The sequence below is a fragment of the Pseudomaricurvus sp. HS19 genome (assembly GCF_009857815.1).
Classification (GTDB): Bacteria; Pseudomonadota; Gammaproteobacteria; order Pseudomonadales; family Cellvibrionaceae; genus Pseudomaricurvus.
This window is the reverse complement of record NZ_WVVW01000017.1, coordinates 1-57,671: the sequence shown is the minus strand read 5'-3', so window position 1 is coordinate 57,671 and position 57,671 is coordinate 1. Positions and strand designations below refer to the sequence as shown.

At 59.9% G+C, this 57,671-nt stretch carries 50 protein-coding genes and 2 tRNA genes (1 of these 52 running past the window's edge); 14 read left to right on the top strand and 38 right to left on the bottom strand.

The window, feature by feature from the left end; all coding sequences use genetic code 11:
* A protein-coding gene (gene xseA / locus GSF27_RS16985; RefSeq protein WP_160971256.1) for an exodeoxyribonuclease VII large subunit crosses the window boundary here: on the top strand, positions 1 to 773 show its 3' portion. Its footprint begins 601 nt before the window's first position; the window shows 773 of its 1,374 coding nt (coding positions 602-1,374); the start codon falls outside the window, past its left edge; its stop codon occupies positions 771 to 773.
* Between the two features lies 1 nt (position 774).
* Here xseA and GSF27_RS16980 read toward each other — a convergent pair whose 3' ends face one another.
* Together GSF27_RS16980 and GSF27_RS16975 are read right to left on the bottom strand one after the other, a co-directional pair.
* Complete coding sequence (locus GSF27_RS16980; RefSeq protein ID WP_160971255.1) at positions 775 to 1,488, bottom strand: MBL fold metallo-hydrolase; 714 nt, start codon at positions 1,486 to 1,488, stop codon at positions 775 to 777.
* Positions 1,489 to 1,542: 54 nt separating this feature from the next.
* Positions 1,543 to 1,872, bottom strand: coding sequence for a helix-turn-helix transcriptional regulator (locus tag GSF27_RS16975; protein WP_237457622.1), 330 nt, complete (start codon positions 1,870 to 1,872; stop codon positions 1,543 to 1,545).
* A gap of 167 nt (positions 1,873 to 2,039) precedes the next feature.
* Between GSF27_RS16975 and GSF27_RS16970 the strand changes: the two genes are divergently transcribed.
* The 5 genes from GSF27_RS16970 to GSF27_RS16950 all read left to right on the top strand — a co-directional run bounded on the left by GSF27_RS16970 (position 2,040) and on the right by GSF27_RS16950 (position 5,927).
* The gene (locus tag GSF27_RS16970) at positions 2,040 to 3,209 is read left to right on the top strand and encodes an isovaleryl-CoA dehydrogenase (protein ID WP_160971254.1); all 1,170 of its coding nucleotides are present in this window, start codon (positions 2,040 to 2,042) and stop codon (positions 3,207 to 3,209) included.
* 101 nt (positions 3,210 to 3,310) lie between these two features.
* Positions 3,311 to 3,760 (top strand): NfeD family protein, encoded by a 450-nt coding sequence (locus tag GSF27_RS16965; protein ID WP_202410525.1) that lies wholly within the window; start codon positions 3,311 to 3,313, stop codon positions 3,758 to 3,760.
* A 47-nt stretch (positions 3,761 to 3,807) separates the two neighbouring features.
* Complete coding sequence (locus tag GSF27_RS16960; RefSeq protein WP_160971252.1) at positions 3,808 to 4,656, top strand: SPFH domain-containing protein; 849 nt, start codon at positions 3,808 to 3,810, stop codon at positions 4,654 to 4,656.
* 166 nt (positions 4,657 to 4,822) lie between these two features.
* Positions 4,823 to 5,275, top strand: a complete 453-nt coding sequence (locus GSF27_RS16955; RefSeq protein WP_160971251.1) for a hypothetical protein — start codon at positions 4,823 to 4,825, stop codon at positions 5,273 to 5,275.
* An 88-nt stretch (positions 5,276 to 5,363) separates the two neighbouring features.
* Positions 5,364 to 5,927 (top strand): DUF4136 domain-containing protein, encoded by a 564-nt coding sequence (locus tag GSF27_RS16950; protein WP_160971250.1) that lies wholly within the window; start codon positions 5,364 to 5,366, stop codon positions 5,925 to 5,927.
* A gap of 84 nt (positions 5,928 to 6,011) precedes the next feature.
* On the opposite strand, the gene ispF is transcribed toward GSF27_RS16950, so the two are convergent.
* From ispF to tilS, 7 genes are all read right to left on the bottom strand, one after another.
* Positions 6,012 to 6,485 carry a 2-C-methyl-D-erythritol 2,4-cyclodiphosphate synthase gene (ispF, locus tag GSF27_RS16945; protein ID WP_160971249.1) on the bottom strand — a complete coding sequence of 158 codons (474 nt, stop codon included), beginning with the start codon at positions 6,483 to 6,485 and terminating at the stop codon, positions 6,012 to 6,014.
* 50 nt (positions 6,486 to 6,535) lie between these two features.
* Positions 6,536 to 7,255, bottom strand: coding sequence for a 2-C-methyl-D-erythritol 4-phosphate cytidylyltransferase (gene ispD, locus GSF27_RS16940; RefSeq protein ID WP_370462627.1), 720 nt, complete (start codon positions 7,253 to 7,255; stop codon positions 6,536 to 6,538).
* A gap of 7 nt (positions 7,256 to 7,262) precedes the next feature.
* A complete protein-coding gene (gene ftsB / locus GSF27_RS16935) occupies positions 7,263 to 7,553 on the bottom strand; it encodes a cell division protein FtsB (RefSeq protein WP_160971248.1) in 291 nt (96 codons plus the stop codon).
* Positions 7,554 to 7,714: 161 nt separating this feature from the next.
* Positions 7,715 to 9,010, bottom strand: coding sequence for a phosphopyruvate hydratase (eno, locus tag GSF27_RS16930; RefSeq protein ID WP_160971247.1), 1,296 nt, complete (start codon positions 9,008 to 9,010; stop codon positions 7,715 to 7,717).
* A 122-nt stretch (positions 9,011 to 9,132) separates the two neighbouring features.
* Positions 9,133 to 9,984 (bottom strand): 3-deoxy-8-phosphooctulonate synthase, encoded by an 852-nt coding sequence (kdsA, locus tag GSF27_RS16925; protein ID WP_160971293.1) that lies wholly within the window; start codon positions 9,982 to 9,984, stop codon positions 9,133 to 9,135.
* 1 nt (position 9,985) lies between these two features.
* Positions 9,986 to 11,617 carry a CTP synthase gene (locus GSF27_RS16920; RefSeq protein ID WP_160971246.1) on the bottom strand — a complete coding sequence of 544 codons (1,632 nt, stop codon included), beginning with the start codon at positions 11,615 to 11,617 and terminating at the stop codon, positions 9,986 to 9,988.
* 264 nt (positions 11,618 to 11,881) lie between these two features.
* Complete coding sequence (tilS, locus tag GSF27_RS16915; RefSeq protein WP_160971245.1) at positions 11,882 to 13,201, bottom strand: tRNA lysidine(34) synthetase TilS; 1,320 nt, start codon at positions 13,199 to 13,201, stop codon at positions 11,882 to 11,884.
* Positions 13,202 to 13,325: 124 nt separating this feature from the next.
* On the opposite strand from tilS, the gene GSF27_RS16910 reads away from it, so the two are divergent.
* The 3 genes from GSF27_RS16910 (at position 13,326) to GSF27_RS16900 (ending at position 17,058) form a co-directional block, all read left to right on the top strand.
* Positions 13,326 to 15,314, top strand: coding sequence for a S9 family peptidase (locus GSF27_RS16910; RefSeq protein ID WP_160971244.1), 1,989 nt, complete (start codon positions 13,326 to 13,328; stop codon positions 15,312 to 15,314).
* Complete coding sequence (gene greB / locus GSF27_RS16905; protein WP_160971243.1) at positions 15,314 to 15,820, top strand: transcription elongation factor GreB; 507 nt, start codon at positions 15,314 to 15,316, stop codon at positions 15,818 to 15,820. Before GSF27_RS16910 ends, greB begins: the two co-directional genes overlap by 1 nt.
* Before the next feature lie 62 nt (positions 15,821 to 15,882).
* Positions 15,883 to 17,058 (top strand): alpha/beta hydrolase, encoded by a 1,176-nt coding sequence (locus GSF27_RS16900; RefSeq protein ID WP_160971242.1) that lies wholly within the window; start codon positions 15,883 to 15,885, stop codon positions 17,056 to 17,058.
* 88 nt (positions 17,059 to 17,146) lie between these two features.
* On the opposite strand, the gene ggpS is transcribed toward GSF27_RS16900, so the two are convergent.
* From ggpS to GSF27_RS16860, 8 genes are all read right to left on the bottom strand, one after another.
* Positions 17,147 to 19,408: a glucosylglycerol-phosphate synthase gene (gene ggpS, locus GSF27_RS16895; RefSeq protein ID WP_160971241.1), complete on the bottom strand. Its 2,262-nt coding sequence runs from the start codon at positions 19,406 to 19,408 to the stop codon at positions 17,147 to 17,149.
* Between the two features lie 126 nt (positions 19,409 to 19,534).
* On the bottom strand, positions 19,535 to 20,905 hold the full coding sequence (locus GSF27_RS16890) for an MFS transporter (RefSeq protein ID WP_160971240.1): 1,371 nt from the start codon (positions 20,903 to 20,905) through the stop codon (positions 19,535 to 19,537).
* Between the two features lie 515 nt (positions 20,906 to 21,420).
* Entirely contained in the window at positions 21,421 to 21,993 is a 573-nt protein-coding gene (locus GSF27_RS16885) for a hemerythrin domain-containing protein (RefSeq protein ID WP_160971239.1), read from the bottom strand.
* A gap of 161 nt (positions 21,994 to 22,154) precedes the next feature.
* The gene (locus GSF27_RS16880) at positions 22,155 to 22,937 is read right to left on the bottom strand and encodes a class I SAM-dependent methyltransferase (RefSeq protein ID WP_160971238.1); all 783 of its coding nucleotides are present in this window, start codon (positions 22,935 to 22,937) and stop codon (positions 22,155 to 22,157) included.
* A 112-nt stretch (positions 22,938 to 23,049) separates the two neighbouring features.
* The gene (locus GSF27_RS16875) at positions 23,050 to 24,945 is read right to left on the bottom strand and encodes a GldG family protein (protein WP_160971237.1); all 1,896 of its coding nucleotides are present in this window, start codon (positions 24,943 to 24,945) and stop codon (positions 23,050 to 23,052) included.
* A 4-nt stretch (positions 24,946 to 24,949) separates the two neighbouring features.
* Positions 24,950 to 25,708 carry an ABC transporter permease subunit gene (locus GSF27_RS16870; RefSeq protein WP_202410524.1) on the bottom strand — a complete coding sequence of 253 codons (759 nt, stop codon included), beginning with the start codon at positions 25,706 to 25,708 and terminating at the stop codon, positions 24,950 to 24,952.
* Positions 25,705 to 26,652 (bottom strand): ABC transporter ATP-binding protein, encoded by a 948-nt coding sequence (locus GSF27_RS16865; RefSeq protein WP_160971236.1) that lies wholly within the window; start codon positions 26,650 to 26,652, stop codon positions 25,705 to 25,707. Before GSF27_RS16865 ends, GSF27_RS16870 begins: the two co-directional genes overlap by 4 nt.
* Positions 26,653 to 26,946: 294 nt before the next feature.
* A complete protein-coding gene (locus GSF27_RS16860; RefSeq protein ID WP_160971235.1) occupies positions 26,947 to 27,600 on the bottom strand; it encodes an OmpA family protein in 654 nt (217 codons plus the stop codon).
* Between the two features lie 260 nt (positions 27,601 to 27,860).
* Between GSF27_RS16860 and GSF27_RS16855 the strand changes: the two genes are divergently transcribed.
* Complete coding sequence (locus tag GSF27_RS16855; protein WP_160971234.1) at positions 27,861 to 28,340, top strand: leucine-rich repeat domain-containing protein; 480 nt, start codon at positions 27,861 to 27,863, stop codon at positions 28,338 to 28,340.
* Positions 28,341 to 28,370: 30 nt separating this feature from the next.
* On the opposite strand, the gene GSF27_RS16850 is transcribed toward GSF27_RS16855, so the two are convergent.
* The 13 genes from GSF27_RS16850 to GSF27_RS16790 form a co-directional block, all read right to left on the bottom strand.
* Positions 28,371 to 28,652: a PilZ domain-containing protein gene (locus GSF27_RS16850; protein ID WP_160971233.1), complete on the bottom strand. Its 282-nt coding sequence runs from the start codon at positions 28,650 to 28,652 to the stop codon at positions 28,371 to 28,373.
* A gap of 404 nt (positions 28,653 to 29,056) precedes the next feature.
* Positions 29,057 to 29,812, bottom strand: a complete 756-nt coding sequence (locus GSF27_RS16845) for an MBL fold metallo-hydrolase (RefSeq protein ID WP_160971232.1) — start codon at positions 29,810 to 29,812, stop codon at positions 29,057 to 29,059.
* A gap of 7 nt (positions 29,813 to 29,819) precedes the next feature.
* The gene (gene bamC, locus GSF27_RS16840) at positions 29,820 to 30,974 is read right to left on the bottom strand and encodes an outer membrane protein assembly factor BamC (protein ID WP_160971231.1); all 1,155 of its coding nucleotides are present in this window, start codon (positions 30,972 to 30,974) and stop codon (positions 29,820 to 29,822) included.
* Between the two features lie 31 nt (positions 30,975 to 31,005).
* Positions 31,006 to 31,881 carry a 4-hydroxy-tetrahydrodipicolinate synthase gene (dapA, locus tag GSF27_RS16835; protein ID WP_160971230.1) on the bottom strand — a complete coding sequence of 292 codons (876 nt, stop codon included), beginning with the start codon at positions 31,879 to 31,881 and terminating at the stop codon, positions 31,006 to 31,008.
* Between the two features lie 106 nt (positions 31,882 to 31,987).
* Complete coding sequence (locus tag GSF27_RS16830; RefSeq protein WP_202410522.1) at positions 31,988 to 32,257, bottom strand: DUF2789 domain-containing protein; 270 nt, start codon at positions 32,255 to 32,257, stop codon at positions 31,988 to 31,990.
* A 62-nt stretch (positions 32,258 to 32,319) separates the two neighbouring features.
* On the bottom strand, positions 32,320 to 33,363 hold the full coding sequence (locus GSF27_RS16825; RefSeq protein ID WP_160971229.1) for an NADP(H)-dependent aldo-keto reductase: 1,044 nt from the start codon (positions 33,361 to 33,363) through the stop codon (positions 32,320 to 32,322).
* Positions 33,364 to 33,432: 69 nt separating this feature from the next.
* Positions 33,433 to 34,323, bottom strand: coding sequence for an MBL fold metallo-hydrolase (locus GSF27_RS16820; protein ID WP_160971228.1), 891 nt, complete (start codon positions 34,321 to 34,323; stop codon positions 33,433 to 33,435).
* 138 nt (positions 34,324 to 34,461) lie between these two features.
* Positions 34,462 to 35,646, bottom strand: coding sequence for an enoyl-ACP reductase FabV (gene fabV, locus GSF27_RS16815; RefSeq protein ID WP_160971227.1), 1,185 nt, complete (start codon positions 35,644 to 35,646; stop codon positions 34,462 to 34,464).
* A gap of 336 nt (positions 35,647 to 35,982) precedes the next feature.
* The gene (gene aceF, locus GSF27_RS16810) at positions 35,983 to 37,620 is read right to left on the bottom strand and encodes a dihydrolipoyllysine-residue acetyltransferase (protein ID WP_160971226.1); all 1,638 of its coding nucleotides are present in this window, start codon (positions 37,618 to 37,620) and stop codon (positions 35,983 to 35,985) included.
* A gap of 24 nt (positions 37,621 to 37,644) precedes the next feature.
* Positions 37,645 to 40,302, bottom strand: coding sequence for a pyruvate dehydrogenase (acetyl-transferring), homodimeric type (gene aceE, locus GSF27_RS16805; RefSeq protein ID WP_160971290.1), 2,658 nt, complete (start codon positions 40,300 to 40,302; stop codon positions 37,645 to 37,647).
* Positions 40,303 to 40,608: 306 nt separating this feature from the next.
* Entirely contained in the window at positions 40,609 to 43,485 is a 2,877-nt protein-coding gene (locus GSF27_RS16800) for an insulinase family protein (RefSeq protein ID WP_160971225.1), read from the bottom strand.
* A gap of 107 nt (positions 43,486 to 43,592) precedes the next feature.
* Complete coding sequence (locus GSF27_RS16795) at positions 43,593 to 44,687, bottom strand: AI-2E family transporter (RefSeq protein WP_160971224.1); 1,095 nt, start codon at positions 44,685 to 44,687, stop codon at positions 43,593 to 43,595.
* Positions 44,688 to 44,762: 75 nt separating this feature from the next.
* The gene (locus GSF27_RS16790) at positions 44,763 to 44,981 is read right to left on the bottom strand and encodes a sulfurtransferase TusA family protein (protein ID WP_160971289.1); all 219 of its coding nucleotides are present in this window, start codon (positions 44,979 to 44,981) and stop codon (positions 44,763 to 44,765) included.
* Positions 44,982 to 45,118: 137 nt separating this feature from the next.
* Between GSF27_RS16790 and GSF27_RS16785 the strand changes: the two genes are divergently transcribed.
* A complete protein-coding gene (locus GSF27_RS16785; protein WP_370462626.1) occupies positions 45,119 to 46,603 on the top strand; it encodes a M48 family metalloprotease in 1,485 nt (494 codons plus the stop codon).
* A 29-nt stretch (positions 46,604 to 46,632) separates the two neighbouring features.
* On the opposite strand, the gene GSF27_RS16780 is transcribed toward GSF27_RS16785, so the two are convergent.
* Together GSF27_RS16780 and GSF27_RS16775 are read right to left on the bottom strand one after the other, a co-directional pair.
* Positions 46,633 to 46,881, bottom strand: a complete 249-nt coding sequence (locus GSF27_RS16780) for a SlyX family protein (protein ID WP_160971223.1) — start codon at positions 46,879 to 46,881, stop codon at positions 46,633 to 46,635.
* A 3-nt stretch (positions 46,882 to 46,884) separates the two neighbouring features.
* Positions 46,885 to 48,036, bottom strand: coding sequence for a serine hydrolase domain-containing protein (locus GSF27_RS16775; RefSeq protein ID WP_160971222.1), 1,152 nt, complete (start codon positions 48,034 to 48,036; stop codon positions 46,885 to 46,887).
* 232 nt (positions 48,037 to 48,268) lie between these two features.
* Between GSF27_RS16775 and GSF27_RS16770 the strand changes: the two genes are divergently transcribed.
* Positions 48,269 to 49,159 carry a UDP-2,3-diacylglucosamine diphosphatase gene (locus GSF27_RS16770; protein WP_160971221.1) on the top strand — a complete coding sequence of 297 codons (891 nt, stop codon included), beginning with the start codon at positions 48,269 to 48,271 and terminating at the stop codon, positions 49,157 to 49,159.
* Positions 49,160 to 49,165: 6 nt separating this feature from the next.
* Here GSF27_RS16770 and GSF27_RS16765 read toward each other — a convergent pair whose 3' ends face one another.
* Complete coding sequence (locus GSF27_RS16765; protein WP_160971220.1) at positions 49,166 to 49,993, bottom strand: ion transporter; 828 nt, start codon at positions 49,991 to 49,993, stop codon at positions 49,166 to 49,168.
* 172 nt (positions 49,994 to 50,165) lie between these two features.
* Between GSF27_RS16765 and GSF27_RS16760 the strand changes: the two genes are divergently transcribed.
* Both GSF27_RS16760 and yciH read left to right on the top strand, forming a co-directional pair.
* The gene (locus GSF27_RS16760) at positions 50,166 to 50,489 is read left to right on the top strand and encodes a hypothetical protein (protein ID WP_160971219.1); all 324 of its coding nucleotides are present in this window, start codon (positions 50,166 to 50,168) and stop codon (positions 50,487 to 50,489) included.
* On the top strand, positions 50,482 to 50,805 hold the full coding sequence (gene yciH, locus GSF27_RS16755) for a stress response translation initiation inhibitor YciH (RefSeq protein ID WP_160971218.1): 324 nt from the start codon (positions 50,482 to 50,484) through the stop codon (positions 50,803 to 50,805). Before GSF27_RS16760 ends, yciH begins: the two co-directional genes overlap by 8 nt.
* A gap of 82 nt (positions 50,806 to 50,887) precedes the next feature.
* On the opposite strand, the gene GSF27_RS16750 is transcribed toward yciH, so the two are convergent.
* The 5 genes from GSF27_RS16750 to GSF27_RS16730 all read right to left on the bottom strand — a co-directional run bounded on the left by GSF27_RS16750 (position 50,888) and on the right by GSF27_RS16730 (position 57,631).
* A complete protein-coding gene (locus GSF27_RS16750; protein WP_160971217.1) occupies positions 50,888 to 51,838 on the bottom strand; it encodes an acetyl-CoA carboxylase carboxyltransferase subunit alpha in 951 nt (316 codons plus the stop codon).
* A gap of 175 nt (positions 51,839 to 52,013) precedes the next feature.
* Positions 52,014 to 55,640 carry a DNA polymerase III subunit alpha gene (gene dnaE / locus GSF27_RS16745; protein WP_160971216.1) on the bottom strand — a complete coding sequence of 1,209 codons (3,627 nt, stop codon included), beginning with the start codon at positions 55,638 to 55,640 and terminating at the stop codon, positions 52,014 to 52,016.
* A 226-nt stretch (positions 55,641 to 55,866) separates the two neighbouring features.
* Positions 55,867 to 56,922, bottom strand: coding sequence for a quinolinate synthase NadA (nadA, locus tag GSF27_RS16740; protein WP_202410520.1), 1,056 nt, complete (start codon positions 56,920 to 56,922; stop codon positions 55,867 to 55,869).
* A gap of 514 nt (positions 56,923 to 57,436) precedes the next feature.
* Positions 57,437 to 57,512: transfer RNA gene (locus GSF27_RS16735), tRNA-Lys, on the bottom strand.
* 43 nt (positions 57,513 to 57,555) lie between these two features.
* Positions 57,556 to 57,631: transfer RNA gene (locus GSF27_RS16730), tRNA-Lys, on the bottom strand.
* Between the last annotated feature and the right edge of the window lie 40 nt (positions 57,632 to 57,671).

Here is a 57,671-nt window from a genome sequence, read left to right as displayed (position 1 = left end):
ACCGCCTCAGCGATTGCGACCTGCTGATTCTCGGCCGTGGCGGTGGCTCACTGGAAGACCTGTGGCCCTTTAACGAAGAGGCCGTGGCCCGGGCCATTTTTGCCAGCCGCATACCGGTGATCAGCGCGGTAGGTCACGAGGTGGATTTCACCATCGCCGATTTTGTCGCTGACCTGCGGGCTCCCACGCCGTCGGCGGCCGCGGAGATGGCCACCCCCAGCGGGGACGAGATGCTGAACCGCTTCTGTGGCTATGAAGTACTGCTGCAAGAGGCCATACAGCGCCGGCTACTGCGTCAGCGGGAGCGCCTGCAGCACCTTTCGGCCCGATTGCAGCACCCGGGGCAGAAACTGCGCGCCCAGGCCCAGCAGCTGGATAACCTGGAGATTCGTCTGCAGCGCGCCATGCACGCCCGGCTGCAACAGCAGGCTCACCGCCTGCAACAACTGAGCGTCCGGCAAACCCATATCGATCCCCGCCGCCGCGTCAGCCAGCAGCAGCTACTGGTGACCCAGCTGCAGCAACGACTGCAACGGCAAATGACGTTCAAACTGAAGGATTGTCGCCAGCAGCTGGCACAGCAGGCGGCGGTACTGGAGAGCGTCAACCCGCTGGCAATCCTGCAGCGCGGCTATTCGGTAACCAAGGATGATCAGGGGACTATTGTCACCCGGGCCTCACAATTACAGCCCGGAGACGTGATACACACCCGCCTTGCAGACGGGCAGGTGCGTTCACGGGTGGAAACCAGCGAGCTGGCAGCGGAAAAGTGAATCAGGAGCCTGTCAGACCGCAGCCGCGGTTGGCCGGCACCGCCACATCCATCATCGCCGGATGCGGCAGGTTCAGTGATGCCATCAGCCGGGCATACTCCTCAGCATCAGCAACCTGCAGGCGGGGGTTGTGGGCCTTCTCCTCCGCCAGGGTACTGCGGGTCCAACCCTTGTAGTCGTGCGCAGGCAGCACCCAGGTGGTCTCCGGCAGTTCCAGCAACCTCTGCAGGCTGTGGTACTGGGCCCGGGCATCGCCGTTCTGGAAGTCCGTCCGACCGGTACCGCGAATCAGCAGCGTGTCTCCGGTAAACAGCAGGTCCCCCAGCTCCGACTGCCAGTAGAAGCTGTAGGAATCATCCGTATGGCCCGGGGTATAGAGCGCCTGCAGGGCGATATCACCCACTACAATCACATCCCCGTCTTTAAAGGTTCTGGAAACACAGGCTACCTGGCTCTGCTCACCCAGCAGGGTGGTACAGCCGGTGAGCTCACGCAATGTGCCGAGCGCGGTCACATGGTCAGCGTGTACATGAGTATCCAGTGCGTAGGAAAGCGTCAGCCCCAGTTCGGACAACAGCCGCAGATACTGCTCCTCCTGCCCCGCCACCGGGTCAATGAGCAGCGCCACCCGGGACTGGGCATCGCCCAGCAAATAGGTATAGGTTGAACTCTCCCGGTCAAACAGCTGACGCCATACAAGGTGACTGCCTGTCATTACTCCCTCCCGGCCTGCGGCCTGATTACTTTTCCGGCAAGATTGGCGATGCCTTCACTCAACCGGACAAAAAAGCTCCTTCAGCAATGCAATCACCCGTACGGCGCTGTCACCCTGAAGTCGGTAGTAGATGTTCTGGGCTTCGCGGCGGGTCGCCACCAGCCCGGAGCGGCGCAAGGACGCCAGGTGCTGGGATAATGCCGATTGACTGAGAGGCACCTGTTCATTGAGCTCGCCCACTGACAACTCACCCTCAGCCAATGCGCACAGGATCATCAACCGGCTCTCATTGGCCAGCTGCTTGAGAAAGGAGGCCGCTTCACAGGCGTTCCCTTGCAAATCCGTCAGGTCCATAGTGCCCTCACCTGTTACCTGGTCCATCATATTAGAAAACCCTAATTCTCACAAACAGCGGCAACCCTCATCGGCTTTTTGCGGCATAAAATGAAATAGTCAACAAAGTCTGGCCCTGCACACACGGCTTTGTAAATATGGCTTTGTAAATATGGATACGTGTACACCGCCGTCAACCTGACATCGAGGATGACCACATGAGCAGCACCTACCCCCAGCTTCATTTCCCTCTGGGCGAAGAGATCGACATGCTCCGCGACAGCGTCCGCCAGTTTGCCCAACAGGAGATTGCCCCCCTCGCTCAGAGTATCGATCGAGACAACCAGTTCCCTATACCCCTGTGGCGCCAGCTCGGCGCCATGGGGCTGCTGGGCATTACCGCCAGCGAAGAGTTTGGCGGCTCCGGCATGGGCTACCTGGCCCACGCCGTCGCCATGGAGGAGATTTCCCGCGCCAGTGCCGCTGTCGGCCTCTCCTACGGCGCCCACTCCAACCTCTGCGTCAACCAGATCCACCGCAACGGCAACCACACCCAGAAAGCCCGCTACCTGCCCGGCCTCTGCAGTGGCGAGCAGATCGGCGCCCTTGCCATGAGCGAACCGGGGGCCGGGTCCGATGTCGTGAGTATGAGCCTCAGGGCGGAAGTCCGCGGTGATCACTACCGCCTCAACGGCAACAAGATGTGGATCACCAATGGCCCCGATGCCCATGTCTACGTGGTCTACGCGAAAACGGACCCCGCTGCCGGCAGCAAGGGGATTACCGCATTTATCGTCGAGCGTGACACCCCAGGCTTCAGCCGCGGCACCAAACTCGACAAGCTCGGCATGCGCGGCTCCAACACCTGCGAGCTGGTTTTTGAGGATTGTGAGGTGCCCCGGGAAAATGTTCTGGGTGGTATCGGCGAGGGTGCCGCGGTGCTGATGTCAGGCCTGGATTACGAACGCACGATTCTCGCCGCCGGTCCGGTGGGGATTATGCAGGCCTGTCTCGATACCGCCCTCCCCTATGTCCACGACCGTCAGCAGTTCGGCCAGCCGATCGGTGAGTTCCAGCTGATCCAGGGCAAGCTCGCTGACATGTACACCGGCCTCTCCGCCAGCCGCGCCTACCTCTATGCCGTGGCCGGCGCCTGCGACCGTGGCCAGTGCAGCCGCAAGGACGCCGCCGGGCTGATTCTCTACACCGCCGAACTGGCCACGCGCATGGCGCTGGACACCATCCAGATCCTGGGCGGCAACGGCTATATCAACGACTTTCCCGCCGGCCGCTTGCTGCGCGATGCCAAGCTCTACGAGATCGGCGCCGGCACCTCGGAGATACGCCGCATGCTGATCGGGCGCGAACTGTTTCAGCAAACCCGCTGAGTGGCGCAGCAATTGCCTATTGGGGTATCAACGGATACCCTTGGGCACTGACAACAATGACAGGTGGTGCAACGGACGCCACTTACAGAGGGAGTTGCCGCGTGTTCGAAGTCGCATACTGGCACTGGGTAGTGTTCGGTGTTCTGTTGATCCTGAGCGAAATTCTGCTCACATCGTTTTTCATTCTCTGGTTTGGTGTGGCTGCCGTCATCATCGGCGCCGTGCTGTTTTTTGTACCGGGCCTGAGCCTCAACGTGCAGATTCTGCTCTGGACCGTGCTGTCGGCGGTGCTGGCCTTTGCCTGGTTCCGTTACCTCAGACCCCTCTCCGTCGACCGCACCAAAGCCGGACTCTCCCGCGAAGCCATCATTGGCGAGACCGGGCAGGTTATCGTCGCCCCCAACGGCGAGCGCCGCGGTCGTATCCGCTTCCCGGTTCCCATCCTCGGCGCCGACGAATGGACCATCATCTCCAAAGAGCCGGTCAGCGATGGTGACCGGGTGCGGGTGGTGGATATTTCCGGTAATACGCTTGTGGTGGAAAAGGCCTGAGCAAGCGAGCTCGGCAACACAAAAATCAAACACATTAAGGAGAAAACATGGACGCGGGTTTGTACGTAGTAATCGCCCTGCTGGTGCTGGTGATTGTCACCATTGGCAAAGGGGTACGACTGGTACCGCAGGGATACAAGTGGGTAGTACAGCGACTGGGCAAGTACCACACCACCCTCAATCCGGGCCTCAACATCCTTATCCCCTATATTGACCAGGTAGCCTACAAGGTCACCACCAAGGACATCGTGCTGGATATCCCCTCGCAGGAAGTGATCACCCGCGATAACGCCGTGATCATTGCCAACGCCGTGGCCTACATCAACATCATCTCCCCGGAGAAAGCCGTCTATGGTGTTGAGGATTACCGCATTGCCATCCAGACCCTGGTGCAAACCACCCTCCGCTCCATCATCGGCGAGATGGACCTGGACGACGCCCTCTCCTCCCGCGACAAGATCAAGGCGCACCTGAAAAACTCCATCTCCGACGATATCTCCGACTGGGGTATTACCCTCAAAACCGTGGAGATCCAGGACATCAACCCATCCGGCACCATGCAGGCGGCGATGGAAGAGCAGGCCGCGGCCGAGCGCGCCCGTCGTGCCACGGTTACCCGCGCCGACGGTGACAAGCAGGCGGCCATTCTGGAGGCAGAGGGCCGCCTGGAAGCCTCCCGCCGCGACGCCGAAGCGCAGGTGGTACTGGCCGAGGCCAGCCAGCGTGCCATCGCCATGGTCACAGAAGCCATTGGTGACAAGGAGATGCCGGTGGTCTACCTGCTGGGGGAGAAGTACGTGAAGTCGCTGGAGAATGTCTCCAAGTCCGGCAACGCCAAGACCGTGGTCTTCCCGGCCGATATTCCTGCCGCCATTCGCGGCCTGATGGGCCGCTGATCCAACCCGTGACCGATAGTGACCGGTGTCACCCCACAACGACACCGGACGCGCTATGCTGAAACTATCTGCCGCTGTCAGGGTCAGCAGATGGAGAGATCTTATTGGATCGCGGTGCGTACTCACTTCCGCAGAAGAAACCTGAAACCAAGCCCGGAGAATGACTATGAAAGCAGTCCCACTCATCACCCTCGCCCTGGTCACCACCCTGTCTGTCGCCGCCAACGCTGAAAAGCCGGAGGGCAAAGGCATGGCAGACAAGGGTATGGAAGGTAAGGCGCAAGCCCAGACCGGCCGCCATGAACTGACCGAAGAAGAGCGCGAGCATTTCCGCAAGATGAAAGAGGAGCGGGAAGAAAAGCAAAAAGAAGAGATGGAAAAGAGCGGCAAACCATCCAAAGACAAGATGAAAGACAAGGAACACAAGAACAAGGAAAAAATGCAGGAAATGGAGCAGGATATGGATCGTGACATGAAGCACGATGGCGCTCCTGGCATGGAAAAGCAGAAGCAGAAGAAAGCCGAGCAGATGCAGAACGAAACTGGCAAAGGCTCCGAAAAAGGCCAGCAGATGCGCGAAGAAAAAAGCAAGAAATGGTGGAAGTTCTGGGGCGAATAAGCTCCCTGGCAGCCACTAAACGGCGACCCGCTCCGACGGGTTTGGCAATACCCCTGCCAGTGACGCTGGCAGGGTGAAGGAGAAAACCATGAAACTTCAGATCAAAACCGTCCTGGTGTCACTGCTGGTACTGCTGGCCGCCGGCTGCAGCACCTTCCCGCCGGAACCTATTGTCGACTACAACCCCGACTATAACTTCTCCGGCATAAAGACCTACCGCATCGTTCACGACGAGTCGGTAAACTCCATGACCCTGGAAGGCGCCCGTATCGAGAAAGCCATCAAGAACGAGATGGCCATGAAAGGTATACAGGAAGTTGCCGGCGGCGAGGATATGCAACTGCGCTTTATGCTGGTGCTGAAAGAGAAGCAGGATATCCAGACCTATGACCGCTTCTACGGCGGTGGCTTTTACAACTGCTGGCGCTGTGGTTATGGCGGCTTCGCCACCACCGACATACAGGTGCGGGAGTACACCGAAGGCCAGCTGGTGATCGACATGGTGGACCCGAAGCTCAAGCGCTCCATCTGGCACACCGTCAGTACCGGCCGGATCAAGGAGAAGATCACTCCACAGGAACGTGATGAGCGAATTAAGGCCATTGTGGCCAGTATGTTCAGCCACTTCCCGCCGGGTAACGACACCCCCTGAGCAGGCGTAAACCTGACCAACAAAAAAGGGCTGCAGTAGCAGCCCTTTTTTACATCTGGCGGCAGTATCGCCGGCCAACTGAATTCAACCCCTCTCCAGCAACACCACTGCGTAGGCAGCAATCCCCTCCCGGCGACCGGTGAAGCCAAGCTTTTCCGTAGTGGTGGCTTTGACATTGACCTGCCCCACATCAGACTCCAGGTCGGCAGCGATACGGAACACCATATCCGCAATGTGAGGAGCCATCTTCGGCGCCTGTGCGACGATGGTCATGTCCGTATTACCGAGCCGGTAACCCGCCGCCTTTACTTTCGCATAGACCATGCGCAGCAGCGCGCGGCTGTCAGCGTTGGCGTAGGCCATGTCCGTGTCGGGGAAATGCTTGCCGATATCCCCCAGAGCCACGGCACCCAGCAGGGCGTCGCACAGGGCGTGCAGCAACACATCGCCATCGGAATGGGCCACCAGCCCGTGGGTGTGCGGAATTGCCACACCACCGATCACGATCTTGTCGCCCGGGCCAAAGGCGTGAACATCATAGCCCTGTCCAATTCTCATCGTCACTTCCTGGGTAATCATCGTTTAGCAGGCGAGGCAGAAGTACGCCATCAGGCTCCGGACTCTTCCGCCGCCAGTTGCTGCAGGATCAGTTCCGCCATGGGCAGGTCTTCCGGGCGAGTGATTTTGATATTGTCACGACGCCCTTCCACCATCAACGGTACGTAGCCCGCCAGCTCCACCGCCGAAGCTTCGTCAGTGATAACCGCTTCCGCCTGCAGGGCCAGACGCAATGCTTTCAGCAATACACCAAAGCGAAACATTTGCGGCGTCTGTGCCTGCCACAACACCTGGCGATCCACTGTCTCTTCAATACCGTAATTATCGTTCAGGCGCTTGATGGTGTCGCTGACCGGAACACCGAGGATGCCTCCGGCCAGATGCTCCTGCAGCTCATCCACCAGGTTGCCAATGTCGGCGATAGTGACGCAGGGCCGGGCCGCGTCATGCACCATCACCCAGTCCAGGGGCTGCAGCTCCGACTCCAGCTCGTACAAACCATTAAGCACGGAATCGCAGCGCTCCGCGCCGCCACTGACCACACGTACCAGGGGATTATTTACAGCCGGGATATCGCGCCAGAGCGTGTCAAAAGGACTGACCACCAGCACCAGACCGCGGAGCTGTGGCAATTGCAGCAGTCGCTGCAGCGTCTGTTGCAGCACGGTTGAGCCTGCCAGTGGCAGGTATTGCTTGGGCTTGTCGGCACCCATGCGCCGGCCAACACCGGCAGCGGGCACTATGACCCAGTAACCACCCTCAGCTTGCACGGGCTGTTTATCTCCCCTTGGCCTTATCCGGCTCTACTACCATGAAGAAGGTCTCGTCAGACTTGACCATACCGAGATCCTCACGCGCCCGCTCCTCCACCGCATCCAGGCCCGACTTCAGCGCCTCTACCTCGGCGGCGATTACCGCATTGCGCTGTTTGAGCGTTTCATTTTCCAGGCTCTGAGCCTCAATCTCCTGACCAAGGCGAACCACGTCCGCCATACTGCCCTCACCCACCCAGAGGCGGAATTGCAGCGCAATCAGCAGCAGTAACAAAACCGGAAACAGCCATTTCATGGTGACAGGAAATACTCAAGCCAAACTGCTGTGATGGTAAAGGAATCCAGGCCAAACGCAAAACAGGCCAGGCAACAAAACTGGCCGCCCAAACAAAACAGGCCGCCCAAAAGCAAACAGGCCGGAAGTCCCGGCCTGTTTTATTGGGTGCAGCAGGAGGCTTACGCCTTGCTGAACTCTGCGATACCACGGTAAGGCGCGGCAGCGGTGCCCAGCTCGGCCTCAATGCGCAGCAGACGGTTGTACTTGGAGACACGATCGGAGCGGCACAGGGAGCCAGTCTTGATCTGGCCAGCGGCAGTTGCCACGGCCAGGTCAGCGATGGTGGTGTCTTCGGTCTCACCGGAACGGTGGGAAATCACCGCGGTGTATCCGGCATCCTTGGCCATCTTGATGGCGTCCAGGGTCTCGGACAGGGAACCAATCTGGTTGAACTTGATAAGGATGGAGTTGGCGATGCTCTTCTCGATACCTTCTTTCAGGATCTTGGTGTTGGTCACGAACAGGTCGTCACCCACCAGCTGGATTTTGTCGCCCAGTTTCTCGGTCTGGTATTTCCAGCCGGCCCAGTCGGATTCGTCCTGGCCATCTTCGATGGAGATGATCGGGTACTGGTCGCACAGCTCAGCCAGGTAGTCGCTGAAGCCTTCCGAAGTGAATACCTTGCCTTCGCCGGACAGATCGTACTTGCCGTCCTTGTAGAATTCGGAAGAGGCGCAATCCAGGGCCAGGGTAACATCGGTACCCAGCTTGTAACCGGCCAGTTCGGTAGCTTCCTTGATCACCGCCAGCGCGTCGGCGTTGGAGGCCAGGTTAGGGGCAAAACCACCTTCGTCACCAACAGCGGTGTTGAGGCCTTTGCTGCTCAGCACTTTTTTCAGGGCGTGGAAAATCTCGGCACCCACCTGCAGGGCTTCGGTGAAGCTCTTGGCGGCCACTGGCTGCACCATGAACTCCTGAATGTCGACGTTGTTGTCGGCGTGCTCACCACCGTTGATGATGTTCATCATCGGCACAGGCATGGTGTACTGGCCCGGAGTACCGTTTACTTCAGCAATGTGAGCGTAGAGAGGGATACCCTTGTCCGCCGCGGCAGCCTTGGCTGCAGCCAGGGAGACGGCGAGGATAGCGTTCGCACCCAGGTTGGCTTTGTTTTCAGTACCATCGGCATCGATCATGGCCTGGTCCAGCGCACGCTGGTCCGCCACATCCATGCCCACCAGCAGGGACTTGATGGTGGTGTTGACGTTTGCCACCGCTTTCAGAACACCTTTGCCCAGATAGCGGCTCTTGTCGCCATCGCGCAGCTCCAGGGCTTCACGGGAGCCGGTGGAGGCGCCGGAAGGTGCGCAGGCAGAACCGACAACGCCGGATTCCAGGATTACATCGGCATTGACCGTGGGATTGCCCCGGGAGTCGAGCACCTCGTAGGCTTTCACATCAACAATCTTGGTCATTTCAGCAAACTCTCCGTTTGTTTTTTGTTGAAATGCGGAAGACCGGCAAACAATCACGCCGGCATTCTGCGTTTCGATTTATGGATTTAATTAAATCGGTTCAGCACCAGCCGCTGCGTCCCTCAGCGGATATCCAGCTCAGGCAGGCTCTTGACTACCTGGTCAATGGCCTGCATCTGCTGCAGGAAAGGCTCCAGCGCCGCCAGAGGCAGGGCGCTCGGGCCGTCACATTTGGCATTATCGGGATCCGGATGGGCCTCAAGGAACAGGCCGCCAATACCCAGCGCCATACCCGCCCGGCCCAGCTCCGCCACCTGGTGGCGACGGCCGCCGGAAGCGGCACCCATGGGGTCACGGCACTGCAGGGCGTGGGTGACGTCAAAGATAATCGGCGCGCCGTCACTCACCTCTTTCATGGTGCGGAAGCCGAGCATGTCCACCACCAGGTTGTCGTAACCGAAGTTGGAGCCGCGCTCACACAACATCACCTTGTCGTTACCGCATTCGCGGAACTTGTCGATGATGTTTTTCATTTGTGGCGGACTGAGGAATTGGGGTTTCTTGACGTTAATCACGGCGCCAGTGGCGGCCATCGCTGCCACCAGGTCGGTCTGCCGGGCGAGAAACGCCGGCAGCTGGATCACATCACACACCTCGGCTACCGGAGCCGCCTGATAGCACTCGTGCACATCGGTAATCACCGGCACGTTGAAGGTCTTTTTGATCTCTTCAAAGATTTTCAGCCCCTGCTCCATACCCGGTCCACGGAAGGAGTAGATGGAGGAGCGGTTGGCCTTGTCAAAGGAGGCCTTGAAGACATAGGGAATACCCAGCTTCTCGGTGACTTTCACATAGTGCTCGGCCACCTGCATGGCCATGTCGCGGGACTCCAGTACGTTCATGCCACCAAACAGCACAAACGGCTTGTCGTTGGCAACCGGAATGCCCTGAACCTCAATCACCTTGCTTTGCATATCAGCCATTCTCCCGCTTGTGCTGCAGGGCAGCTTCTATGTAGCTGCTGAACAGTTTGTGGCCATCCCGCGGCGTGGAAGTAAATTCCGGGTGGAACTGACAGGCGACGAACCAGGGGTGGTCTTCCAGCTCTACCATCTCCACCAGGTTGTCGTCGGCGGACCAGCCACCGATCTTCAGGCCGGCCTTCTGCAGCTGGTCGACGTAGTTGTTGTTCACCTCATAGCGGTGACGGTGACGCTCAAGAATCACGTCTTCGCCATAGATGTCACGGGCCTTGGAGCCGGTTACCAGACGACACTCCTGACCACCGAGACGCATGGTGCCACCCAGGTCGGAGGCTTCGTCACGCTTCTCCACATCACCTTCAGCAGTCACCCACTCGGTAATCAGGCCGATCACCGGGTTCTTGGTGTGACGGTCAAACTCGGTGCTGTTGGCGTCTTTCAGGCCCAGCACATTGCGGGCGAACTCGATCACCACCGACTGCATCCCCAGGCAGATGCCCAGGTACGGAATTTTGTTCTCACGGGCGTAGCGCACGGAGGTCAGCTTGCCTTCCATGCCGCGCTCGCCGAAGCCACCCGGTACCAGGATCGCATCGGCGCCTTCGATCAGGCTGGTGCCCTGGGTTTCCACGTCTTCAGCGTTGATGAAGTTGATATTGACCTTGGTACTGGCGTGGATGCCGGCGTGGGTCAGGGCCTCAATCAGGGATTTGTAGGCGTCCAGCAGCTCCATGTACTTGCCCACCATGGCGATGGTGACTTCGTGCTGCGGGTTGAGCTTGCCATCTTCCACCCGGTGCCATTCGGAGAGGTCGGCCTCCGGCGCTTCCAGGCCAAAGTTTTCCAGGACGATCTGGTCCAGGTTGTAGTCTTTCAGCATCTGCGGGATAGAGTAGATGGTCCTGGCATCCGGCAGCGGGATAACCGCGCGCTCTTCCACGTTGGTGAAGAGGGCGATCTTGCGGCGGGAGTCGGCATCCACTTCGCGCTCGGAGCGGCAGATGAGGATCTCCGGCTGCACACCGATGGAGCGCAGCTCCTTCACGGAGTGCTGGGTCGGTTTGGTCTTGGTTTCGCCGGCGGTGGCAATATAAGGCACCAGGGTCAGGTGAATCCACTGGGCACGGGTACGACCCAACTCCACCTTCAGCTGACGGGCGGCTTCCAGGAACGGCTGGGACTCGATGTCACCCACGGTACCGCCGATCTCCACCAGGGCAATGTCGTAGCCCTTGCCACCTTCGAGGATGCGACGCTTGATCTCGTCGGTGATGTGCGGGATCACCTGCACGGTACCGCCCAGGTAGTCACCGCGACGCTCCTTGCGCAGTACGGTCTCGTAGACGCGGCCAGTGGTGAAGTTGTTGCGGCGGGTCATGCGGGTGCGGATGAAGCGCTCGTAGTGACCCAGATCCAGGTCGGTCTCCGCGCCATCTTCAGTCACAAACACTTCGCCGTGCTGGAACGGGCTCATGGTGCCCGGATCGACGTTGATGTAGGGATCCAGCTTGAGCACGGTTACCTTCAGGCCCCGGGCCTCAAGAATGGCGCCCAGAGAAGCGGAGGCGATGCCTTTGCCCAATGAAGAAACAACACCGCCGGTAACGAAGATATATCGCGTCATGAAGAACCTTGCTGATTAAACGATCATTTTTGGTTTGGGCTGGATGGCTGCCCTCGGGTACGCAACGGCACGAAAACCGGCGCACCCTACAGCGGCATACCGCAGCGCCTGTCGTACTGCTTCGACAGGCCTCTGGAGCGGTCCCGGAGAGACCTGCTTACAGCGCTTGCGGCTAGCCCTAAAGATGGGACGCCAGTCTACCGGAAACCCTCTGGTGGCTCAACGAAAAATGGCCCGCCAGCCACACCCCCGGACCGCCCTTGCTCAGGCCGGCCGATACTCCCACCGCAGCCGTACACCCGGGCCGGAACCACTCTCCCAGCCGCGGCAGCACCAGAGATCCCCCACCGCCACTATCTCACCTTCCAGTGTAGTAATAATTGGCAGCTGTGGGCGCAGCCAGGGCGCCACACCCGCCTCCTGCAGCAGCTTCTTGAGAACCTGGGAGTGGCTGCGTCCAGCGGGGTGACAACGCTCCCCGCCGCGGCGGGCCTGCACCAGCACACCCTGGGACGGCCAGCGCCAGCCACCGCTGGTTACTGTTTCCAGCTGCAGCTCCCAGCTGCCCCAGCGCAGCGGGGTGCTGCCATCCCAGCCCAGGGGGTCGCCAGGCACAGGGCTTTGCAGGTCGGGCAACAGCCACAGGCGCTGCCGGTGTACCTGCAGGCGCACGTCCCGCCAGCTCACCTCCGCCTCGCTGTCTGACCGCCCCGGCACCAGCTGTGACTCCACCTCCTGCAGATGCACCTTTTCCGGCAGTGCCCGCCCCTGCTGCTGCAGCCACAGCCGCAACACATTACCGCGTCGAAAAGGCGTCAGCCCCTGCAGGGCCGCCATCTCAAGACTGGCACCTTCCCGGCTCCGCTCCGGCTGGCAAGCCGCCAGATCCGCCACCGCCACCTCTTCCACCAGCGCCGCGGTCTCCTCACACAGATCGGCGGTCTGCTGCCATTGGCGCCGGAAACCGGGCCAACGCTCCTGCAGCAGGGGCATGACCTGCAGGCGCAGGTAGTTGCGGTCAAAGTGGGTCTGGCTGTTGCTGTCGTCTTCTACCCATTGCAGGTTGCGGCGCTGCGCCTCCTGTTCCAGCTGCTGGCGACTGCAGCCGAGCAGCGGCCTCAGCAGGAATCCCTGCCCCAGCGCCCTCTCTTTCTGAATGCCTGCCAGACCTGTCACCCCGGTGCCGCGCATCAGGCGCAGCAGCAGGGTCTCCGCCTGGTCATCCAGGTGATGCCCCAGCAGCAGGCCGTCACCTGGCTGCAACAGTGTCTCAAACGCCTGGTAGCGGGCCTCACGGGCGGCGGCCTCCACCCCCTGGCCACCCACCTGCACATCGACCGCCAGGGCAGTAAATGGTATCTGCCACTGCCGGCAGAGTGCTTCGCAGTGGCGTTGCCACTCGTCAGCGTGGGCGGAGAGCCCATGGTGGATGTAGACACAGTGCACCGGCACGGCCAGTTGCAGGTCACGCACACAGGCAGCCAGCAGGGTGGAATCGAGGCCGCCACTGAGCCCGATCCACCAACGGCGTACGTCAGGGTATGACGCCAGCGTCCGGCGCAGCTGTTCCATGAGATCCAACATAATGATTTGTGACTCGCCTCCGGGGCCGGGTTTTGGCAATTCTAACAGCTGACCTACAATGGCCCCACATTCAACCGCCCTGACAGCCCGTTCAGTGCACTGCAATCAGAATAAGCCGCATATTATGAATTCAAACACCACCGCCGATCTTCCGTACGGCAGCTGGCCATCTATCGTTCACGCCTCCCTGCTCACCCGCCAGAGTGTCAAACTGGGGGAGCCGCAGCTGACCGGCAAAGGGGCCTGGTGGGTGGAGTCGCGCCCGGAAGAGAAAGGTCGCAGTGTGCTGATGTTTCTGCCCCAGGGTGCCAACGAGCCTGAGGAACCGCTGCCCATCTCTGTCGGCGTGCGTACCCGCGCCCACGAATATGGCGGCGCCAGTTACCTGGCCACCGACGAGGCCCTGTTCTACGTTGATGCTATCGACCAGCGGCTCTACGAAGTTATCAATGGTGAAGTTATCAATGGTAAGCCCCGACCACTGACCCCGGCCGGCGACTACCGCTACGCCGACCTGTGGCTGGACGCCCCACGCCAGCGCTTGCTGGCGGTGCGCGAAGACCATCGCGCCAAACTGGCGGGCACCGCGAAAGAGGAGACCAATGAACTGGTTGCCATCTCCCTCGGCGCAGAGCCTCAGGTTGAGGTGCTGGCCAGTGGCCACGACTTCTTCTCCAACCCCCGGGTTTCCCCCAATGGCCGTTACCTGAGCTGGCTCAGCTGGGATCACCCCCACATGCCCTGGGACAGCAGCCAGTGCTGGCTGGCACCACTGGATGAGGCGGGTAACCCCCAGCCCCCCATGCTGATCGCCGGCTTTGGTGCCGAATCCGTCTTCCAGCCCCAGTGGAGCCCGGACAACCAGCTTTACCTGGTATCGGACCGCAACGACTGGTGGAATCTCTACCGCTGCGATCCCGAGCATCCCAAACAGCCACTGCAAGCCATCGCCCCCGGACCTGCGGAGTTCGCCACCCCGCAGTGGGTGTTCGGTATGTCCACCTACGGGTTTCTCTCCGCCACCGAGCTGCTCTGCTGTTTTACCCAGCAGGGCCAGTGGCAGCTGGCCACCCTGGACCTGGGCAGTAACCAGTTGCAACCACTGGAGAGCCCGTTTACCGATATCGGCCAGATCCGCTGCCACAACGGTCGCGCCCTGTTACTGGCGGCCAGCCCCACCAGTGCCACCCGACTGCTGGGGTTTGATGGCGAGCAATTGCAAACCATCGCCCGCTCCTCCTCCACACCGCTGGCGGCAGAGTGGATCAGCAGCGCCCAGCCGGTCACCTTTAACAGTGGTGTCGGCGCCGAGGCCCACGGCTTCTATTACCCGCCGGTGAATCCGGACTGCCGTGCACCGGAGGGCACCCTGCCACCACTGATTGTGATGTGTCACGGCGGCCCCACCGGCTCGGCGGAAACCGGCCTCAACCTGAAGATTCAGTACTGGACCAGTCGCGGTTTCGCAGTGATGGATGTTAACTACCGGGGCAGCACCGGTTACGGCCGCCACTACCGCGAGCAACTTAACGGTGCCTGGGGATTACACGATGTGGAAGATGCCTGTGCCGCCGCCGACTACCTGATTGACCAGGGACTGGCCGCTCCCGACAGGATTGCCATCCGCGGCTCCAGCGCCGGCGGCTATACCGTACTGGCCGCTCTCACCTTCAGTGACCGGTTCAACGCCGGTGCCAGCCTCTATGGCATCGGCGACCTGGAGACCCTGGCGCAGGATACCCACAAGTTCGAATCCCGCTACCTCGACTCCCTGGTTGGCCCCTACCCTCAGCAGCAGGTGATCTACCAGCAGCGCTCCCCTATCCATCACACGGAGCAACTGAACTGCCCGGTCATTTTCTTCCAGGGACTGGACGACAAGGTGGTTCCCCCCAACCAGGCCGAAGCCATGGTGGCAGCACTGGACCGCAAGCAGATACCGGTAGCCTATGTGCCCTTTGCCGGCGAGGGCCACGGCTTCCGCGGCGCCGACGCCATACAACGCAGTCTGGAGGCGGAGTGGAGTTTTTACGGGCAGGTGTTTGGCTTTGCGGTAGATGACACCATCGAACCCGTGGCAGTACGTCACCTCAACAAAGGGGAGAGATCCTGATGGGTCGCTGGCGTCCGCCGAGACAACGGGGCTCGGCCTACATCACTCCCGCCGGCGCCCGCGCCCTGCAGGAAGAGCTGACCCAACTGTGGAAAGTGGAGCGCCCGCAGGTCACCGACGCTGTACATCAGGCGGCCAAAAACGGTGACCGCTCGGAGAACGGCGACTACATCTACGGCAAACGGCGACTGCGGGAGATCGACAGTCGCGTGCGTTTTCTCTCCAAGCGACTGGAAGAGCTCACCGTTGTCGATCGCATTCCCGATGAGCGCAACAAGGTCTTCTTCGGCGCCTGGGTGACGCTGGTGGATGAGGACGACAACGAAACCACCTACCAGATCGTCGGCCCCGATGAGTTCAACGTCAAAGCCGGCAAGCTCAGCGTGGACTCACCGCTGGCCCGCCAGCTGCTGGGCAAGTATCTGGACGATGAAATCCTGTTGCGGACACCCGAAGGCGAACGCCAGTACGACATCATCGCCATTGAATACAAACCCTACGCCTGATCGATCGTCTATACTGGGGGCCTGAAAGGATTTCGCGCCCCACACCTACAAGGAGGTAGACGATGGCACAGTACACCCTCTATTTTGCAACCAACCGCGGCCATGAAGGTAAAGACCGTTGGCACCCCAGCGGTTATGGCCCTGGCTTCAGCAGTGATGGTTACGACAACCTGCGCTTCGGCAAACTCACCATCAAGGCGGATACAGACGACGTCAAAAAGTTGCTGGCGCAGACGGAAGAAAAAGACCCGCGGCGCACAGGCAACGGTGAAAAACTTGCCGGACTGCTGGGCAAGGCGGCTGAAAAAGCGGCCATTACCGCCTTTCCCGACAGCGTCACCCAGGCTAACCCCGACAACAAAAAAGTTACCGAACAGAAAAACGCCTCGGCGGACATGTTTCGGGAAATCAAGGCGATCATGGAAGAGACCAACGATGTGCTGGTCTACATCCACGGTTTCAACGTCTCCTGGAGCGAGGCGGTGGGCTCTGCACTGGCGCTGGAGTTAATGCTCAATCGTCCGTCGCAGATGCCGGCCAACCCGGTGCCCGACAAACAGAAAAGCGTCAAGGTGATCCTGTTCAGCTGGCCTTCGGACGGCAAGATGATTCCGTGGCGCTCCTACACCTCGGATCGCAAGGATGCCCGCCGCTCCGGCGAGGCCGTCGGTCGCGCCATTCTCAAACTGCGCGACTTCCTGATCCAGCTGCGTGTGGACGCCCGCAAACAGGAGCAACGGCTGTGCAAGCAGTCCATGCACCTGCTCTGCCACTCCATGGGTAACTATGTGCTGCAAAACAGCCTGGATAAATTGCTGGAACACCTGACCAGCAATCACCTGCCGCGCCTGTTCGAAAACATCTTTATGTGTGCGGCGGACGTGGATGACAATGTGTTTGAAAACGGCAAGCCCATGGTGCGACTGCCGGAGATCTGCCGCAACGTTTATATCTATTCCAACCGCGGGGATACGGCGCTGAAAATTTCCGATGCCACCAAGGGCAACCCGGATCGCCTCGGCCACGATGGCCCCTCAAGGCCACAGGCCCTGCACCACAAGATCAACCAGATCGACTGCTCCAACATAGTCACCGGCTTTGTGGAGCACAGCTACTACCTGTGGGCCACGGTCAACGAAGACATCGACCAGACCCTGCACTGCATTGCCGAAGACGACCAGAGCCTGCGCCGGCGCCGGCGCAAGGCCGATGGTCTGAACGTCTGGAAGCTGACCTGATACGTCCCCCGCTATCCTGCCAGGGGATACCCACACCACCCGGGCAGGCATCCCCTGGCAGGATAGCGGCCAACACGGCTGACCAGACTCAATGGGTGGTGTGCTCAATCTCCACAGGCTTATTGCCGAAGGCTTCCACCATCTGCAGGAACTCCTGCCCCCAGCTGTCGATGTCGTAGCGCCGCACCACATCAAACGCTTCCCGCAGTCTTCCCTTGGCCTCGTCATAATCCATGCTTAACGCCTGGAAACAGGTGTTGACCAGATCGTGTGGATCGTGGGGGTTGGTGAGCAGCGCACCGCGCAACTCCGCCGCGGCACCGGCAAACTCCGACAACACCAACACGCCATTGCCTCCGGTCAGTCCCTGGGTGGCAACAAACTCCTTGGCCACCAGGTTCAGTCCATCCCGCAGTGGTGTAATCCACATCAGGTCCGCTACGGCGTAATAGGCCACCAGCTCCTCGAACGGGAAGGCGCGGAAGAAGAACTGCACCGGTGTCCAGCCAACGCGGGCGAAGCGACCGTTGATACGCCCGACGGTGCGTTCGATGTTGGTCTGCAGTTCGTCGTAGACACTCATCTCCTTCGCCGCAGGCACACAGATGGTCACCAGCGTTACTTCACCAATCAGCTCCGGATGACGCGACAGCAGTAACTCAAACGCCTCCAGCTTGGGCAGGATACCCTTGGTGTAATCGAGTCGCTCCACCGACAGGATAACGCGGTTGTCACTCAACTCCTGTCGCAGCTGCTGGGCCCGCACCTCGGTCTCGGGCAAGGTCAGTGCGCGCTGTATCCGGCTCAGGTCCAGCCCCACCGGCATGGCGCTCAACTGGATTTTGCGGCCGTGCACTTCAATCTGGCTGGTCATCTCATCCAGTCCTACCGCACAACCGTAGGTGAGGAAGCGAGGTGCGCAGGTACTTTTCTCCAACACCTTTACCGGTGCCACCCCCTGCGCCACGTCAATAAAATTCTCCGACTGGCGCGGGATGTGAAAGCCGATCAGGTCGCACTGCAACAGACTCCCGATAATATCCCGTCGCCAGGGCAACACGTTAAACACGTCGGCCGACGGGAAATAGGTGTGGTGGAAAAAGGCGATAGTAAGGTCCGGGCGCATGTCGCGCAGGAACGCCGGTACCATCCAAAGGTTGTAATCGTGAATCCACACCACCGCGTTCTCCGCGGCTTCTGCCGCTGCCTGCTCGGCAAAACGACGGTTCACCTGCAGGAATACCTGCCAGTGATCCTCACGAAAGGTCGCCTCCTGCCAGAAGGTGTGCAGCGTCGGCCAGAAAGCTTCCTTGGAGAACTTGCGGTAGAAGATATCCACCTCGTCCTTGCTCAGGGAAATTTTTGCCGCTGTGAGGTTCGGATAGAGATCGGCATCCACTTTGCTGCGACGCTTGAACTGATCATGACTTTCATCGAACACTGACCAGGCAATCCAGGATCCCTTTTTACCATCGGCAAAGAAGCTGAGCAGGGTCGGCAAAATGCCATTGGGTGAGCCCGGCGGACGCTCTTTCACCACACCATTGTCCAGGTACTCCTCAAACGGCAACCGATGATAAACAATCACCAGATCCGATTGGCCTGGCGGGTGGTTACTTTGGGTCTCGTGGGCAATTCCCTTGTGGGAGAGAAAGTTGAAGTAGGTAAACGCTTCGAGGATACCGCCACAGCCGGGCTCATTGGCATGAAAGACGTTGCCCATATCGCCAGTGCTGTCCAGCAATCCGCCTTCGGACTTACCCACACAAACACCGAGAAAACCCTGTTCGTACATAGCCAGGTCGTTAAGGGTGTCGCCAGCGACCAGTACGGACTCCTCTTCAAGCTCCAGGTGCTCAATCAGCATACGCAGGGTGCTGCCCTTGTTGACCCCCCTGGGCAGGAAATCCAGGTAGCGCCCTGCCGAGTAAAGCAGGTCGCAATTGAGTTCGTCGGCAATCTGATGAAACTGGTCTGCAACCGCTTCGGGCTCACAGAAATAGGAGCAACGCCGCTCCTGAGGCACATCCTGTCGCACCACGCCCTGAAAATCCCGCATCACCGCCTGCACCTGGTGTTCTCCCGGCCAGTGGCGTTCGATCTCGGCCTGCAGGGGCTGTAATGGCTGTAAGGTCTCGCCTTCAACGATGGTCGCGCCCACATCACAGATGATGTAGTCGGGACTGGGGATGGTGGGATCGGAGAGCAGCGGCAGCACCGACTCCAGCCCCCGCCCCGTGACAAACACCAGATCGATATCCGGGTGCAGTGAAATCAGCTGGTACAGCTGGTGACGTCTGGCAGACTCTCCGGCAAGAAAGGTTCCGTCCAGATCGGTCGCAAGTAACATAACACTATCCTCCTGTAGGATTCAGGTTTCCAGATCCACGTTCTCTCTGAGCGATAGCGTTGCGGTGTTGTAGGTTTTGTATGTGCCGCAGCGGAAGTTGTTGCAGGGCTTGGGGTTAGAGCAAATTCAACCTCGGTTCTCGTGCAGATCTATAACATCGGCAGAGCGTTGGGACGCCTCACCGTTTTCAGCGGATTCACTATCCGCAATCTCGCTGTCCGCCCCTGCGGGGTCACTGCCCCACACCGGCGCCTGTTCTTCAAACATTTCACTTTGGCTGTCGGCCGGCAGCATCTCCAGCGCCGCTGGTGTGGTACGTACCATGGGCACAAAGTCGGCAACGTGCTCCTGCGGATCCTCCGCCTGGCTCACCTGCAGGTACATCCACGCCACCAGTGCCAGCGCACCCTGCACAATGGCCCAGTAAAGCAACAGGCTGGAGGGGCTCGTCCAGGCCATCAGCTGACCCGCCAGCAACGGCCCCAGCATGGCACCAACCCCGTGTATCAATAACAGGCCGCTGCCACCGGAGAGCATATCTTCTGGCTCCAGGTGATCCACCAGATGCGCCACCGCCACCGGGTAGACCGCAAACGCCATGGCGCCATAGGCCGCCATCAAACCGAACAACAACCAGAGATTGGCGCCACTGAAAAACATCAGCACGCTGGCCACGGCGGCGACCACACTGATCCACATCAGCACCTGACGGCGATCGTGCGTATCGGAGTAACGCCCGATGGGAAATTGAAACAGCGCCCCGCCCACAATCCCGCAGGCCACCAGACTGGCCGCCATCGCATTACTGAGGCCTATGCGCGAGCCGTAGGCAGCCGTCAGCCCCCAGAACGCCCCCATGGAGAGACCGGACAACAACCCGCCACCCACAGCCACCGGGGCCTTTTGCACCAACAGGCGCAGATTGATACTGGAGACAGGGCCCACCACCGGTTGCTGCAACCGTGTCCAGGTGACAGGCACCAGACTGATGCTCACCAGCACGCTGGCCAACGCGAAGAGAATGAAAGTGATACCGGGATCCAGCAGCAACAACTGTTGTGCCACCGCCATGGCGGCGAGGTTCACGGTCATGTAGATGGCAAACACCTTGCCGCGCTTATCCGGGGGCGTCTGCCCGTTGAGCCAGCTTTCAATAACGGTGTAGAGAATGACGAGGCAGGTGCCGGTAAGTACCCGGAACAACATCCAGGCATAGGGATCGATCACCAGCTGGTGCAGCAGTACACAGACGGAAACAATGGAAGCGCAGCTGGCAAAGGCACGGATATGCCCTACCCGTCGCACCAGCGGCAGCGCCAGGTAGGTACCCACAAAGAAGCCGGCGAAGTAGCTGGACATAATGAGACCCAGCATGGCGTCACTGTAGCCCTCTACACCACTGCGCAGGGCGAGGATGGTGTTGAGCAACCCTACACCCAGGAGCAACAGCGCCACACCGGATAACAGCGCACCAATCGGTACAATCAGCGGTCCCATAACATTGTGCCCGCCCGAACCCTGCAGGGGTTCAGGTCAACAGACTCCTCTGGTTATCGACAGATCCGGAATCCATACGCCAACGGGGTTGACGCACAGTTTCACTCAATTGTAGCTGGCCAATGACTTACTGCCGACTGACAACCGTGGCCACTCAGGCTTGCGGATGACAGTCGCTGTTTATTCATACCATTGCTTATCAATGCAATGTTTTTGCGTTGCCCGATGCGTTGCAAAAGGCATTTTTATGACCGGTGAACGACGATGCTTTACGTGCTACCGTGACAGATACGCCACCAGTGTGGCGTCAATGATCCTGCATTCCTCTCCGCCGTTCAGGTTCCCGTACCGGCATTTTTTCAGCGCCAAAACAGTAAAAATTCACAACAGAATGGGGAGATAATTGCAAATCAGTATAACAGCCTGATTTGAGAATTAAAGCGCAGGCAGTGAACATCACCGCGTTAAGCAGACGAAAGCTACACCACAAACAACCTTGCAGTGAGCAAACATCTTCAACCTGTCAGACTCAAATTGCGATCCAGGGTGAGGATGGAGGCGTGCAGATTTTCATAATCCTGGCGCAGGCGATCGCCAAATAACGGGTCCTGCAACAGGCCGCACTCCCGCTCCAGTTGCTGCCAGTCCGGGTCGCCAAGGGTGCGAGCCAATAGCGGAAATAACTGGCGATTTTCCCGCTCCAGATGGGCCAGCTGCTCTTCCAGAAATTCGCCCGATATACGCATCAGATGTGACATGGGCACCATGGAATCGTTGGCAATGGCACTGAACAGATGATTGAGTTCGTTGGTCAGTTGTTCCAGTCGCTTGTGCTCTGCAATCAGCGACAAACCCAACGCCGACAGGGTCGGCACCCGCCGCAGCAACAGCGTGTAAATACGGTCTTCCACCGGGTGGTGCCAGCGCTGGGGGTAGACTTCAATGTAATCCAGCACATCCAGTATCAGCGCCAGGTGCCCGCCGCCGTCGGGCTGGTTGCGATACCCTTCCAGTGCCCGTTCAAAACAGCGCAACACCTGGGTAATGTGGAGGTGATCAAGGTACAGCTGACGCTCAATAGGGTGCATTCCGGTTGCGTGTAACGCCCTCACAACTTTTATTATTGTCGTCAAAATACTCTTATAAGGATGTGTCACCTTGATTCAAATCAACAGCCGCAAAAGCAGCCTAATATCGGCGTGTTTCAGAAACCAGACAGACTCATTGTTTGCACTCGCGAGGTGCCTGGTCAGTCCGGTAACCTGGCGTTGACGTAAATGTCGTAGCGACTGGTTTTTCCACTCAGTTCGTAGGAGGGTTTGCAGTCGGCAAGAAAAGGGGCCTTGCGCGGACGCTTCACCACCACCCGGTAGCGGGCGGCTTGCAGGGCCCGCTCCAGCAGGCCGTCGGCGTCGCTGTCAGCGCCCACCAGGTGATGAAACAGCGCCATCTCCTTCTTGACGCTGGCAGACTTGCTGCGTTCGGGAAACATGGGATCGAGGTAGACCACATCCGCGGAGGGCATGGCGGCAAGGCTGTCAGCCTGTAACAGTGTCATGCGCGCGATGATCCCGCGCACTTCCGGGTCAGCACTGAGACCGGCGCGGCGCAGGCCATCCTGCAGCAGCGCTGCCACCACCGGCTGGCGCTCCTGCAATAACACCTGGCAGCCAAGCCCGGCCAACACAAAGGCGTCGCGCCCCAGTCCGGCGGTGGCATCCAGCACGGTCAAGGGCCGGCTTAACTTCACTCCCACGGCTTTGGCAATCATCTGGCCGCTGCCGCCGCCAAACTTGCGGCGGTGATCGGCGGCTCCGCCGGCAAACTCCACCCGTACCGGCCCCGGTGCCTTGCGCCCCAGTGACCAGAGCGACAACACCTGTCCGTCCCAGTGCAGCAACTGGCCACTGTCCGACACATGTTCCGCCGCTGCCACCACCTGCAGCTGCAACGAGCCCACCACTGCCACGATTTCTTCGGGCAGCTCAAGCGCGGGATCGGCAAGCAACAGAACGGAGTGAAACTCGGACATAGGGTTCAACGACTGGAGGTTGGGGCTGGGGGCGGCAGCATAACCCGCGGGCCACCGGGCGACAATATCGTCACCCGTAGATGCTACACCCGGAGGTATTGTTCCTGAAAATCTACAGTCCGGCGCGACGCCGGCGGTAGACCAGCATGGCGGTCATGGTGAGCATCAGCAACAGGGGCACCAGCAACAGGTTGACCAGTTGCAGGCGCCACTGCACCTGCTCGATGGATTCGTTGAGCTGGCGCTGCACCTGACGCAGTTCACGCCGGGTCTGCAGGCGCTGCACCTCAAAGTCACGTATCTCGGCGCGCTGGGCATCGGTGAGCATCAGTTGCAGATCCTCGTCGCCGCGGGGACTAACACTGGCAATGCGCTGCTCCAACTCCTGCAGCTGCAGTTGCAGCGTCTGCTCCTGCTGTTTGAAGGCCGCGGCGGCCTGTGCACGCAACTTGTCCAGACGGTAAAACGGACGCGCGTACCGGCCCCGGGAGCGCAAGCCGATCAGGGCACCGCTGCCGGCCAGACTCTCTACCGAGTTGGTTATAAGGTCGCCGTTACTGGCCCAGGGAATCAGGGTGGACTCGCCAATAAAGTTCGACACCTGCACCCACATACGGTCGCTGAGCAGGTCTACATCGGCAAACACCAGCACCTGGATATCGCCCTCCGCAAGATGCGTCGGCAGAGCCGTCGGGCCAGCGTCAGGCGTTGCAGCGGATGGCTCGTCATCGTCGTCCACTACGACTGTCGGGGTAGCCAGCGGCGGCGGTACATCAAAGATGGAACGGACGTGGCCGCTGACCCGGGCCAGCACAACCTTGCGCTCGCTGTCCGGCTCAAAATTGAGCAGCAGGCGGCCGTGATCCCGCACGGCGGCGTAGGCTTCCGCCGACATCATGCGACTGTCGGCAGAGCTGGAGAGCAGCGCCTCGAACTGCAGGCCGCGATCGGAGATGGGCAACAGCCGACCACTGGCTGCGATATTAACCGTGTCCAGTTCGGCGGTGAGTACGGCATCGGCATTGAGATCCTCACCGGTGAGACCGGCAATACCGGGATGAGGCAGCGATGGCCCACGCTGAGAGGTAGCCAGGCGCAGGCCGCGGGCCCGATCCAGGATAACCTCCTGGGGGCTGTAATCCACGCCCCAGGCCCGCAACAGCTGCGGCAGGTCCGAGGCGCTGACCTGCCCCGGTGTACGACTGTCGATCTCGGCCTGGGGGTCGACAAAAATCATCGTCCGCCCGCCCCCGAGGACAAATTGCTCCACTGCATAACGACTGCGCTCATCCAGCTCCTGCGGGTGTACCAGCAACAGCACGTCAGCGTCTGCCGGCGCGAGAGTCGCCAGCGGCAGGACCAGCTCCTGCACTTCTGCAATTTGCTGCAGCTGCTGAATGACAGCCCAGGGGCCGGTCTTGCTGCGACGCCGGACATCGTAACCGCCGAACAGCGGCAGCGGGCTGAGCACCGCCACCCGTGGCGGTCGCGACTGGGTCAGACGGTACAGCGTCTGGGTGATGTCATACTCCAGAAAGCGCTCCCTGTCCGGATTAAAGAATCGCAGCACCTCCTGCCTGTCACCGGCACGGGCAATCAGGCCGAGATAGAGGGAGTCCCCCCCCAGGGTGATGGGGGCGCCCTGCAAACCGGCGGCGGTGACCCTGTCTTCCGCTTCACTGAACGGTTCGGGATCCACCACCTGCAGCTGCAGGTAGCGGGGATTGATAGCCCGGTATTCGCGCAGAAGGTCTTCGATGCGACGGGCGTAATCCTGCACCTGGGGCAGGTCACCGGCCAGCGAGGAGGAAAAATAGAGGCTCAGGGTCACCGGCTCCTCCAGACCCTGCAGCAATTGTCGCGAGCCCTCGCCAAGGGAATAGAGTTTCTCTTCTGTGAGGTCGAGACGCCAGGCCGGCAACCGCTGCAGCAGGGCTGTCAGCAGGATCAGCAACAGTGCACAGGCCAACAGGCTGTAACCGCGATAGCGGGTAAATAGTCCTCTCATCGCCCTACTCCGCCCGCTTCCATTCTACCGCTGCCACCGTCGCCAGCAGCCCGGTGACGATAAAGACCAGGAAAAAGCCCACGTCGCGCACATCCAGCACTCCGCGGGCGATATCCTGAAAATGGGTCAGGAAGCTCATGGAGATCAATAAGCCAGCCAACCACTCCGGCAACAGCCTCGACAGTACCGCCGACAGCGGCCCGAAGCCCAGCAACAGAAACAACAGGCTGACAAACAGTGCCATCACAAAGGCAATCACCTGGTTTTTGGTCAGTGCTGACAACAAGCTGCCAAGCGCCAGGAATGCGCCCCCCATGCACCAGCTCCCCAGGTAGGCCGCCAAAATAATGCCGTTGTCAGGGTCTCCGAGATAGTTGACCGTTTGCCAGATTGGGGCCGTCGCCAATAACGCCACGCCACTGAAAAGCCAGGCCGCGAGAAACTTGCCCACCACCAGATCAAGGGTGGACAAGGGCAAGGTCATCAGCAATTCGATAGTGCCACTGCGACGCTCCTCCGCCCACAAACGCATGGCCAGCGGCGGCATCAGCACCAGGTAGAGCCAGGGGTGGAAACTAAAGAAAGGCAACAGGTCCGCCTGCTCGCGGCGGAAAAAATCTCCCAGCTGGAAACAGAGAAAACTGCTCAGCATGACAAACACGGCCAGGAACAGATATGCCAACGGGGTGGTGAAATAGCTTCGCAGTTCACGCCGGGTGACAATTACAATCCGGCTCACCGCAGCCAGCTTGCGCACGCTCATGCCACCCCCTCCTGCTGCGGCGCCACAGGCTCTTCGATGGTGAGCCGGCGAAACACATCGTCCAGCCGCCCCGCCGACAAGGCCACCGCCTGCGCCTGCAACTGCCGCTCCGCCAACCACGATTCCACCACCGGCAGAATATGACAACCATGCTCCGGCACCAGCAACAGCTCGTGACACTGCTCCTCCGACAACAACACGCGAGCAACACCGGGCAGCGCTTCCAGCTCACTGCGATAACGCCCGCCTTCAGGCAGTTCCAGCTCCACCGCCCGGTTGTAGACTGACGTGGACTTGAGGGCCGCCGGAGTCGCGTCGGCCACCAAGCGTCCGGCGTTGATGATTACCACCCGCTGGCACAGGGCCTCCACCTCTTCGAGGATATGGGTGGAGATCATAACCACCTTGTCATCGGAGAGCTCACGGATCAGCTGACGCATATGATGTTTCTGGTTTGGATCCAGACCGTCGGTGGGCTCATCCAGTAACAGCACCTGCGGATCGTGCAACAGCGCCTGGGCGATGCCCACACGGCGCTGAAAGCCCTTGGATAATGTCTCGATCGGCCGATTGGCCACTGGCTCCAGCTGCAGTCGCTGCAGTGCATGATCGACCACCCCGTTGATTCTCACCACACCACGGGCCCGGGCAACGAACTGCAGGAAGGAGCGGACACGCATATCGCTGTAGGCGGGTGCCCCTTCCGGCAGGTAACCGATATGACGTTTGGCTGCCAGCGGCTGGCGTAACATGTCGTGACCGCAGACCTCGATGGTGCCGCTGTCCGGCGCTAAAAAACCGGCAATCATACGCATGGTGGTGGACTTGCCGGCACCGTTGGGACCGAGAAAACCGAGCACCTCACCCGGCCGCACGGTGAGCGACAGGTCACGGACGGCCTGCAGGCGGCCAAATCGTTTGTGCAGATTGTGTATCTCGATCATAGCCACTGAGATCCGGTCAAGTTGGCAGTCAGGCTGCACAACAGTGCCGCGCAACGACGAAGAAGGTGGCCCAGAATATAGAGGGCAGGTGCAGGGTTTCAAGTCCGCCTGATACAGCGTTGGACAGGCGTCACAAGCGCGATGAAATTGGTGGCAAGCAAACGCTCAACCGGCAGTTCCGGAACCGGGACAATCAACAACAGGGGAAGGCGAAGCTGGGAGCGCAATGGATGGCGCCGGGAGAGACGGCAGACCCGCACCTCACGGTACGGGCCTGTCGTCAACAGAAGTCTGTTACTTATTCAGGGGAATCAGTTCCAGCTCAACGCGGCGGTTAGCCTGGCGACCGGACTCGGTGGCGTTGGAAGCAATAGGCTGACGGGGGCCATAACCGTTGGTGTGGATACGACCGCCGGCAACACCGCGGGACACCAGGTAGCGCTTAACGCTGTCGGCACGGGACTCGCTCAGGCGCTGGTTCAGATCCAGGCTGCCTGTAGAATCGGTATGGCCGGCGATACGCACAGCGGTCTCATCAAACTTCGCCAGCACTTTGCCGACACCGTCCAGGGTGTTGTAGAAGTCACCACGGATATCACTGCTGCCGGAGGCAAACGTAATATTGCCAGGCATAATCAGGCGGATGGTGTCACCCTCACGACGCACCTGCACACCACTGGCCTGCAGACTCTGGCGCAGCTCCGCCTCCTGGCGGTCCATGTAGTAACCAACACCGCCACCCACAGCGCCACCGGCTGCAGCACCGGTCAGTGCGCCCTTGGCGCGATCATCTTTACTGGCGGTGGCCGCACCCACCACGGCGCCCAGCACAGCACCAATGCCTGCGCCCTTGGCGGCGTTGCTGGCTTTTTGCTCACCGGTGTAAGGATCGGTAGTGGTACAGGCCACCAGGGATACGGCGATCAGCGCCCAGGCAAAACGTTTCATAGTGCATTTCCTTTATTCAGATTGTTGCCGCACCGGCGCCTGTAGTTGCAGGCATCGGTACGTTGGAGTTCGTGCAGCAAACGGGCAGTGATCGTTCAGTACATCACCCGCCTGAGACTGCCCTGACGCGAAACAGAGGTTCGCGCTACGGCAAATTGCTACAATCGGATTTTTACACAGCTGGCACTGAACATTCCATGAACGCGAACACGTCCCGCCCAACATCTTTTACACACTTTCTGAAACCCGGGGCCTTGTGCTTGTTTGCAGCAGCATTGCTGGCGGGCTGCAGCCGCTATCAGATGACCTTCAATGACAATGTGGTCTATACACCGCCGCCCCTGCTGACCGCTTTCAGTACCGAAGACAGCGCCTTGCGCAACTGCCTTGACCAGGCCATTGAGGACGGGGCGGTCACCGCGCCGGGGGAGCTGCAGCAACTTACCTGCAGCCACGCAGGGCTGCGCAGCCTGAAAGGCATCGAGCTTTTCAGCAACCTGAAACAGGTGAATCTTGGAAACAACTCACTCACCGACCTGGAGCCGTTGCGCTATCTGGCAAAACTGGAAGTGCTGCTGCTGAACGACAACCAGCTGCAATCCGCCGGAGTGCTGCTGACCCTGCCGCGACTGCAGCAGGCAGACCTGAACAACAATCCGTCACTGGAGTGTGGCGACCTGCTGCAACTGCAGCAGCAAGCAGCCGTGGCGCTGACCCTGCCTCAACAATGCCGTAAGTAACAGGCCCGCCAACTACCGGGGGGCCGGGGCTCAGGCGTCAATCGGTACAGGGGTAAACATCAGGCCGACGATATTGCGGTGCTGGTGCATGACCTGCATGCGGACCGGCTCATTGTTGATAGCACCCACTGCGCGCCTGAAGCGCACCTCTACCACCGTGCCAATTGGCGGTATCGGGGGGTGCTCGATCATGACCGACGCCCCGCCATCAGAGATGTCCTGGGTAGATCCGATCATTTTGCCAATGGAGGGGTGCCAGAGCTCCACCCGTATATTGCTGGGGCGACGTTCAAATTTACGGCGCTCATCCACTGTTGCGACTCCTTTTGCCTGAATTCTCGGGAGGGCGGCCTGGACCGGCTGCCGACTCACGGCCTCCAAAATATACCAGCCGCTGTCACATTGCATCCGTTTCTTCTAAGCAGGTCAGGCATTATCACCGCCAGCGCCAACAGCGCCCCGCCAAAGCTGTGGATAAGTGTGTGGACATTTATTGAGCTGCAGCGGTCGCCGGCAGCCATAGCTCACACCAAAAGCGTCCCGGCGCACCCAGCCACCCTGCAATAGATGCATGAAATTCAATCAGTTAGCACGCAGATCAGGCACTCCCACCCACGCTTGCCGACACTCCCGGCCCGCCACACCTGCACCATCGGCAGATGTGGAGAAAATATGACAGGAAAGTCAGCTATGTCTGCTTAGACAGTTTTACCGTGTCAGATCTGCACCCAATCAAAGCCCTCATCCTGACAGGCGTAATAGACATTGGGGACCTCTGCCACCACCTGCTCCAGGGTGGCCCGGGCCCGCTCAAGGCAGTTGTTCTGCTGACTGATGTGGCCAATGACCAGGTGACGCAGGCGCTGCAGGTCAACCCGGGCCAGAAACCCGGCCGCCTGCTCATTGCTCAGGTGCCCCCAGGCACCGCCAACCCGCCGTTTGAGGGAGGGAGGATAGGGGCCGGAAGCCAGCATATGGGGGTCGTGATTGGCCTCCAACAACAACGCATCGCAGTTGCCGAAGTGAGCCTCCACATGGGGACTGATGGTCCCCAGATCGGTGAGCACCCCCAGAGTCTTGCCGCCGGCTGAAAAGAGAAACTGGGCTGGCTCCCGGGCATCGTGGGGAACGGCCACCGGTTGCACCTGCAGGTCATCAAATTGCAGCGACTGGTAGCCTTCAATCAATTGCAGACGGGGCAGGTCGCCAAGCGACTTGCTGTGAAAGGTGCCGGGCGTCATATAGACCGGCAGGTTGTACTTGCGCGCCAGCGGCGCCACCCCTTTCAGGTGATCGCCGTGTTCGTGGGTGACCAGTATGGCGGTAATAGCGGCAGGATGGCTCTGCAGGCGCTGCATACGCCGCTCCACATCACGAATGGTGAAGCCGCAATCGATCAGCAACAGCTGCTCCTGCCACTGCACCAGCGTGCCATTGCCACGACTGCCGCTGCCGAGGGAGGCAAATCTCATCCGTTAATCAGATCAGGTTGCCGCGTAGCACAGCCAGCAGCTTTTTCGCCTCCCTGGGCTTGAGGCTGCGGGCATAGCCATCGCGAATGCGTACTTCCAGCTGACCGCCCTGCTCGCGCGTCACAATCAGGTAACCCGGTACGCCCTTGAGGGGCTCACCAGCGGTTGCCGGTGCCTGCGCGAAGAGCGCACGACTGCCCTCATCCAGCTGCAGGTGCTGCAGCACCTCGTCAAGGCTGTATGGGGAGGTTGGCGGCTTGCCGCCGCCACCAAACCAGCGACTGAAGAAGCCTGGCTCTTCGTCATCCGGCTCAATGTACTCGACGTAGAACACACCGGCGGTGTCATCCTGGTCCCAGAGGGTGAAACCCCCCTGGTCGGCAGCGTGACGCAGGGTCGCCCAGGCCCGCTCATGCTCAAGGGCCAGTCGCAGTACCGGCTCGGCACTTTCGGTATCCAGGGTCACCTTGTCGTTCACGGCGATGGTCTGGGCCAGCAACGAGGCGGATTCGGTATCGCCCTGACTGGCAATATTGGCAGCCAGCTCATCCAGCATCCAGGACTCGCGCTCGGCACTGACTGAGAGGGCTGGCCAGTTGACCTGCCCACGGCCGGCCAGGGCGCTGTCGACACTCATGTGCCGCACATGAATTTCCGTGGAATCGGGCTGCACCCCCTGCTCGATTTGCAGACGGTACTTGTCCCGGGTGCCGTCGCTGCCTTTGAACTGCAGCCAGTCGGTCTCGATAATGCCATTGGCCGCATTGGTCGAAGCGACGCTCAGGTTGTACTGGGTCAGGAAAGCCCGCACCTGCGGCCAGATTTCTGCCGGCGCAGCGCTGACCAGGATCCAGCGCTTGTCACCCAGCTTCTGGATTTTGACCCGATCCGTAAAAGCATTATCAGACAAGGCTTGCGGGCGCGGCACCTCGAAGGATTCACCTTCGATCACCACACCGTTGCTGGACGGAATAACAAACAGCTGCTCTACCCGCTGCTGCTGCACACCCGGGGGCAGGCGCATGGGTTCGATAACATCCGCCTTCAGGTAATCGTCACCGCGGTCGCGAAAATACCCCTCCGGGCCAAACAGTGAACTACAGCCTGATACAGCTGCTACAGCAGCCACCAGCGTGGCGCGCGCTATCGTTATTCTGGTCATTATCTGTATCGTCTTATCGGTCGGGTACTACTTACAGCAGGCCGGCAGCGCGCAGCGCCTCGCGTACCTGGGCATGGTATTTCTCGGACAGAGGGGTCAGCGGCAGGCGCAGGCCGTCGGCGGTCAGCCCCATCTCGGCCACAGCCCACTTCACCGGAATCGGGTTGGACTCCACAAACATCGCGTTGTGTACAGGCAACAACTGCTCGTGAATTGCGCGGGCTTCGGCCGCCTGACCCGCAATGGCCAGTTCGCACATCTTGGCTACCGCCGCCGGGGCGACGTTGGCGGTGACACTGATGTCGCCCTTGCCACCCAGGATCATCAGCTCCACCGCGGTGAGATCATCACCGGAGATCAGCAGGAAGTCATCCGGGGTGTTCTGCACGATCCAGCGGGCGCGTTCCATGTCACCGGTGGCTTCCTTGATGCCGATGATGTTGTCCACAACAGCGAGGCGCGCCACGGTTTCCGGCGCCATATCAACACCGGTACGGCCCGGCACGTTATAGAGCAGCTGGGGCAGCGCCACTGCTTTGGCAATGGCCTGGTGATGCAGGAAGAGGCCTTCCTGGGTCGGCTTGTTGTAATAGGGGGTAACAGACAGGCAGGCGTCGGCACCTGCGTCCTTGGCTGCCTGGGTGAGCTCAATGGCTTCACTGGTGGCGTTAGCGCCGGTACCGGCGATCACCGGGATACGCCCATGTACCTGATCCACCACTTTGCGGATCACTTCAAGGTGCTCGTCGACATCCAGGGTTGCCGACTCACCGGTGGTGCCCACGGCGACAATGGCGTGGGTGCCCTGCTCGATATGCCAGTCCACCAGTTTGTGGAGTCCCTTCCAATCCAGAGCACCATCTGCCTGCATTGGGGTAACCAGGGCCACCATACTACCTTGAATCATGAACTGTCTCCGTCAGGGGGGGGGTAAAGCAAAGGCGTAATGGTACTGACGCCCCACCCCCGACACAAGTTCCCGTGCCAATTTCTTTTCTGCGCGCAAAGCCCCGTCAGTGGTGGATTAACGGCGTGCTGACCGCCCGGTCCGGGTGCCGTAAACGGGCATCCAGCTGGTCGACAATTTCGGCCCAGTCGGCATCATCCTGCACCGCCTCCCGCAGGAACAGCGCCTGCGACCGGCTCCAGAACGGGGCGTCCGCCAGGCACTCGCCGGCGGCCAGGTGGTGGCTGTCGATAAAGTGCTCAACCGCCTCATCACTGGCGCCCAGCCCCAATTGGCTGAACAGGTCATTCATGGTGTGGTTCTGTGTATCCAACATACGCGTCTACCTCCTCGACTGTGAGGGCCATCGTCGCATCGACTGCCCTCTGGCACGCCCCGTCAGGGGGCCGGGTTGGGATTCTGCAGGTGAATACGGTTAATGGCAGCGAACAGCTCCTCCGGCAGGCTCAGCTCAACGCTGGCCAGGTTGGCGCGCAGCTGTTCCATGGTAGTGGCACCTATAATATTACTGGCCACAAATGGCTGCGCGGTGACAAACGCCAGCGCCATGGCTGCCGGATCCAGGCCCCACTCCCGCGCCAGCGCCACATAGGCCGCTGCGGCCGCCTCGGTGCGCTCGCCCTTGTAGCGCACAAAACGCTCGAACAGGGTCAGCCGCGCTCCTGCCGGCTTGCCACCATTGAGGTACTTGCCGCTGAGGACGCCAAATGCCAGCGGCGAGTAGGCCAGCAATGGCACCTGCTCACGGATGGCCATCTCCGCCAGTCCGGCTTCAAAGGTGCGGTTGAGCAGGTTGTAGGGGTTCTGGATGGAAACCACCGATGCCAGCCCGTGTTGCTCCGCCAGCTGCCGGTAGCGCATCACCCCCCAGGGGGTTTCGTTGGAGAGGCCGATATGGCGCACCTTGCCGTCACTGACCAGCTGCGACAGGGTCTCCAGCGTCTCGTGAATATCGATACCGTCATCGCTGCCGTGAACATAGTCCAGCTTGCCGAAGTAGTTGGCGTCGCGCTCCGGCCAGTGCACCTGGTAGAGATCCACATAGTCGGTACGCAGGCGAACCAGGGAATCCTCGATGGCCTGGAAGATATGGGCCTTGCTGAGACGGGGGCCGTCGCGCACATGGTCCATTCCGGCGTTATTGTCCCCTCGACCGGTGACCTTGGTGGCCAGCACCACCTTGTCCCGGCAGCCGCGACTGGCCAGCCAGTTGCCGATATAGGCTTCGGTACGCCCCTGGGTTTCCGCCCGCGGCGGCACCGGGTACATCTCGGCGGTATCGATAAAGTTGACCCCGTGATCCAATGCGCAGTCGAGCTGCTCAAAGGCCTCCGCCTCGCTGTTCTGCTGACCCCAGGTCATGGTGCCAAGACAGATTTCACTGACCTGCAAGCCGCTGTTCCCTAACGGGCGATACTGCATATTTCTAATCCCCTGACTGTGCCGGAAGTAGTCTCTCACAGCTGATAATATGGCGGACCGGGTTCACCTTTATTCGGCGACCTCCCAGATCTCCTCCTCCACAATCCAGTGCTTTTTATGGTGACGGGTGGCGACACCATCGTGCACCAGCTTCTGCAGGTGCGCCCCCAGAATAACGTGCGTAGCGCGGATCAGGTCACCCTCCACTTCAGGGTAGACCAGCGGTGCCAGCTGCTCAATGGTGCCGCGCCGCTGCTCCCGCAACACCTCGAGGATTTTATGTTCGCGGGACATGCGGTGATCATAGAGCTCCTGCAGCACCTGATCCGGCTGCGACAGCAGGTGTCCGTGGGCCGGCGCCAGTGTCTGTAATCCCCGGTTCTGCAATTTCTGCAGCGAGTCCAGGTATTCCCACATGGTACCGCCATGCTGCGGCACGATAATGACTGTTGCCCCCTGCATGATGTGATCACCGGCGAACAGCATGCCCTCCTCCTCCAACAGGAAGCAGACATGGTCACGCAGGTGACCCGGCGTATAGATCGCCTCCAGGGTATAGCCATCCCCGGCGATACGCTCCCCCTCGGCCACTGACTGCAACGGCGTGAAGGTGGTGTCGATCCACTCCAGCGCTGTGTCAGGTTGCAGGCCGATCAGGGCAGCTCCGGTCGCCTCCACCAGTGGCCGGCCCGCCGGGGAGTGATCCTCGTGATTGTGGGTCGCCAGCACATAATCAATACGGCCACCGGTGGCATCGAGGATAGCCTGCACATGTTGCGGTTCGTTGGGGCCCGGGTCTACCACGGCAAAACGCTCACGACCGACGATGTAGGTGTTGGTCCCGGGACCGGTAAAGAGGCTGGGGTTGTTGGCGGTGATACGGCGCACCAGGGGGCTGAGCCGCACCGGCTTGCCATAACTCAACTCGGTTTCGATCAGGGTGGTATGAAGATCCGCCATGGGGCATCTCCCGCTTGCGATGATTTAACTGCCAGCCACACCGCTGACGCACGAAGGCCAATTGTACCCCAATAATAAAAACGGCGGCCTCCCGTATGGGAGGCCGCCGCTGTCAGCGTCAATCAGGGATCAGTGATCTCAGAAATCCGCTTCAACCATGGGGTCAGTTTCGGCGTCGTAGTCCACACCGTCCCAACCGAAACCAAACAGGCCCAGGAAGTCATCCTGATAGCCTTTGAAATCGGTGAGTTCGTAGAGATTTTCTTCGGTCACCTGTGGCCACAGCGCTTCGATCTTGGCCTGGGTTTCCGGACGCAGTTCCAGGTTATCCATGCGGAAACGGTTGTGATCATCCAGGCGTGGCGTAGCGGTGTACAGGCCTTCGGTAAACAGGCGATAGAGCTGCTCAATACAACCTTCGTGGGTGCCCTCTTCCTTCATCACCTTGTACACCAGTGACAGGTACAGCGGCATGATAGGGATCGCCGAGCTGGACTGGGTCACCAGTGCTTTCAGTACCGCCACATTGGCGCCACCGTTGAGGCCCGCCAACTGACCATTAATCGCCTTGGCAGCACGGTCCAGGTCTTCCTTCGCCTTGCCAATGGTGGCGTGGCCGTAGATTGGCCAGGTCAGCTTCTCGCCCAGGTAGGTGTAGGCGACGGTCTTGCAACCTTCCGCCAGCACATCAGCGTTTTTCAGCGCATCGATCCACAATTCCCAATCCTCGCCACCCATCACCTTCACGGTGTGCAGGATCTCTTCCTCGCTCGCTGGCTCGATGGTCATATCAGAGATAGTGAGGGTATCGGTATTGAGGTTTTTGGAGGTGTAGGTCTGGTTGATGGGCTTCAGCACGCTGCTGTAAAGCTCACCGGTTTTGGGATCCTGACGACGCGGCGCGCCCAGGCTGTAGACGATCAGATCCACCTTGCCCATGCCCTCTTTCAGCATACTGATGGCCTGCTCTTTACAGGCGTCAGAGAAGGCGTCGCCATTGATGGTTTTGGCGTACAGACCTTCTGCGTGGGCAAATTTTTCAAACGCGGCGGTGTTGTAGTAACCGGCGGATGCGGTGCGCTTGTCGGTTGGCGGTTTTTCGAAGCAGATACCCAGGGTATTGGCGCCGCCACCAAAGGCGGAAGTAATACGGGAGGCCAGGCCATAACCGTTGGAACATCCGATCACCAGCACATTCTTGGGAGCACCGGCAATTGCGCCTTTGTCTTTAATAAAATCGATCTGCGCTTTGACATGGGCTTCACAGCCGACGGGGTGAGCAGTAGTGCAGATAAAACCGCGAACCTTGGGTTTGATGATCATGTAACGGTCCCATTAACAATGGTGGTTTGGCAGCAAGCGTGAACGCCGTGACCGCAGCTGCGGCCAGACTGAGGGCCTTCGCGCCTCGTTTTATTGTAAGTGACGGCTATTATAGTCAGCACATCGGCAGATAACAGTGATTTCCCCGCATTCTGGACAGGCCACTGTCTGATTTTCGGCGGCGGGTGGCTATAATGCCCACCCCTGCTGCGAGACCGGGTTATTTTGCAGCCAACTTGTGTCCTTCTGAACCACACCTCCGGAGCGGAAGCACAGGAGCCAATAAAAAACCGGCAGACGCCGGTTTTTTATGTGAGCAGCGATGCCGGCGTACACTTACAGCAGCAGGCGGCGGATATCGCTGATCACTGACACCAGATAGGTAAAGAAGCGCCCGCAATCACCGCCGTTGATGGCGCGGTGGTCGTAGGAGACCGCCAGTGGCAGCATCTGCCGTGGCTCAAACTCCGAACCATTCCAGATGGGTTTGATCTGCGCCTTGGAGACACCCATGATGGCCACTTCCGGAGCATTCACAATGGGCGTGAAGCCGGTCCCACCCATGGCGCCAAGACTGGAGATGGTAAAACAACCACCCTGCATATCCCGGGGCATCAGCTTACCGGCTCGAGCTTTTTCGGCCATGGCCGCGGTCTCTGCCGCCAGTTCCCACAGACCTTTCTTGTCCACATCACGGATAACCGGCACCATCAGGCCTGCCGGAGTGTCCACAGCCATACCGATGTGAATGTACTTCTTCTGTACCTTGTGCTCGCCATCGGCATGCAATGACACATTGAACGAAGGCTCCGCCGCAAGGGCTGCAGCGGTGGCTTTCATCAGGAATGGCAGTGGCGTCAGTTTCACACCGCGCTTGTCCGCTTCCGCTTTCATGGATTTGCGGAACGCTTCCAGCTCGGTGATATCCGCTTCATCAAACTGGGTAACGTGGGGCACGTTGAGCCAGGCACGGGACATGTTGGTCACCGTCGCCTTGGCAATCTTGCTCATCTTCACCAGTTCGATGTCACCGAACTGGGCAAAATCCACCTCGGGAATGGGCGGGATACCGGAGCCACCACTGACACTGACCTTGCCGCTGTTGACGTCAGCCACCAGCTGTTTGACGTAAGTGCGCACATCCTCTTTGGTGAAGCGTGCACGGGGACCGGAGGGTTTCAGTCGCGTCAGGTCGACACCCAGTTGCCGCGCCAGTTTGCGCACCGCAGGACCGGCGTAGACACCACCGCCATCGGCACCGGCCACCTGGGCCGCTGCGCGATCATCCGCTGGCGCTGCTACCGGTGGCGGCGCTGCCGCACTGGCCGCTTTGGACGGGCTCTCGGCAACAGCCGGGGCTGGCGCCGCTGCAACTTCCGGCGCTGCTGGCGCTGGCGCCGCGCCAGCCACCAGCATCAGTGCCAGTGGATCACCGACCGATACCTTGTCACCGACCGCCAGCTTTAAACCCACAATCTTGCCGGAGAACGGCGACGGCACTTCCATGGAGGCCTTGTCACTCTCCAGTGCCACCAGGGAATCGCCTTCCTGGATCTCGTCACCTTCGGCCACGCACAGCTCAATCACTTCCACCTGGTCGGCGCCACCGAGATCCGGCACTGTCACCATCTGCTCGGCAGCCGCGGCCGGAGCCGCTGGAGCAGGCGCTGCCGCAACCGGCTCATCCTGTTTCTCTGCCGGGGCCTCCTCCTCTGCGACCTCAGGCTCCGCACCCGCAGCCACTTCCAGCTCCAGAATGGCGTCGCCTTCGGTGATGCTGTCACCCTCTTTAACTTTCAGCGAGACCACCTTGCCCGCCTGCGGACAAGGGACTTCCATAGACGCCTTGTCCGACTCCAGCACCAGCAGGGACTGTTCGGCTTCCACCTGGTCGCCCACTGCCACACATACTTCGATCACTTCTACCTGACCAGCACCACCGAGGTCCGGGACAGGAATAATTTCAATAGCCACAAGCACTCCTTATCCGTTTCCCGATTAACAACTCAGTGGATCCACTTTGTCAGCAGAGATACCAAAGGTTTTCATGGCATCACTCACCACTTTCGCCTCCAGCTTGCCCTCATCCGCCAGCGCCTTCAGCGCCGCCAAAACCACAAAGGAACGATCCACCTCGAAGAAACGACGCAGCCTGGAACGGGTATCGCTGCGACCAAAGCCATCGGTACCCAACACACTGAAGCGGGCGGGAATGAAACCACGCAACTGCTCCAGGTAACTCTTCATGTAATCGGTAGCACCGATCACCGGACCATCGTGTCCCTTCAGCTGCTGGGCCACAAATGGCACCTGCGGAGCCGCTTCCGGATGCAGCAGGTTATGACGCTGTACACGCAGCCCCTCACGGGCCAGCTCGTTAACACTGGTCAGGCTCCAGACATCGGACTCAACCCCGTAATCGTTACGCAAAATTTCGGCGGCCGCTTCCACTTCCCGCAGGATAGTGCCGGCGCCCAGCAGTTGCACACGCGGGTCTGCCTTCTTGGTTTTCTTGCCGGACTTCAGCAGGTACATACCCTTGATGATGTCCTGCTCCACACCCACCGGCATCTCCGGGTGGGTATAGTTTTCGTTCATGGTGGTGATGTAGTAGAAGCAGTTCTCCTGCTTCTCGTACATGCGCTGCAGGCCGTCCTGCACAATCACCGCCAGCTCGTGACCGTACGCCGGGTCATAGCTGCGGCAGTTGGGAATGGTGCTTGCCAGCAAGTGGCTGTGACCATCCTGGTGCTGCAGACCCTCACCGTTCAGGGTGGTGCGCCCGGCAGTAGCGCCGATCAGGAAGCCCCGCGCCTGGCTGTCACCGGCCGCCCAGGCCAGGTCACCGATACGCTGGAAGCCGAACATGGAGTAGAAGATGTAGAACGGCACCATCGGCACGCCGCTGTTGGCGTAGGCTGTGGCGGCGGCAATCCAGGCCGACATGGCCCCGGATTCGTTAATACCCTCTTCCAGGATCTGACCGGTCTTGCTCTCCTTGTAGAACATGATCTGGTCGTGATCGTGCGGGGTGTACTTCTGTCCGGCTGATGAGTAGATACCCAGCTGGCGGAACATACCTTCCATACCGAAGGTACGCGCTTCGTCCGGCACAATCGGCACTACCCGCTCACCAATGTTCTTGTCCTTGGTGAGGGTGGACAGGAGACGCACGAACGCCATGGTGGTGGAAATTTCACGCTCACCACTGCCTTTCAGCTGCGCACTGAACGCATCCAGAGAAGGGGGCTGCAGTTTCGGAAACTCCGGGTTACGCGCCGGCAGGAAACCGTTCAGCTCTTCACGACGCTTGCGCATGTAGACCATCTCCGGGCTGTCGGGCGCGGGGCGGTAGTAAGGCACACTCTTCAGCTCGTCGTCGGAGATGGGGATACCGAAGCGATCCCGGAAACGCTTGAGGCTTTCCAGATCCAGCTTCTTCACGGAGTGGGTTTCGTTCTGGGCTTCGGCCGCTGTACCCATGCCGTAACCTTTTACGGTCTGCGCCAGAATAACGGTGGGCTGCCCCTTGTGCGCCACCGCATCGGCGTAGGCGGCATAGACCTTGAACGGATCGTGACCACCGCGGTTGAGGTACATAATGTCCTCATCGCTCAGGTCCTTGACCAGCTCCAGCAGCTCCGGGTACTTGCCGAAGAAGTGCTCGCGGGTATAAGCGCCGCCGTTGGCCTTGTAGTTCTGCAACTCGCCATCGCACACTTCATCCATGCGCTTCTGCAGCAGGCCGGTCTTGTCTTTCTCCAGCAGGGCATCCCAATGGCGCCCCCAGACCACCTTGATCACGTTCCAGCCGGCACCGCGGAAAACGCCTTCCAGCTCCTGGATAATCTTGCCGTTCCCGCGCACCGGGCCGTCCAGGCGCTGCAGGTTACAGTTGACCACAAAGATCAGGTTTTCCAGCTGCTCGCGCCCGGCCAGGGAGATGGCACCCAGGGTTTCCGGCTCATCACATTCGCCATCACCAAGGAAGGCCCACACCTTGCGATCGCCACGGGCAGCCAGGCTACGCGCCGACATGTAGCGCATCACGTGCGCCTGATAGATAGCCTGGATGGGGCCAAGGCCCATGGAAACGGTGGGGAACTGCCAGTAGTCCGGCATCAGCCAGGGGTGGGGATAGGAGGAGAGGCCATTACCGTCTACTTCGCGACGGAAATTGTCCAGCTCGGTCTCGTCAAAGCGCCCCTCCAGGTAGGAGCGGGCATACATGCCGGGGGAAGCATGCCCCTGGAAATAGATCAGGTCCCCGGGCTGCTCTCCGTCGTTGCCGCGGAAAAAGTAGTTGAAACCCACATCGTAGAGCGTGGCGGAGGAGGCAAATGAAGAGATATGACCGCCAAGACCTTCGTTGTTGTCATTGGCGCGCATCACCATGGCCAGGGCATTCCAGCGGATCAGGGAGCGGATTCGACGCTCCATAAACAGATCACCCGGCATGCGTTTTTCCTGGGTCACAGGAATGGTATTGCGATAAGGGGTAGTGATAGCGGCAGGGAGACGAACACCCGCATTGGTGGCCCGCTCGGCCAGCTGTTTCAGCAGAAAGGCCGCCCGGCCCTTGCCGCCGTATCGGATTACAGAGTGCAGCGCATCCAGCCACTCCCTGGTTTCGGCCGCGTCAACATCCTCCTGAATCCGATTCTCTTCTGTACTCATAATCCTCTTCCTGTCCTGACTCGGCGCGGGTACAGCGCCCTTTTTGCCCCCTTGGAGTATAGGCATCAGACGCGCGATTGCAGCCTGAACGGGGCGTGACCAAATTTGTAGTATTTTTACACTAGAGCATAAGCGATTTCAACAAGGCAGCCCCCGAAACAACATGAAAAAGCCAAATACGCTTAATTTTCATACAGCTATGACTGCAAATTCTTGTAGGTAAACTACAAAATCAAACCAACGGGTCGCAGGCTGCTACGTGGCCATAACGACCAACAACAATTTTCAGGGGTATTTGTAGGACTGCAGGGTGGTTTTGAAGCGATTCAGGTCCGCCACCGGCACTTGCGGCGCGGGCGCATCGGCCCCGGAGTCCGCCGTCAGCCACAGGCGATGCCCGGACTGCTGCAAGCGGCGTGCGTACACCGCCACACCCTCCGGAGTCAGCCCGCGCACTTCCTCAATCAGCTGTTGCCGGCGATCGAACTGCCTGGCGTCCATGACGATTTCGGACCAGTAACGCTCCGCCTGTTCCGCCAGGTTCTGCGGCGTTTCCAGCAGCCCGGTCAGCAGTGCCTGGCGCTGCTTCTCAAACTCACCATCCCGCAAGGGAGGTTGCCCGGCAAAGGCCACCATAGCCTCGACCACGTCCGCCACCGGCGCCGATGGCGACTGCACTACCCAGAGACTGCCGGCCACATCCTTGAAGCCCATGGCCGAGACAAACACGATATACCCCAGCTGCTGCTCCGTGCGCAGCTGGTGAAAGAAGGGCGCGCGCTGCAGCTGCTGCAACATGGACATATTCGCCCGGTCACGAACACTGTCACCCAGCGCCTGCTGGTAGAGCACCACCGCCGTATCGTTGTGATCCACCTGCAGGTGGTAACGCGACGGAGTGTCCGGCAACTTCGCCACCGACGAGTGTTTCACCAGTACCGGCTTGTCCTCTTCGTCCAGCGCAGTGTGCAGCCTGTGCCCCACCAGGGACGCCAACTGTTGCGCCTCCTGCCGGTAGAGATTGCCGTAGAACAGCATCTTGAGCTGACTGCCCTGCCACAGCTTCTCGGAAAACCGGCGCAACTCCAGCGGCGTCACCGACTCCAGCTCGTCCGCCATATCCAGCTGATCCCAATAGGGGCTGTAGGTGAGCACCGGCAGCTTGCGCAACAGCTGATCGTAAGGTGGTGCCGAGGTCTGGTTGCGCCAGCTGCGCACCAGTTCGCGGCGGATACTGTTAAAGCGATCGGAATCAAAGCGGTTGCGATCAACCACGCCCAGGATGCGATTCAACAGCAATCCCTGGCGGTCGTTGTAGCCACTCAGGCTCAGGTCCAGCCCCCGGCCGGTAGCCCGCACACTGAAATAGAGCCCGGCCAGAGAGGCCGGGTAGGCGAACTCATTGAGAGAGTCGTTTACCAGGGCGGCGTAGAGATGGGTCAGGGCGGCTGAGCGGGCACTGCCCCCCACCCGCGGCAGCAGGGCGCGAATACGCACTTCAGCTTTTGGCACGTTGTAGTTCGTATCCTGCTGAAACCACACATCCAGGGCGTCAGTGCGCAGGATGGATTCCGGTAACGCCGAACTGCGACCGATGGCTGGTGGCGACTTCACCTGCAGGCGCTTGGGAATAAACTGATTGGGCTGCGGCAGCTGCAGCTTGTCCAGGTCGGCTTTCGCCATCACCGTGGCTTCGCGCTTGAGCGACTCCACCGCATAGTTGGTCTGGTAATACTGACTGACCTTGTCAGTCTCCACTTCCGGAGCAGTGACTACCCATAAGAGATTGTCCGGGCGCAGGTACTTCAGATAGCGTTTGATCAACCAGGCATCGTACTTGTCGTAGCGGTAAGGGCCGCGGACGATATCCTTCAGCGGGTAATCGTGCATGCTGTTGGCCAGCCGGCTGACCGTGTCGATAGGCTCGGACTTCTCCAGGAAGCGGAACTCCATATCCGCCAGCGACTGCAGCTCGCCGAAGCGCCACTCCTCCACCCCGGACTCGCGGATCTTCTGCAACATACGGAAGGTGGCGGCTACCACCTTGTCCTGCTGCCGATACCCTTCAGGGGTAAGCGAGATAGTGATATTAAAGGTGGTCTGGTCGCGGGACCCATAGCCACCCCCGGCGCTGAGAGCCTCAGCCCAGCCCATCTGTTTCAGCAGTGACAGCAGGCTGCCCTGTCCTTCATGGCCAACGATACTGCCGATGTACTGCAGCGGCTTCTCGCGGTAATAGCGCTGTGTCGGCGGCACCGGGAACGCCAGCGTCAGGCGACGCTCCTCTTTTACCGGCTTAATCTGTACCCGCAGCGGCAGTGTGTTACTGCCGAACAGGGGCACATCCCGCTCGTGACTCCTGACCTTGCGTTTTGGTACCGCCGCAAAATGGGCCTGCACCAGCCCCTGCAACTGCTCCAGCGACTCACGCCCCAGCACCACCAGTGTCATGCGATCGGCGGAGTAGTAATCCTCGTAGAACTGCAGCAGGTCATCCCTTACCAGATCGTCCTCGCGATCAGCGAGCGTCTCCAGACTGCCGACACTGAATTTGGAAGCCGGGTGGCGGGGGTTGACCAGCTCACGCCAGACATCCATCTCGCGCCGGTAGCTGTTCTTGATCTTCGCGGTGTATTCCGAATTGACAGCGTTGCGCTCCCGTTCTACGTACTGTTCGGTAAACAAGGGTGCAATGAAGAACTGCGAGAAGCGATCCAGCGCCGGTTCCAGGTAACGATGGTCGACATAAAAGAAATAGTTGGTGTGTTCGTCGCTGGTGTAAGCGTTGTGACCACCACCATGGGCACTGATAAAGCTCTGGTACTCATCCGCTTCCGGGTACTTGGCGGTACCAAGAAACAGCATGTGCTCAAGAAAGTGTGCGAGGCCCGGGCGATCCTCGGGGTTATCGGCGCTGCCGGCATCCACATCCAGCGCTGCTGCAGCCTTGTCGGCCGAAGGGTCGGAGATCAGCAGCACCCGCAGTCCGTTGTCCAGCTCGGTATAACGGTAGGCACGGTCGTCATTGCGACTGGTAACCGGCGCGGCATAATCGGGGATTGCGGTTGCCGCCTCCGAAGAGAGGGCTCCCTGAGCGAAAACCAGCAGTGGCAGGGTCGCCAACAGCCAGCAACAGAATTGACGCAGCCTTTCCGGAGACATCTGAATGTTACTTGTGAAGCGCAAAGAAATCTCCCGTCAACCTCAGGGGCAAGCCAATCCCGGCGCAGTAACAACCACCCGGGATGAAGCGCCGAGCAGGCAAGATACTACTCGCCCTTGTCGCTTTCAACCACATCGGCCGGGGATCGGTCCGGAGTCGGCGAAGGCCAGGCGTTAAGCACCGCCTTTACCAGAGTCGCCAGCGGGATGGCGAAAAAGACGCCCCAGAACCCCCACAAGCCGCCAAACATCAGCACCGCGAGAATGATGGCCACCGGGTGCAGGTTGACGGTTTCGGAGAACAGCAGCGGTACCAGCACATTGCCGTCCAGCGCCTGAATCACGCAGTAGACAATAAACAGCCAGTAAAACTCCCCACCCCAGCCCCACTGGAACAGCCCCACCACCATCACCGGGATGGTCACTACCGCAGCGCCAATATAAGGGACGATGACCGACAGCCCCACCATCAACCCCAGCAACAGCGCGTACTTGAGCCCCAGCACCAGAAAGGCCACATAGGAGACCACGCCCACCACCACAATCTCGATGGCCTTACCGCGTACATAATTGGCCACCTGGTCATCCATCTCGTGCCAGATCTGGCGCAACATCGGGCGGTGACTGGGGAGAAAGCCGGACAGCCAGCTTTTAATCAGCTCGCTGTCCTTGAGGAAGAAAAACACCAGGATCGGCACCAGGATCAGGTACACCACCAGTCCCGCCAGCATCGGCAGGTTGGAGACCGAGAAGCTCAGGACCACCTGCCCCATGCTGCCCAACTCCTCACCCAGGGCCGCCATGATCTTTTCAATCTGCCCGGTGCTGATCAGTGCCGGGTACTTCTCCGGCAACAATAGCAGCCAGTGCTGTACCGAGGTCAGCATGCGCGGCAACTCGCCCACCAGCTTGGCGGTCTGTTGCCACAGCACCGGAATCAGATAGACAAAACTCACCACCATGGCCGTCATCAGCAACAGGGTTGTTATGGCCACTGCCAGCACACGGGGAAGACCCCAGCGCTGCAGCCTGTCTGCAACCCCCTGCAACAGGAACGCGATAATCAGGGCCGAGATGGCCGGCGCCAGCACCGCTCCCATGGTGATTACCAGGATCAGACTGCCGGCCAGCAGTACCGCCAGCAGAACAGCTTCCTCGTGACCAAAGAAACGATCAACCCACCCGCGCAAAATTCTGAGCACTCAACTACTCCTTACGACAATGATATGGCACCGCGCCGGGCCAGCAGCTTACCACCGCAACCCGTTGATGGGTCATCAGGCTTTCTGCAGCACATAGACAAAGCAACCGTTCTCTTCGGCGTCTTTGAGCAAGCTGTGACCACTGAGCTCGGCAAAGGTGCGGAAATCCCGCTGCGAGCCGGGATCTGTGGCCAGTACCTCCACCTGCTCGCCGGAGCCTAGCCCGTTCAGCGCCTGCTTGGCTTTCAACAGCGGTAGCGGACAACTGAGTCCGCGGGCATCCACTTGCAGCATAATTTCTATCACTCCGAAAGGCTCTGCCCCGCCTCACACACTGAACAATCCTGTCGCAGCGCTGTCTATGCAGTTGCTGGCAGGGCAACAGCAACTGGGTTAGAGTTAGGCCAATTTTTGCAAGGTAATCTACAGCAGTGTTCACGTCAGACACCCACCCCCACCCCTCGCGTCGTCCCGCATTACGGCGTCTTTGCCGCGCCTGGTGGTTGCTGCCCCTGTGTCTGTCACTGCCAATGTCTCCCGCTCGCGCACAGATCAATCTGCCGGAGCTCGGTGACTCCAGCTCCGCCATTGTGTCTCCGCAACAGGAATATGAGCTGGGCCAGAAGTGGCTGCGATTGTATCGCAGTCGGGTGCCTACGTCTGCCGACCCGCTGATGCAGAGCTATCTGGAACAGCTGCTCAGCCGGCTGGCCGCCTCCAGTCAGCTGCGCAATCAGAAGCTGGAACTGATCCTGGTGAAAAACCCCACCATGAACGCCTTTGCCGTGCCCGGCGGGGTGGTGGGTGTACACACGGGGCTGTTCATCTACGCCGAGTCCGAAGGGCAGCTGGCGTCGGTGCTGTCTCACGAACTGGCGCACCTTAGCCAGCGACACTTTGCCCGCGGCGTGGAGAAAGCCCAGCAGAACAGCATTCCCACCATGGCGGCGCTGCTGGCCAGCCTGGTGCTGGCAGCCACTGCCGGCGGCGACGCCGGTATCGCCGCCATGACCGCCACCCAGGCCGCCGCTCTCGACTCGCAGTTGCGCTTCAGCCGCCAGAATGAACAGGAAGCGGATCGCATCGGCATGCTCACCATGGTGGCCGCCGGTGAGGACCCCTACGCCGTACCAGCCATGTTTGAACGCATGCTGCAGGCCACCCGCTACAGCCAGCGGCCGCCGGAATTTCTCCTCACCCACCCGGTAACCGAGAGCCGGGTGGCCGACGCCCTCAACCGGGCCAATCAGTACCCGCAACGGCAGTACCCGCAAAACCTGGAGTTTTACCTGATGCGCGTGCGCGCCCAGATAGTGCATGAAAACACGCCTCAGGACGCGGTGAAACGCTTTACCGGCGAGTACGAAGGCGAGACCCTGTCACGGGAAGCCAGCCGCTACGGCCTGGCGATTGCCCTCACAGACAGCAACCAGCCTGAGCGCGCCCGGGAACACATCACCGCACTGCTGCAAAAACGCCCCGACCAACCCGCTTACATTATCGCCTCCGCCAACGTGGAAGCGGCAGATAACAACCTGCCCGGCGCACTGGAGATCCTGTCTGCCGCCCTGCGCAGCCAGCCCAACCATCACGCCTACAATATGCGCTACGCCGAGATGCTGATGAAAGCCGGTCGTTACGAGGACGCGCAGGCAACCCTTAGCGCCCAGGTAAAACAACGCCCCAAAGACGATAACATCTGGTATTTGCTGGCAGAGGTGAATGGTCTTGCGGGGGATATTGTTGGCGTGCACGAAGCGCGGGCGGAGTACTACCTGCTTAACGGGATTTTTGACAAGGCGCAGCACCAGCTGCAGAACGCCCTGCGCCTGGTGCAGGGCAACTACCACAAAACCGCACTGCTGGAAGAGCGCCTGCGGCAGGTGAAGCAGATGCAGGATAACGGCAAGCTCTAGCCCCAACGGCAACAGCGATCGCCGCCGCCTCAGTAGTGAGGCGGTTTTTCGTCCACAACGTTAGTAGTCGACGGCTCCGACAGGCGCCCCTCCACCGACTTCAGTTTTACCGCCAGCATCTGCAGCTGTTGCTGTTGTTGCTGCAGCTGGCGATCCTGCCGGCTGATAATGTCGTCCAAGCCCTGCAGGGCGTCCTCCTGAAACGCCACCCGCATCTCCAGCTCGTCAATCCGCGCCTGCAACTGCTCCAGCTGCCCGTAATCAGTTTTACCGGACATCACTCAACCTCCCTCAATGACCTGATAAACCGCATGCAGCAACTGCTCGGCACGCTCATCAAACAGCACCGCCTGCCCCATGCCCCGGGTGACATAACCAAATGCCAGGCGGCGGTCCACATCGGCATAGCCCAAGGTACCGCCGGCGCCCGGATGACAGAAATAGCGGCTGCTGCTCACCCCGTCCGGCAACAGCCGCATAAAGCCCAGGCTGATACTGAGGGGGTTGTTGAGCACCAGGTCCAGCCCTTCACTCTGCTGCTCCCACAACCACGGACGGCTGGCAGTGCTCAACAAGCGTTCATCATTCAGGTCTGCCAGCGAGGCGTAGAAGCTGGCCAGATCGCGGGCGCAAGCCTGACCGTTGGCCGCCGGAATCTGCGCCTGCCGCCAGGCGGGCTGGTTGGTGCCCATCAGCAGGGTGGGAGGATTGGAAAAGGCACGGTTGGCGACGCCGCGGGGGTCCGAGCGCATCACCTCAATCAGGCTGCCGCCCTTCACCTGCTGCTTCACCTTGAGTGGCTGCAGGTCAGCCACCTGATCCACCTGCTCCGCCGGCAAACCGAACTGTAGCTGCAGCCCCAGCGGTGCACAGATGTGCTGCTGCACATAGGCGTCAAAACTCTCCATGCCACTGACCCGGCGCACCACCTCGCCCAGTAACCAGCCGTAGATCATGGGAGAATACCCCTGCCGGCTGCCCGGTTCCCACCAGGGTGTTTCAGCGGCGATGGCCGCTGTGATGGCCGGCCAGCTGAAGATATCCTCGTCGCCGACGCGCTCGTGGAAAGCGTTGAGGCCTGAACGGTGGCACAACACCTGCCGCAGGGTAATGGCCGCCTTGTCGTTAGCGGCAAATTCCGGCCAGTAGCCGGCTATCGGTGCGTCCAGCTGCAATTGGCCACGCTCCACCAGCTGCAGCACCGCCACCGCCACCACCGCCTTGCTGGCGGAGAAGAGATTGGAGCGGGTATCACCCTGCCAGGCAATATCCCCCGCCTTGTCGCGGGTCCCGCCCCAGATATCGATAACCGTCTCGCCTTCGTGGATGACACACAGACCAGCCCCGATCTCGCCATACTGATCGAACAATGTCTTGAAAGCCTGCCCGATGGCTTCGTACCCGGGACAGATATCGCCCTCAATGATGGTCATCCAACTACCTCGTCTGCCTGTGAAAATCGGCGGCCATGATACCGCAAAGCGACGCCCATGTGCCCCGCCGGAATCGCGCCCGGGGCAGAACCGATCAGGGAAAGCGCTCATGCCACCTGCGCCGACGTCACAAAAGCGGCACCGAATCTTCATCAGACCGTCACCCGATTGTCACCTGCAGGTCACGTTTGGCGCCAACACTGGCAGCGAACACCTGAGATGGGCCGACAGCATGAATCACCACTACCGAACCCTGTGGATTTCCGATGTTCACCTGGGCACCCGCGACTGCCAGGCAGAACAACTGGACAACCTGCTGCGCCAGGTGCAGTGCGACACCCTCTATCTGGTGGGCGACATTATCGATGGCTGGAAGATGAGCAAGGGCATCTACTGGCGACCGGAGTTCAGCCGCGTGATTCGCCGCCTGCTCAACCTGTCGCGCCAGGGCGTCACCATCCGCTATATCACCGGCAACCACGACGAATGCCTGCGGCGCTTTGCCAACAGCCAGCTGGACAACATCTACCTCTGTAACCGCTTCGAACACCACACCGCCGACGGCCGCCGACTGCTAGTGATCCACGGCGACCAGTTCGACACAGTGACCCGCTGTCACCACCTGCTGAAATTTTTTGGCGATAAAGGCTACGACCTGCTGATGTACAGCAACCGCGTACTCAACGATATCCGCAGTCGCTATGGCTACGGCTACTGGTCGCTGGCGGGTTACCTGAAATCCCGCATCGGCAAGGCCCAGGCCTACATCAACGATTACGAGGAGTCCGTCGCCTACGCCGCCCAGCGCATGGGCTACGACGGTGTGGTCTGCGGCCATATCCACCGCGCCGCCATACGCCGTATCGGTGACGTGGAATACTTCAACACCGGTGACTGGGTGGAGTCCTGCAGCGCACTGGCTGAGGACGCGGATGGCAACATCTGCCTGCTGGATGGCCGCCAATTAACCGCTGCACCGGAAGTTGCCGAGGAAGAGCAGGAGGAGCTGGACAGCATCGGCGCCGACCTGGCCGCCCGCATCGCCCTGCCCCTGGCCGACAACGCCCCGGCCAATGACCCGCTGCGCTACATTCCGCCGCTGATTATTCCCGGCAAACTCTGAGGCCGATCAATCCCGCTCGGCGGGCGCCTTCAGCACGGCACCACAGAAGCGGCAAAAGTGGGCGTCACCCTCATGCCCACCCGCTCCACAACTGTGGCAGCGGCGCTGGTTGCGTTCACGTTGCATCTCGGACGCCAGCTCAGCGGTGAGAATACCGGTGGGGACAGCGATAATGGAGTAACCGGTGAGCATGGCGCCAGCCGCGATAAACTGCCCGATAACAGTTTGCGGCGTAATATCGCCATAGCCGACGGTGGTGATAGTGACGATAGTCCAGTAGATGCTTTTGGGAATACTGGTGAAACCGTGCTCCGGCCCCTCCACCACATACATCAGCGAACCGAACAACACCGACAACACCAGCACTGCCGAGAAAAACACCAGGATCTTGCGCCGCGAGGCAAACATGGCCCGCAACAGTGTGTTGGCCTCTGCCAGGTAGCGCACCAGTTTCAGGATCCGGAATACCCGCAGCACCCGCAATACCCGCAACATCAGCAGGTAGCTCATGCCATCCATGAAAATGCCCAGGTAAGTGGGCAGGATCGACAGCAGGTCCACAACACCGTAAAAGCTGCGCATGTAGCGCCAGGGGTTGGGTGAGCAGTAGATGCGCACCAGATACTCCACGGTGAAAATCAGTGTGAAGCTCCACTCCAGCAGGTGTAACCAGGTACCGAATCGCGCTTCGATCTCTGACACGGAATCGAGCACCATGGCCAGCACACTCAACAGGATGAGATAGATCAGCACCATATCGAAGAGCTTGCCGGCAGGCGTTTCGGTGCCGAAGATGATGGTATGGATCTTCTGCTGTAGGGGTGACTGCGCCATGCTGAACTATCCCAACTGATTCCTGACCGTATCCTGTCTGCCGAGCACTGACTATCGCTCGCCACGGCACTCATTTAAGCAGAGCACCGCCCAATGGGCCAGTACCGGGCTTGGGTCGGCCGGCCCTGCTGCGGTAGACTGGCGGCCCCTGCACAGCCCGGATGGACACACAGTGCCACTCAATATCAAACCCCTGCGCTGCCCCCACTGCCAGCAACAGGTGACCAAGAAGCAACTGCGTGAACAGCAGCAGCTGAAGACTTTTCTCAATCGCCAGCCGTTCCCCTGCCCCCACTGCGGCAAGCAGGTCGTCTGCCCGGAACAGTCCGATACACTAATCAGTGTTGGCTTGCTGATCACCGCCATCCTGACGCCGCTGGTGCACTTCTGGCAGGTCAGCTGGATAACGCCGCAACAACTGTTCGCCCTGGGTGTGGCGATTGTGATCACCGGCGTACTGACCCAAAAACTGATTAAGGCCGAACCTCATGAGTAAAAACAGCAGACTGGTCTATTCCACCGATGGTGGCCGCGTCAAAGAGAGCAAGAGTGAAGCGGTAGTCGATAAGGGCGATGGCATTGTGCGCCTGAAACGGGAAACCAAGGGACGTAAGGGCAAGGGCGTGACTCTGGTTACCGGCCTGGGGCTTGAAGGCGAAGCCCTGAAAAACCTGGCCAAGCAATTGAAGCAGCAGTGCGGCGTGGGCGGCGCGGTAAAGGACGGCGTGATTGAAGTACAGACCGATGACCGGGACAAACTGAAAGCCCTGCTGGAGAAGCAGGGCTTTACGGTAAAACTGGCCGGTGGCTAAGCCACTGCCGATGTTGCAACATCCGCGGCGCCTGAGAACAGGTTAAGCCTGTATCCCACCCGGGTACAGGCACCGGCAGCCTTCAGATATTGCCGTAACTCATCAGACGCTGGTAGCGTTTTTCCAGCAGGTCATCGAGGGGTTCCGCACAGAGACGTTGCACCTGCTCGCTGAGACGCTCCTGCAACCTGGCTGCCATGGCATCCATATCACGGTGCGCACCGCCCAGCGGCTCACCGATGGTCTCATCCACAATGCCCAGCTTTTCCAGAGTCGCGGAAGTGACACCCATGGCTTCAGCCGCCAGCGGCGCCTTCTCCACGGTTTTCCAGATGATATTGGCACAACCCTCAGGGGAAATAACGAAATAGGTGGAATACTGCAGCATGTTCAGGTGGTCGCCCACACCAATGGCAATGGCACCACCGGAGGAGCCTTCACCAATGACCGTGCAGATAATGGGTGTGCGCAGCCGTGACATCACCGCCAGGTTCTGGGCAATGGCTTCACTGATACCGCGCTCTTCACTGTCGATACCGGGATAGGCCCCGGGGGTATCAATCAGGGTGACGATGGGCATTTTGAAACGTTCGGCCATCTCCATCAGGCGCAGAGCCTTGCGATAACCTTCGGGCTTGGGCATACCGAAATTGCGCTGCACCTTCTCGTGCACACTGCGCCCCTTCTCCTGACCGATCACCATCACCGGTGTGCCATTGAGTCGGGCGACACCGCCGATCAGGGCCTTGTCGTCACCGAAATGGCGATCACCGTGGAGCTCATCCCAGTCCGTAAAGATACGCTTGATGTAATCCATGGCGTAGGGGCGCTGCGGATGGCGCGCCACCTGCACTACCTGCCAGGGCGTCAGGCTGGAATAGATGCTCTCCGTGAGCTTGGTACTCTTCTCACGCAGTTTGGCGATTTCATCAGTGATATTGAGCTTATTATCTTTACCAACCAGCTGCAGCTCTTCGATCTTGGCTTCCAGTTCGGCAATGGGCTGTTCAAAATCAAGGTAATTGGGATTCATAACCACCGGTCTTGTCTCGACGTCCTTGGATCAGGGAAAGACCTCGCTGTTACCATCTTGCGAGCCAGCCTGTTTGGCTTGTATACCATAAAGTGTAGTCGGTTGCAGGCAGATTTTGTAAAACTCGCCCCGGCTCCGCAGCAGGCAATAACAGGCCCGATGCAACCGCGTCGGCCTAGCGGCCATACTCCAGCGACACCCGGTCCCGGCCACACACATCGCGCAAGGTCTCCAGCAACTCATCATCGGGCCGAATACGCCAGGCCGCGCCCAGCAACACCCGACCCCGGGCTCCCTGACGCTGGTAATCCAGTGCCACCGGGCAGCGCCCCTGCCGGTAGGGTGTCAGCAGGCTGGCAAGGCGCTGCGGAAAATCCGCCGCCAGCTCGTCCGCTTCCACCGCGATCACCAGGCCCCGCGCCAGCTCCGCGCGCGCCTCGGAGAGACTGCGCACCTTCTCAACCCGCATCTTCAGGCCGCCGCTGTAGTCGTCGTAACTGACCTGCCCTTCCACCACCAGCATGCCGTCTTTCACCAGCTTCTCGCGATGCTCGTTGTACGCATCGGAAAACACTGTGCACTCAATGCGCCCGGAGCGATCATCCAGTGTCAAAATAGCCATATTGTCACCGCGGCGGGTCTTCATCACCCGCAGGCCCACCACCAGTCCGGCCACATTCTGCTGGGACTTTTCCGGTTTCAGGTCGACAATGCGGGCCGACACCAGGTGACGGATTTCATGGCGATACTCTTCAATCGGGTGGCCGGTCAGATAGAGTCCCAGGGTCTCCTTCTCACCATTGAGGCGCTCCTTGATCCCCCAGGGACGCACCTGACGAAACTCGCCATACACATCCCCGCCACTGCTGGCCGACGGCACCACCTCACCAAACAGGTCGGTCATACCGGCATTGGCATTGGCAGCGGTCTGCTCGGCGGCGTGTACCGCTTCGCCCATGGCGGCGTACATCAGTGCGCGGTCGTAATCGCGATCCACTTTGGGCCCGATACAATCGAGAGCACCGGAGCGAATCAGCGCTTCCAGTGCACGCTTGTTCACCTTGCGCGGGTCGATACGGGCGCAGAAGTTGAAAAGGTCCGTGAACGGGCCGTCCTTGCGCGCGGCAATAATATTTTCGATGGGTCCTTCACCCAACCCCTTGATGGCACCCAGACCGTAGATAATGTTGTCCTTATCATCCACGTTGAAGTGGAACTCCCCCTGGTTCACATCCGGTGGCAACAGGGTCAGCCCCATGTTGCGGCACTCTTCGATAAAGGTCACCACCTTATCGGTCTTGTCCATATCCGAGGACATGGTGGCCGCCATGAACTGCGCCGGATAGTGCGCCTTCAGCCACGCGGTGTGGTAGGAGACTACGGCGTAGGCCGCCGAGTGGGATTTGTTAAAACCGTAGCCGGCAAACTTCTCCACCAGGTCGAAGATCTTCATCGCCAGGTCGGGATCAATACCTTGCGATTTTGCACCCTCGGCAAAGGTGGAACGCTGCTTGGCCATCTCCTCGGGCTTCTTCTTACCCATGGCGCGGCGCAACAGGTCAGCGCCACCCAGCGAGTAACCCGCCAGCGTCTGGGCGATCTGCATCACCTGTTCCTGGTAGACGATAACACCGTAGGTGGGCTCCAGGATCGGCTTCAGCCACTCGTGCTGGTACTGGGCATCCGGATAGGCCACCTCGGCGCGGCCGTGCTTACGGTTAACGAAATCGTCCACCATGCCGGAATCCAGCGGGCCGGGACGGAACAGCGCCACCAGAGCGATCATGTCTTCAATATTGTCCGGCTGCAGGCGCTTGATCAGGTCCTTCATGCCGCGGGATTCCAGCTGGAATACCGCGGTGGTTTCGGCGTTCTTGAGCAGCCTGAAAGTCTGGTTGTCGTCCAGCGGAATGGCTTCGATCACCAGCGGCTCTTCGCCTTTCTTGGTACGCTGCTGGTCGATCATGGCCTTGGCCCAATCGATGATGGTGAGGGTTCGCAGGCCGAGGAAGTCGAACTTCACCAGTCCCGCATCTTCCACGTCACCCTTGTCGAACTGGGTTACCAGGCCGCCACCGGTTTCATCACAGTAGAGTGGCGCAAAGTCCGTCAGCTTGGTGGGGGCAATCACCACACCACCGGCGTGCTTGCCAACGTTACGGGTCAGGCCTTCCAGTTTCAGGGCCGTCTCCCAGATCTCCTGCGCCTCCTCGTCGGTCTCGAGGAACTCCCGCAATATCTCTTCCTGCTCGAACGCCACCTGGAGCTTCATCCCCGGATCGGGCGGGATCATTTTCGACAGTTTGTCCGCCAGGCCATAGGACTTGCCCTGCACCCGCGCCACATCGCGCACTACCGCCTTGGCGGCCATGGTACCGAAGGTAATGATCTGGGATACCGCGTCACGACCGTAGCGGTCAGCCACATAACTGATCACCTGGTCGCGGTTTTCCATGCAGAAATCCACGTCGAAGTCGGGCATGGATACCCGCTCCGGGTTGAGGAATCGTTCGAACAGCAGGTCGTATTCCAGTGGATCCAGGTCGGTAATTTTTTGCGCGTATGCCACCAATGAGCCGGCACCGGAGCCCCGCCCGGGCCCCACCGGAATATCGTGATCCTTGGCCCACTGGATAAAGTCCATCACGATGAGGAAGTAACCGGGGAACCCCATCTGCATGATGATGTTGAGCTCGAACTGCAGGCGTTCGATATAGGTCTGTTTGGTTGCCGGAAAGTCGGGACTGTTGACGTCGAAGAGAAACTCCAGCCGCTCATCCAGACCTTCATAGGTAATTTTCTGGAAGAAAACATTGGTCTGCAGCATTTTGGCGTAGTCGTCTTCCTGCTCGCGACCCGCCCACTTCTCGGCCATGGCGGTACTGGCATGCTCCGCCAGCGTGGCATAGGGGATTTTATCCCGGAAAAAAGGGTCGTTTTCGAAATCGTCCGGAATGGGATAGTCCGGCAGGTAGTAGGTACCCAGCTCGATCTCCACATTACAGCGGCGGGCGATCTCCACCGAGTTCTGCAACGCCTCCGGGATATCGGAGAAAAGCTCCTCCATCTCTTCGGCCGAGCGCAGGTATTGCTCCTCGCTGTAGCGGCGCTCGCGGCGTGGATCGTCCAGCGCACGCCCCTCACCAATACAGACACGGGCTTCATGCACTTCAAATTCATCCGCCGCAATAAAGCGTACGTCGTTGGTGGCCACCACCGGGCATTGCAGCTGGTCAGCCAGCGCCACGGCCGCGTGCAGATACTCTTCATCCTGGGCGCGCCCGGTGCGCTGCAGCTCCAGGTAAAAGCGCTGCGGGAAGTCGTCCATCCAGCCCTGCAACAGGGATACGGCTCGCTCGGACTTGCCCGCCAACAGGGACTGACCGATCTCTCCCAGCTTGCCACCCGAGAGAGCGATGACGCCGTCTGCGTAATCACGAATCCAGCTGCGCTGCAGGTAGGGCACGCCCTGATGCTGGCCCTTCTGGTAGGCCAGCGAGATCAGCTCGGTGATGTTTTTGTAGCCACGGGTATTCATGGCAAAGAGGGTCAGCAGGTGCGGCGCACCATCCGCATCATCGGACTGCACCTGAAAGTCGGCACCCACAATCGGCTTGATCCCCGCGCCCATGGCGGCCTTGTAAAACTTCACCAGACCAAAGAAGTTACAGTGGTCGGTGATGGCACAGGCAGGCATCTGCAGTTTCGCCAGCGCCCCCACCAACGGCTTGATGCGAATCAGGCTGTCAGAGAGGGAAAATTCTGTGTGCAGGCGCAGGTGAACAAACGAGGGATCAGACATGTTTATTGTGGTGCCAGAATCGGTGTCAGGGCCCCCATTCTAACCAAAATAAAAGCGCAATTCCGAGGCTCTTTGCCCATCGGCGCCAATGGCAACCGGAGCAGCGTGCGGATCGCAACGGGGAGGGTCGGGGAAAGGAGACCGCGGAAGCAGCGGCGGCCCGGGATTGTGCGAAAAAAGCGGGGGCAGAAAAGTAAAAAGCCGGCCCCAAAGGCCGGCTTCCGCATCACTTTTTCTGGAAGTCGAGCATGCGCTGCAGCGGCTTCATGGCCTTTAGCCGCAGCTCCTCGTCAACGAAGATCTCACGCCCTTCGCCGTTGAGCAGCACACTCTTGAGGTTGTCGAGGGCATTCATGGCCATCCACGGGCAGTTGGCACAACTGCGGCAGGTGGCGCCGTTACCGGCGGTGGGCGCGATAATAAACTCTTTGTCCGGGCACAGCTGCTGCATCTTGTAGAAGATGCCCTGATCGGTGGCAACGATAAAGCGCTGGTTATCCATGGTCTGCGCCGCCTTGATCAACTGCGACGTAGAGCCGGCCACATCCGCCAGCTCTACCACACTCTGCGGGGATTCCGGGTGCACCAGCACCGCCGCATCCGGGTAAAGCGCCTGCAGGTCAGTGACCCCCTTGGCCTTGAACTCCTCGTGCACGATACAGGCACTGTCCCACAACAGCATGTCGGCACCGGTCTGGCGCTGCACATAGGCCCCCAGATGCTTGTCCGGTGCCCACAGGATCTTCTCGCCCCGCGCATCCAGGTAGTCCACCACATCCAGCGCAATACTGGAGGTCACCACCCAATCGGCGCGCGCCTTAACCGCCGCCGAGGTGTTGGCGTAGACAACAACGGTGCGATCGGAGTGCTGGTCACAGAAAGCGGAGAACTCATCCGCCGGACAACCGAGATCCAGGGAACAGGTGGCATCCAGTGTGGGCATCAGCACCCGCTTCTGTGGCGTCAGGATCTTGGCGGTCTCACCCATGAACTTCACGCCTGCGACAATCAGGGTGTCAGCGTCATGATTATTGCCGAAACGCGCCATCTCCAGCGAGTCTGCCACGCAGCCACCGGTATCTTCCGCCAGCGCCTGAATCACAGGATCGGTGTAGTAGTGAGCTACCAATACCGCATTCTGCTCCTGTAACAATCGCTTAATGTCACTGCAGTAGGCTTGCACCTCTGCCTCGCTCATTACCGAGGACGGCACGGTCGCCAGATGTTCGCGCACCACTTCGCGCGCCTCATCCCGAGCTGGAACTTGTTCAATTACTGTCATACCTAAACCCGACATTCATTGGAACCGGCAATAATACCATAATTGCCTGATTCTCGTAGATAAAACGCCACGATTGTTTACTCTTTGACCACACCCTACTGGGTCTTATTCCCGCTCCCCGCGTGCGCAGGTCGCCGCATTCGACATGCTGGCAGACATCGGTGCCAAATGATCCGGATTGCTGCTTTTGCAGGGGCGGCGAATTAAAGCCAACCAACAACTTCTGCAGGGGATGAGGAAGGCGTACCGTACCGGATTGACTCAAATATTTTCGCCCCAGGTGAGCCCACCCTATAAATGCAAAAAGGCCACCCAATGGGAGAGGCTTGCTCCTGCTCCGGGCCCGTCGTACTGGATTGACTCAAATAGCCTGGGGGCTATTTTCGCCCCTGCGGGGCTGCGCCTGCGGCTTGTCTAAATTGCTGCGCAATTTTTCGAACGGTGGTTCGCCCCAGGTGAGCCCACCATATAAACGCAAAAAGGCCACCCGATGGGTGGCCTTTTTGCGTTTATATGGTGGGTCGTACTGGATTCGAACCAGTGACCAATTGGTTAAAAGCCAACTGCTCTACCAACTGAGCTAACGACCCGGTAGAGATTTTTGCCCCCGGCCTGGGCCGGGCTGCTGAAATATGGTGGGTCGTACTGGATTCGAACCAGTGACCAATTGGTTAAAAGCCAACTGCTCTACCAACTGAGCTAACGACCCGGTAGAGATTTTTGCCCCCGGCCTGGGCCGGGCTGCTGAA

Bases quoted from the DNA above. Each gene is read 5' to 3' on its own strand.
- GSF27_RS16980 (WP_160971255.1), bottom strand. From the start codon at position 1,488: ATGACAGGCAGTCACCTTGTATGGCGTCAGCTGTTTGACCGGGAGAGT.
- GSF27_RS16975 (WP_237457622.1), bottom strand. From the start codon at position 1,872: ATGATGGACCAGGTAACAGGTGAGGGCACTATGGACCTGACGGATTTG.
- GSF27_RS16970 (WP_160971254.1), top strand. From the start codon at position 2,040: ATGAGCAGCACCTACCCCCAGCTTCATTTCCCTCTGGGCGAAGAGATC.
- GSF27_RS16960 (WP_160971252.1), top strand. From the start codon at position 3,808: ATGGACGCGGGTTTGTACGTAGTAATCGCCCTGCTGGTGCTGGTGATT.
- GSF27_RS16955 (WP_160971251.1), top strand. From the start codon at position 4,823: ATGAAAGCAGTCCCACTCATCACCCTCGCCCTGGTCACCACCCTGTCT.
- GSF27_RS16950 (WP_160971250.1), top strand. From the start codon at position 5,364: ATGAAACTTCAGATCAAAACCGTCCTGGTGTCACTGCTGGTACTGCTG.
- ispF (WP_160971249.1), bottom strand. From the start codon at position 6,485: ATGAGAATTGGACAGGGCTATGATGTTCACGCCTTTGGCCCGGGCGAC.
- ftsB (WP_160971248.1), bottom strand. From the start codon at position 7,553: ATGAAATGGCTGTTTCCGGTTTTGTTACTGCTGCTGATTGCGCTGCAA.
- eno (WP_160971247.1), bottom strand. From the start codon at position 9,010: ATGACCAAGATTGTTGATGTGAAAGCCTACGAGGTGCTCGACTCCCGG.
- kdsA (WP_160971293.1), bottom strand. From the start codon at position 9,984: ATGCAAAGCAAGGTGATTGAGGTTCAGGGCATTCCGGTTGCCAACGAC.
- GSF27_RS16920 (WP_160971246.1), bottom strand. From the start codon at position 11,617: ATGACGCGATATATCTTCGTTACCGGCGGTGTTGTTTCTTCATTGGGC.
- tilS (WP_160971245.1), bottom strand. From the start codon at position 13,201: ATGTTGGATCTCATGGAACAGCTGCGCCGGACGCTGGCGTCATACCCT.
- GSF27_RS16910 (WP_160971244.1), top strand. From the start codon at position 13,326: ATGAATTCAAACACCACCGCCGATCTTCCGTACGGCAGCTGGCCATCT.
- greB (WP_160971243.1), top strand. From the start codon at position 15,314: ATGGGTCGCTGGCGTCCGCCGAGACAACGGGGCTCGGCCTACATCACT.
- GSF27_RS16900 (WP_160971242.1), top strand. From the start codon at position 15,883: ATGGCACAGTACACCCTCTATTTTGCAACCAACCGCGGCCATGAAGGT.
- ggpS (WP_160971241.1), bottom strand. From the start codon at position 19,408: ATGTTACTTGCGACCGATCTGGACGGAACCTTTCTTGCCGGAGAGTCT.
- GSF27_RS16890 (WP_160971240.1), bottom strand. From the start codon at position 20,905: ATGGGACCGCTGATTGTACCGATTGGTGCGCTGTTATCCGGTGTGGCG.
- GSF27_RS16885 (WP_160971239.1), bottom strand. From the start codon at position 21,993: ATGCACCCTATTGAGCGTCAGCTGTACCTTGATCACCTCCACATTACC.
- GSF27_RS16880 (WP_160971238.1), bottom strand. From the start codon at position 22,937: ATGTCCGAGTTTCACTCCGTTCTGTTGCTTGCCGATCCCGCGCTTGAG.
- GSF27_RS16875 (WP_160971237.1), bottom strand. From the start codon at position 24,945: ATGAGAGGACTATTTACCCGCTATCGCGGTTACAGCCTGTTGGCCTGT.
- GSF27_RS16870 (WP_202410524.1), bottom strand. From the start codon at position 25,708: ATGAGCGTGCGCAAGCTGGCTGCGGTGAGCCGGATTGTAATTGTCACC.
- GSF27_RS16865 (WP_160971236.1), bottom strand. From the start codon at position 26,652: ATGATCGAGATACACAATCTGCACAAACGATTTGGCCGCCTGCAGGCC.
- GSF27_RS16860 (WP_160971235.1), bottom strand. From the start codon at position 27,600: ATGAAACGTTTTGCCTGGGCGCTGATCGCCGTATCCCTGGTGGCCTGT.
- GSF27_RS16845 (WP_160971232.1), bottom strand. From the start codon at position 29,812: ATGAGATTTGCCTCCCTCGGCAGCGGCAGTCGTGGCAATGGCACGCTG.
- bamC (WP_160971231.1), bottom strand. From the start codon at position 30,974: ATGACCAGAATAACGATAGCGCGCGCCACGCTGGTGGCTGCTGTAGCA.
- dapA (WP_160971230.1), bottom strand. From the start codon at position 31,881: ATGATTCAAGGTAGTATGGTGGCCCTGGTTACCCCAATGCAGGCAGAT.
- GSF27_RS16830 (WP_202410522.1), bottom strand. From the start codon at position 32,257: ATGTTGGATACACAGAACCACACCATGAATGACCTGTTCAGCCAATTG.
- GSF27_RS16825 (WP_160971229.1), bottom strand. From the start codon at position 33,363: ATGCAGTATCGCCCGTTAGGGAACAGCGGCTTGCAGGTCAGTGAAATC.
- GSF27_RS16820 (WP_160971228.1), bottom strand. From the start codon at position 34,323: ATGGCGGATCTTCATACCACCCTGATCGAAACCGAGTTGAGTTATGGC.
- fabV (WP_160971227.1), bottom strand. From the start codon at position 35,646: ATGATCATCAAACCCAAGGTTCGCGGTTTTATCTGCACTACTGCTCAC.
- GSF27_RS16800 (WP_160971225.1), bottom strand. From the start codon at position 43,485: ATGTCTCCGGAAAGGCTGCGTCAATTCTGTTGCTGGCTGTTGGCGACC.
- GSF27_RS16790 (WP_160971289.1), bottom strand. From the start codon at position 44,981: ATGCTGCAAGTGGATGCCCGCGGACTCAGTTGTCCGCTACCGCTGTTG.
- GSF27_RS16780 (WP_160971223.1), bottom strand. From the start codon at position 46,881: ATGTCCGGTAAAACTGATTACGGGCAGCTGGAGCAGTTGCAGGCGCGG.
- GSF27_RS16775 (WP_160971222.1), bottom strand. From the start codon at position 48,036: ATGACCATCATTGAGGGCGATATCTGTCCCGGGTACGAAGCCATCGGG.
- GSF27_RS16770 (WP_160971221.1), top strand. From the start codon at position 48,269: ATGAATCACCACTACCGAACCCTGTGGATTTCCGATGTTCACCTGGGC.
- GSF27_RS16765 (WP_160971220.1), bottom strand. From the start codon at position 49,993: ATGGCGCAGTCACCCCTACAGCAGAAGATCCATACCATCATCTTCGGC.
- yciH (WP_160971218.1), top strand. From the start codon at position 50,482: ATGAGTAAAAACAGCAGACTGGTCTATTCCACCGATGGTGGCCGCGTC.
- GSF27_RS16750 (WP_160971217.1), bottom strand. From the start codon at position 51,838: ATGAATCCCAATTACCTTGATTTTGAACAGCCCATTGCCGAACTGGAA.
- dnaE (WP_160971216.1), bottom strand. From the start codon at position 55,640: ATGTCTGATCCCTCGTTTGTTCACCTGCGCCTGCACACAGAATTTTCC.
- nadA (WP_202410520.1), bottom strand. From the start codon at position 56,922: ATGACAGTAATTGAACAAGTTCCAGCTCGGGATGAGGCGCGCGAAGTG.